Raw genomic sequence first — 57671 nt, 5'->3', positions numbered from 1 at the left:
GTTCAATACTGGAGTAGTCTGTACAGTCGTAGCACCATCCATTTGGTCCGCCCTGTCTCAATGAACTGCCCATTCCCAGTTTGATACCGGATCAAAATGGGGCGGAATACTTCCCGCGTTTCGTAGTCACAACCCGTACAGACGACGCGTGCTGAATCAATGGACATGGCGGCGGAGCTCAGAAGGTAAAGTTCTACTCATTGTCTGGTTTTTGTACCGTTTTGAGACGTTCTACCAGTCGATAATCGACCCGATCATCCGCTGTTTCGATGAGCTGACGCAACAGCGCATTAATCTCGGGCTTCTCAACGGGTTTTCGCACCTGAAGCACGCCGTCCTGCGACTCGGCGGCATCCAGCGCCAATACCACCACCTTAGCCCCTTCCTGGCGCTTTCTTGCTTCCGCCAAAAAGCTGTCCAGATCGATGTCCTCTATCCCCTCTTCTACCCACAGGAGGCGGACTGGATGCTTGGCGAGCAGGGCCAGCGCTTCGATTGCGGTATCCGCCTGCAAGACCTCCATACCCCATACTGACAAGCTGGATTCAATCAGGCGGTGCTGTGACGCATCCACGCCCACCGTCAGCGACGTTTGCCCCTGAAGGCCAGGTCGCGCGGTTTCAGGGCGCGTCAGCGGGACGACTGGCAGTCGGACCGTGAACTCACTACCGACCCCGCGCTGGCTCACCAGCCCCAGACTACCTCCCCTGCGAGCCAACAACTCCCGCGCGATGTACAGGCCGAGCCCACTGCCAGACGCCCCGTCATTGTCCGGAGAAAACTGCGTATACCGGTCAAAAACCTTCTCCAGGTGCTGCGCAGCGATCCCTTGGCCATTGTCCTTGACCGAAATGACCAGTTCCGGGCCCAACGTCGCCTCATTCACGACTTGCCAATGAATCCGCACCTCGCCTTGCGGTGTAAAGGCAAGCGCGTTCTCCAGCAGCTTTTCCAGGACGATATCCAGCGTCCCTGAATCGATCTGGACGTTTTCGAGGACGGTCGGCGCACTGCCACTCACATGAAAGGCCAGCCCCTTGCGGGCGAACCGGGGCCGATATCGAGTGGCCAGGTCACTAAAGTAGTCGGTGAGATCCACATCCGTCGTCACCCTGCCCTCCTGTGCCTCCTCGAGTTTTCCCAGCATCGCGAGGACGGACAGTTTGACGCGCTCGGCATTGTGCAGAATCACCGCCGGGTCCACCGGCGAGCTGACGCCCTGCTGGTTCAATTTCAGCAGTTCTACCACCTGCATTACCGGATCGGCGATCTCCCGTGTTGCGGTTTCGTAGAAGGCGCGTGTTTCCCTGTCCGATTGCTGGGCACTGTTCACCGCCACTTCAAGCTGTTGTAGCGAGGCTTCCTGCCGCGCCCGGGCTTCATCCACATTCTCCGACAATCGATTCACGCCACGCGCGATCACGTCAAACTCCGACACCAGCGGCTCGTCGTCGATGAGGATACCCCGCTCGCCTGCAGCAATTCGCCGCAAGGCGCCCGTTATCGTTCTCGCCGATCGCCACAGAATCCGGGCTGCGAGCAGAACCAGCAGTGAACCCAGCAATAACACCACCCCGATCAATCGCTGGTAGTCTTTAACCAATCGGCTTTTTTGCTCTGCCAGCACGTGTGGCGTCAACTGGAACAGCACCTCGCCCACGTACACTTCACCATCGCCTGCCCCAACTGACACCGGCTCATCCGCCAGAGCTTGAATTGTAAGCGGCTGGCGATACTCGATCAGCTGAATTCCCTGTGCGATCGGCAACTGCTGATTTTGGGCCCGGGCCACCAGACGACCTTCGGCATCCGCCACCTGCACCGCGAATACCAGGTCGTTGCGTGCCATTGCCCCGACCAGTCTTTCGACTGCCTCCTCGTCACCCACCGCCAGAGGGTAGCGCAAAGACTCACTGCCGGTGGTGCGAATCATATCTTCCAATACCTCCAACGCCACCTCAGAGGATTGAGTCACAGCGGGATCGAACAGGCGCCAGGATATCCCGCTGATCAGCAGCACACCCAACAGCGGGGGAAGCGTGAGCAAAGCCAGTAACGGCATGCGCCATCGTCTAGTCGCCACCGTTTACCTCCACTTCCAATGCGAGCACGTCCCGCTCTGCAATTACTCTGCCGTAGCCGTTGCGAAGCACGGAATGGTTCACTTTTACCTGTATACGCTCAGGTGGTCCCGCCAGCAGCTCGCCGGATTTCGCCCAGTGGCGCAGCGTACGTTGCAAGGCCGCTTCCAGCTGCTCCGGGGCGTAATAGGCCGCCGCCGCCGCGCCCTGGGGCAATAGCGACGGGATGGAGACGACTACGGGCTTGCGATGCCGAAACAGGGTTTCCAGCGCCAGGCGGTAATCGGCACCACCAAAGACCTCAGGATCAACGGGCATCAGGAATACATCCCATCGTCCCTCCTGGATGAGACGGCCCAAGCCCCTCGCGACGCCCTCCGGAGGTAGGGTTAGTTGCAGGTATGGCCCGGCAGTCCCCTCTGCGCCCGCGGCGCTGATCAGGGTGGCGGACTTACTGCCCGGAAACAGCGCCCGGGCCAAGCGGTACAGCGCCGTCAGCGGCGGATCCACGGGGATCGCCGCAACCTGCTGCTGGCACGAAGCGGCGGCCGCGGGTATGCGGCTGGTGTAGAGATAGGTGGCGAGGACGGGTCGTCCTGAGTCACTTTCGCAGAATTCGTTCAGTGCTTCGGCGCCCACGGTGATTGCGAGGTTCACACCGCTCATCTGATCTGCCGGCACTTCGGCTGTGATCAGCGACTGGATGCGCGCGCGGATCCGATCATCGCCACCATAGATCGTGACGTCGGCCCGAACGGGCGTAACTGCGATCGCCAGCCAGCACAGGGCAAGAACCGCTAGGGGACTGCGGCGGCGCAACCTTGTTGACCTGGATGCTGGCACTGAATGGTGTTCTCTCGTGGGCGCTGTGATAACCGCATCAGGCCATTCTGCCTTAAATTTGCGTCACTGTTCAGGCAGCCCGGACGTGTCCGGTGGTGCCCGCGGACACTACCGCGTCGTTCACCAGCTGAACCGTGCTGTGTAAGATTGCGGTAGCATCGAGCGCGACAATTTCACATACTCAGGTAGTCCCTGGCGGGATAATGCGCAATAACAACCACGATCCAAGGAGTGATGGCAATGGCGGGCACCTACGACCTGAAGAAAAGCCCTAGCGGTAAATTCATGTTCAACCTGAAGGCCGGTAACGGCCAGATCATCCTGACCAGCGAGCTGTATGAAAGTAAAGCCGCCGCGGAGAACGGTATCGAATCCGTGCGCAAGAATTCTCCCGACGATGGCCGTTACGAACGCAAACGCTCCAAGAAGAACGAGCCCTATTTCAACCTGAAAGCCGGGAACGGCCAGGTCATTGGCAGTAGCGAAATGTATTCCGGAGCAGCGGCGATGGAAAACGGCATCGCCTCAGTGAAGACCAATGGCCCTACTGCCAAGGTTGTGGATAACACCTGAGGCTCGGCCGATGAGCTCGGGTAGGCGCTGCAGGTCGGACTGTCCAGTCTGAGCCCATTCTACCCACAATAAACTGCGACCACGGCGAGTCTGTCGTGACCGAGCTCGCGGGATACCTGCTGCCGGGCTTCGCGGTCACGCTCGCGCTGCTCTGGCGCCAACGATTGCCGCGATGGGCCTCCCGCAGCAGGACAGGGCCAGCCTGCGATCTGCTCGTAGCGCGCCTGGGCATAGTGGTGGCGCAGGCCGTGGTTCTTGTCGAGGCCGGCCCGCACCGTGGATCGTTCGTAGGTGCGCAGGTGCTGCACATAGGTTTTGTTAGCCGGGATCAAGGAGCCGCGACCGGCCAGGCGCCGGGCCTCATCCAGCAATGCACGTTGCTCTGGGGTTCTGATCGCAATTTCGCGTGCCCTGCCCCCCTTGCACCAGGAATCCTTGAGCTGGATACGATCCCCCCGGTCAGCGTAGGCGGGACTGAATTTCAGGGACTCCTCCCGGCGCAGGCCAAAGGCCGCCTGCAAGCGCAAGGACATGCGGATGTGTTGATCGCGGACTTGAGCGAGCTTTTCCGCCTCGAGTTGACGGCTTTTGTCCTCACCGGTAACGAATCGGCGATTGTCGATACCGTAGTGGGCGTTTTCTCGAGCCACCACTGGGGCCTTGTTGATGGCACCGGCCCACCAGCGCAGGTGGGACATGCGGTTTTTCATGGTTCCGGCCGAGAGCCCCTGCTGCTTCCAGCGCTCAACCAGGGCCTCGACGTGTTTCGGCTTCAGGCTCTCCGGTTTCATTTTCCGGAAGCCCATTTCATGCAATGCCCTCGCGGCCTGCATGAGGACATCCTCCCGGGCGGCCCGGGTGCCGTAGGCGGTACGCGACGCCCGCCGCACCATCCCGCGCAATTCGTATTCCAGATCCTGCATGCCCTGCTTACCCTCCTGCCACTGATCCATCCAACGCCGTGCGCCTTGTTCCGGGCACGTCACCCGGCACTTGTCTTGCCCGCACTGTCGACCGGTTTTTTATTGGTACCGACACCGATGCTTAGTGTTTATGTCCAGCACCTTCGCCGTAGCGATGAGTGATCCCGCGCAGCGGGAAACGGACATAAGCGTTTTATGGTTGCCTGACTTTGCAGACAAACGGCGGGTTGCCCTGTGGGGAATCCCTGCCGTTCAGCGGTCGAGGGCAACGCCCTTAACTGCGGTTTGATGCTGACTTGCGGCGCAGCACACCGTGTTGCCGTTAACGACGGCCTGGCCTCCTTCACCATTTCCTGTTGCCAAAAAATGTTGAAGCGCGCCCCCGAAGGGGTGCGCTTCAACCCCTCGGGTTTGCGTCGGTTTCCCTGAAGACCAGGCCGACGTGGAACGTGCCATACAGGCTGTTCCAGTGCTGGTTTTCCAGCAGATGCGGGCGTGGCCCGCGCGCTTACATGCAGCCGAAGGCTGCGCTAAAGCCCGGTTATTTAGCCGTGGGATGGCCGGGTCTCGCAATAGTCAATTTCCTTACAATAATTGTCGTGTCACTACGGATGCGGCCGTGTGGCGGCCGCGCGAGCCCAGGGTTCACCGGGCTTGCCAACGCCAGCAGGCTGGCGTCACTACACCACTTACGGCTGCGCCGCGTTCGGTAGTGACGCCAGCGGCCTCGGCAAACCCTCATGGTTTTCAGGCATTAAGCCATGGTTAACTTGAGGGTGTTTCAGGGAGTGCCGGGGGGGTTGTCCGGCCCTTAGACGACCTCGTAGCCGATCACCCGACCGGTCTCGGTGAGGATGTTCGCCATGACCGCATCGCGCAGCTCCCGGTGGAAAACGGGACGCTTCGGGATGGCCCGGGCCCCGCGCTCGAACAGGGCGACGGCGGGTGCGTTGCCGTACATTGAGGCGCAGTAAAGCAGGCCATCGATGTCAGGGTAGGCCTCATAGAGCTGCTGCGCCCAGCGCCGGGCCCGCGGTCTGGGTCCTGAGTGGATGGCCATGGAGGCGCCGATCGCAGTGGCAAAGGGGCCTGTCAGGTCGAGCAGGGTAAGGTCGGCGGCGAGGTTGAACCCGCTGAGCACCGGGTCACGGGCATGGCGGTCGATCAGGCGCGTGGCCTGGAAGACTTCGGCCAAGCAGGTGGGGATGGCTTCCGGGCCGGTGGCCAGGTACATGATGCCCCGGTCCTGGACCTGCGCCCTCCCCTGCCCGTCCGGCAACTGGTGATCAAAGCGGCTGGTGGTCGGGCCGTAGAAGCGAAAGGTGTCCCAGGATGTCGAAAACTCACCGCCCACAAAGCACAGCCGGGCCATGGTGGTACCTTCCGGCAAGTGATGCAGCACAGGCGGGATGGCCCGCAGGGCTTCCACACCCGGCGGTTCGGGGAACTTGGCCATCAGACCTCGCGGGCCAGGACGATGACAACCTCCGGCGGATGGCCGGTCAGGAGCCACTCGTGGGGGCTCAGGGCGCGATTTAAGGTCTCGGACTCAAGATCGGGGTGCACATCCATGAAAAAGCGCTGTACGGCCACTGGGTGGGCCTCAGGACGCATGGCCCGCAGGACGGCCTCCAGTCCCGGTAGCGTCCCGCTGGGACCGAACTGGAAGCGCGGGCACACCCTCCCGCCAGTCGTGCGTACCGCGTACAGCTCGCTCGCCTCGAGCTTCTGGCGGATTCGGCTGGCGCTGACACCCAGCAAATCAGCGACTTCCTTCTGGCTGAAGGCCGTCGTCACCATCTGGGCGAACTCACCGGCGATGACCGCCACGTTGTCGGCGGCGCTGTCGTCGGACCAGGAGCCGACGCCGCGGGCACCGGAGTCGCGCAGGAAGGTCTCCTCGGCCTCGGACAGGGCATTGGTCACCGGCGGCGCCTCGTAGATCGGGTGCGCGCGCAGGAACGCCGCGGCGGCGGATGCCAGGCGGTCGATATTGGTGATACCGGCCTTGGCCAGTGTGGTGCGATCGGCTTCGGTCAACATGACTTTCTACCTCTAACAGAGATAACAATAGTTAATTATAGGCCAGCCTATGACCGCTGTCACGCCGCGGAATCAGGTGGGGATTGTAGTGATTGACCGAAGCCATGCCGGGTCAGGTGACGGATATAAAACTGGTCTGCCGGGGGCTCGCCGTCCCAGAACAGGCTCGGGTCTTCGACCACGAAGCCCTGTTGGTAGGCTTTCTGATTCCGGCGACCACCGCGCAAGAGATTCTGGCCTTTGCGGGTTCGGGTGCAGATGTTAAGGCGGCCAAACTGGTTGACCAGGGTCTTCGGGGGAACGTCCGGGTCGAGGCGCTCGTAACACCACTCGAAGACTTCGGGTACCTGCAGGAAAGTTCGCCCTTCCCTGTCGACCTGCACCCAGGATTGTTTGCGGTTGTAGGGAAGCGAGCCATCGCGCAGTCCTTCACGGATAGTCTCCACCAGCACCCAGCCTTTGGTTAAGGGATTCGCCCATTGACTACGGTGGGGCGTAAGGAAGCGCTCACACCTTTTGTTGGTGCTGGGCTGGGGTGCGGAGACGCTTGGGGGTATTGGCGGTGTGCCTGACGGGGCTGGCGCTGCCGGCTGCCAGTGGATGCCCGCGACCTGGCGTAGCCCACCATCCGCCGCCTCACCGGTGATGCAGGCCCGGATGTCCTGCCACACCGCAGGCTCGCGTTTGAGCCTGGCTAGACCTTCTGCAGGTATGGCGGTGGTGAGGGTGTCCTCCAGCGCCTCCAGCCCCCGTTTATGGTGGTGCAGCCACCACTGGGTGGTGATCACCACGATCACTGCGTAGTTGTAGATGGTTTCGAATCGCCGGTAATCGGCGCCGGGGCGATCGAGGGGAAAGCGGGTATTGGCTGCGCGGCCCAGGGCCGCCGTGATCGTAGCCAGTAGCGCCTGAAAGTCCGCGTCAGAGGCGACCTTGCGAACCTGCTCAAGTATCGGCACCACCTGGCGTTCAAATTGGTCCGCGCGCAAGGTCCCGTCGGCCCTGAACAGCGGTGCGTAGATGGGCGGGATTGCGGTAGCCGGTGTGGGGGTTGGCGCGGCCTTGTTGGGTCGACTGAACCAGCTTTTCAGCATGATTGTGCTCCCGGTGCCCTCCCCTTTGCTATCCAGTCGGCAAAGGTATTGTCCCAGTCAGCGGACACCTTGCCCTGATGGGTGCGGGTGAAGTGCTCGATGACCTCGGGAATGCGAGCGGGGCTCAGGCCCTGCTCCGAAACCAGTTGCTGCAGGGTTTTCGTGGCAGGTAGCCATTCGCCGGGCAGTAGGGACGGCAGGCGCGTACTGCGGTGACAGCAGAAGGCAAAGAAGGCCTTGCCGGGGTCGCGCAGCGCCCTGCCCTGCTCCCTGGCCGTGAGCACGAAGAGTCCGCGATAGTGGGCAATCGCGTCGGGCTGATAGCCCGCCGCCAAAAGCGCGCTGGTGATGTTGTCCGGCGGTTGCCAATGCAGGGGTAGCTCGAGGAGGTCGGCTGCCCGCTGGGCCACTACCTCATTGCCGGCAGCGTCGCGCGCGAAGCGCATGAAGGCCAGATCGGTCTGCTCCGCCGCGTCGTCCCGGAAGGCCTCGACCGAAGCCTGTATCTGGGCCGCTGACAGTCCCAGTTGCTTGAGCGTCAGGAGCGCATTACGCGACGGCTGCCAGGCGCGCTCCATGGGATCAGGCGCTCAAGGCCGCGGCCTGGCGTCGCAGCGCCTTGTTGTGATCGCTGTTGTCACCAACAAAATGGTCCCGGGTATCTCGCCAAATGGTGATCAGCGGGTAGAGCTTGGTGGTTCGGGCGCGTCGGCGTCGCATCCGCCGGTGCTCCTGGATCTTGGCTTCATCCCATTCGACCTTGTAGTAGTAACCGTACAACCAGCCGACATTGGTCCCCTCCTCCTGCCAGCCTGGTGTGGACTCTTCGTGATGGGGCTGTCCCTGCTCGTCCACGTCGTTGCACTGGCGTCGGATGAGGTTCAGGAAGTCCCGCTCAAAATTATCCAGCCGAGCGGAGGGAATCACCCGTTCACCAAACTCATCGAGGGTATAGGTAAAGGGCCGGTTGGCCGGCTTGGGCCGGACACCGATCACTGCCTTGGCCCAGTTATTGAGGCGGTGGGCCAGGCCAGAGCGCTCAGTCATCAGGCCGTCGTGGGAGATGAACGAACGGCCCCCAGAGACGAGGTTGGCAAGGATGGCGGTGTGGAATTTGACCATGTAGTAACGATCCGACTTCACCCGGCGTCGGCCCTGCTCGTCGTGCTGGTAATCCTTTTTGGCGTAAAACTCGGTAATGTAACGGTAGTGCGCCGTCTCGGCGCCGAAGGTGAAGGCCTCCCGAAAATACAGTGATTGGCTGGCGTCCACCTTGAACTCGGTGTCACGTAACCGGGCCAGCATATCGCGGACGATACGGCGGTTCTGGTCGTTGGGTCGCAGGCCCATACGCCGGCAGAGCTCGTAGAGATCAAAGAAAAAGTACTCGTCCTTGATCCCGAGGTCAGTGACAGAGAGTTGGTCGAGGGAGCCAAAGCGCGATTCCAGCTGGTCCAGGAGGATGCCATTCAGGGCGCGCATGGCGCGCTCGTCCGAGAGGTAGGCGACGTCACTGCCCTCGCGGGTCTGGGTCGAAGTCCGGATTTCGATCCAGTCGTCCTCATAGAACTGGTACTTGCACTGGATATCTTTACGCTTGTCCCGCCCCGAGAGTTTCATCCCGGCGTCAAGGATGCAGAACAGACTTTCGATGCGGGGGGGGACTTCCTCTGACAGAGACAGAAAACTGCCCTCCATTTCCAGCTGCCCTATTTCCAGGGTCAGTTGTTCCCGAGAGGGTCGGTGTGAGGGGATCAGGGTCTGGCGGTTGGCGTTACCGAAGTGCGCCAACACTGGTTGTAGGCTGGTCAATTCCACAATGCGGCAGGCCTTGCCGGCCAGATAGCAGTCCGTCTCTTTGAGGACACCGATTTCTGCCAGCTCTTTGAACCGTTTGCCAATAAGCCCGGCACTTGCGGCATGGTTTGCGTTGTTTAATCGCTGTACAAAGTCCTGTCGACTGATGCGTAGCTGATCCGCGTCCTGGCAGGCATCAACGAGAACAATTAAAAAATCCCGCAGTTTGGCGGTGAAGCTGGTGTCTTTGATCAGCAGAGGGAGTTGTGCTGATGCTTCCGGGGAAATACTGTAATAAAGGGGTTTTGCAGCCATATCTGAATTCTTTTGAGGAAGAAAACCATCCTGTTAAGCTAATCCTATTGATATGGCTGAGGGCTGTCAATGGTCAGTTTACTTACAACCCCTTTCTGCGACCTGTTTTGACATTTTTCTGCTCTCGAGTCGTCAAAAATATCAATGTGAATAGAACTGAATAAAATTGAATAGGGGTGAATCTCAGGAATAGAACAGAATATAGGGGGGAATAATCCTTTATATTCAGTGGCTTGAAAGTCTCTTTGGTTTGTTCACTGTCCTTCTGAGATGGTTCACTGTGGTTTTATGTTCGCTCACTGTCCTTCTTGAATGGTTCACTGTCCTTTGCCAGTGTTCACTGTTGATCTCCATCGTTCACTGTCCTTAAGGCATCGTTCACTGTGCTTCGGCGATTGTTCGCTGTCCTTAGTGCATGGTTCACTGTCCTTTTGGCCCAGAGCGGTGGCAGACTTATCCACAGGCCCTCTCTGCTGCCCTGTTTTGCGCCCTGGTGACGTCCTGCCATTGGGCCTGAGCGCTTTTCCGGCGACCAGCGGCTCGGACAATCGTTGTGTTGAGGGTTCCAAAGAAAGCCGTGTGTTCATTTTTCTTACATTCGACCCCTGTTTGATATTTTTCCCCAATTTTTTCCCTTAGAATGTCAATTAATATTTTTTGATACGGGGAAAACATCAACATGCCTATCAGCCAGGAAAATTTCAATAAGCTGGGCCGCTACCTCGACAATGGCCATAACCTGATCAAGGACATCAAGGCGATTGCCGAAGACCAGATGCCGCCGCGGCGTTACAGGGGCGAAGAGCTGGTCGAGCTGGTTGGCGCCAAGGTCAACACCATTTATATGGCGGAAAAGGAAGGCCGGCTCCCCTCCCCTGACCTGGATCCGAAAACCCATCGCCGATTGGGTGCCACCCTGGACCAGGTGCTGGTGATGCAGGAGTACTTTGGTACCCGCCCCTGGCGCCAGCCCAACGAAGACGCCGTGGTGATGTCCTTCACCAACTTCAAGGGCGGCTGCTGGAAAACTACTACGTCCTGGTATGCGGGTTCCTATTACGCCAACCTGGGCTACCGGGTATTGTTTGTGGACCTGGATCCCCAGGCCTCACTGACCTACAACTGCGGGATTCTGCCGGACTTCGATACGTCCCACGAAAAATCCCTGGGGCCCTATATCCTGGAAGAGGAAGGTTATCCGGCCAGCTGGGCCAAGGATGTCATCCGCGACACGCACCTGCCCAACCTCAAAATCATCCCTTCTACCCTGCAGCTGGCCGGTGTCGAATATGCTCTTTCCAACGCCATCATGGAGGCGCGTTCGGAGAGTGACCGCCTCAGCAAAATGATGCACTGGTTCCACCGGGTCAAAGACATCGTCAATGAGGTCAAAACCGATTTCGACATCGTGATCATGGACGGGACGCCGTCACTGGGTCTGCTGCCGCTCAATATCATCTTTGCCTCGGATGCGGTGGTGGTGCCGGTGCCGACCGAGATCACTGATTTTGCGTCCACCCTGTCTTTCGGCGATTTGTACAAGGACCAGTCCGAGACGCTGTACGAGACCTTTGGTGATGAAGTGGTGCTGCCGGATATGCTGTTTTTACCCACCCGGTTCTCAGCGTCTGAGAAGACGGCGACATTGGGCAGCGAGTTTGTACTGGATCAGATCCGCAGGACCTTTAGCACGGACTGCATGCACTCCGTGATCAAGAAGCATGAGGCAGTGGTGAGCAATCTGTCCTTGATGCGACGCACCGTCTTTGACGTCAACGCTGGCGATGCCAATGTGAATCGCGAGGCGCGCAAACGGGCGATGGCCAACTTCAAAACAGTGTTTGATGAAATCCTGGAACGGGCAGTGTATCCGCGCTGGCCGAGCAAGAAAGCGGTGCTGGAAGAGAAGGGGATCTACTGATGGCTGAGAAGAAAAAGTTTGGTATCCATGCGCTGTCTGCCCGCTTGGGCGATACGGCGGCTGAAAAGGCACCGTCCACCGCGGAGGCCGCCACGGAAAAGCGCGTGGCATCGCCCATCAATTCACCGGCGATTACCGCACGCGGGAAACGTCAGCAGCGGATGTATCTGGAGTTGCCGGTCTCCAAAAACACGGTGGAGTGCGATCTGATTGAGGTCAATCCTCGGCACTGTGTCGCGTCTCCGCTGAATAAGCGGGTGCAGTCCCTTTTGTCGCCGGAGGATGTGGCGGTGCAACAGCTACTGGCGGCGATTCGGGATGAAGGTCAGCGTGACCCGGTGCTGGTGCGTGAGCTGCAAAAGCCCCAGGGCGATAAGCGCTATGAGGTGATTTACGGCACTCGCAGGCGCTACGTCGCGCAATTGCTGGCCGAGGCAGGGGAGGGCAGTGGACTGCTCAAGGCCTGGTACAGCGACCAGATCACCGATGCTGACGCCAAGCGCCTAGCGGACAGTGAGAATGATGACCGGCAGGACATTTCTTCCTGGGAGCGAGCGGTCTACTTTGCCCAGCTGCGCGCTGGCAAGCCTGACATGACGCTGGAAGTCCTCGCCGGGATCGAAGGGGTCGACAGGACCCTGGCGGGTAAATACCTCAAGTTGGCGGAGTTGCCAGAAGAGATCGTCAAGCAGGTGGCCTCACCCACCAGGATCAGTCTGCGCGCCGGTCTGGATATCCAGAAAGCCCTGTCCGCGCTAGGGCCTTCAGCACGCAAGCAGCTGCTGAAGGAGTTTGCAGGGCAAACGCGATTTGAGGATGGCGCCGCTTTGCTAAAAGCATTGCGAACCGCCGCGACAAAACCCAAGCCGGCGGTGGCAGCGAAGCGCCGGGAATTGGTTGATGGTCATGGGCGCAAGCGGGCGGTGATCGGCGCCCATCGCACCAACAAAGGTCAGTACAAGGTCGACCTGTTTGAACTCTCGGACGAGCAGATAACCGAGGTTGAGGAGGCCATTCGCAGCGCTCTGAAGCTGTGAGTGTGCACGGTTCCCATTTTTATCTAACTTATTGATATATAAGTATAAAGTACTTTTCAAAAGTGCATTTTTGCAGCGTCCCCAGTGGCCGCTGAATCGCTTAGGTTCCAGTAGATCGCCGCGCGGGTTCGCTCACCCTGGCGCGGTGGTTCGCGATTATCCTCTGCCTCTGCTCCCGCGGTGAGGGGTTATTCCAGTTCGGGATCCTGGTTGGCGCCGAGTTCCAGGAGGAGGGCATTGGCTTCCCGGGTGTTGTCTACCGAGAGGCTGAGTTGGCCGCGCAGCAGAGTGTCGGTCTGGATCCGGTGATCCAGTTTATCCAGTAAGCCCTTGAGTTCCGAGAGACTGTGGAAGGCGAGTTCCACAGTGCCTTTGTGCTGTTTGGTATCCAGGACGATGGTCGTGGGGGTGCCGTAGTGTTCCGCCAGTTCGCGCTCCATCAGGCCCACATCGCCCAGGCGTTGGGCGGCCTTGCCGCGGGGCTGGGCCACCAGTTGCGGGGGCTCGTAGCCGGGGTGGACCAGGCGGTAGAGGGCCCGGGAGGACATCATGCCTTTGGCAGCCTGGGTGGCGAGGCGTTCCTGCCGGCTGGGGGAGGGTTCGCCGAGCAGAAACTTGGCAAATTGCGGTTTGATCTGGCCGCTTTGCAGCAGGGCCCGGGTGCCAGGTGCGAGGCCCTTGAGCAAGCGCAGCCGGTTGGAGAGGGTGGGGCGGGCAATACACAGGGCATTGGCCAGGGTCTGGATTTTCCAGGGCTTGTCGGGGCGGCCGAAGTGTTCCATGGCCGTGAGAGCTGCAGCGGCGTAGAGCAGAGGGCTCGTGACCAGGCCCGAGGCAGCGTGGTCCCTGGCCGCGTATTCAATGGCGTAGAAGGCGGCCTCGGCGGCATTGCAGTCGATCAGTCCGATGGGGACGGAGGGGGCCCGGGGGTAGGCGTCCCGGTGCAGGAAGGCCTGCAGGCGTTCCCAGCCCAGCAGGATCTCAATGAATTTTCCCTCCGGTGTGGTGATCTGGCGACCGATGACGGTGCCGGGGGGGCCGCCGAGCTCCAGGGCATGGTCAATCAGGGCATGTTGCTGGGCTTCCGGGACGTCGGCCTGGATGGCATAGGGGGCCCGCTGGATCTGGTCCCGAGGCACATTCTGCATAGCCGGGGCCAGCAGCCTGGTTAGCCGTGATCGTCGGTCGTCGTTGGCACTGCGGGTGGGTTGAGGCATTTGATATCCAATTGCGTTCCTCGAGGAACGCTATGTAGTATAGCGGGTGTTTTAGCCAGGGGAAACGCCCCGGGTGGATAGGGCAGAGGGTGAGTATTTGTCGCGACTTCCGCCGAAAGAGTGGTGTTCTTTCGGTGTTCTCCCTATTGGGGTTATGCCTTAGAGGTGAACGTTGCGCCCTGGGCGGGTGACGAGCGGTCGCTGTCCTGCCTGCCATTGTGTCCAGTGGCGAGGAGGGCTGTTGGTGCAGCTCAATGTGTTGGGTAGGCACGAAAAGGACGTGCATGAGCCACCATCCCGATGATGTTTTCCGTGCCCCGGGGGCTGGGCGTCAGTGGGCCTGGGCTCTATCTGCGGGGTTCTTCCTGAGCGACGTGTTGTTGTTACTGGGCATGTGGTGACAACCAAGCTCTGACGGGGGGGGGAGGGCGCCCGGGCGGGCTGGCTCCGGATTCCGCGGCCGCTGCATCCCGTAGGGACAGGCCCTGCGCATCCCTGGCGAGAGGAGGGCGATAGCGTGGATTTGGCTTGCATTGCACGCGGCGCCTGCGTGTTTTTTTATCCCTCTGGGTGAATGTCTAGCCTGGCATCCGTTGTGGCTTGCGCCAGGCATCCCCCACCTTTCACGCGTTCGCGTCCTGTTGGTTCTCCGTGTGGGTTAGGTGTGCTGTCACTGTTCTTGTACTGATTACTCGCTGCTCCTTTGCCGCTCTCTCGCTGCAAGGCGGGTGGTTCCCCCTGCCTGGCCCCGCCAAAGCCGGCTGCGGGGCTCGTACCTCGCCGGGTGGGGGCGTCTCGCCCCCAGAGGGATGGGGGTTGGGGCGACCCAAAACCAAATCCATGTGCGAGGAAAATTTTATGTCTATTCAGATGATCGGTCTGGACCGGCTGTTAGCCAGTCGGAGAAATGTGCGGGTGGCGATGGCCAGTCGTGTGACCCATGAATCCCTGATGGCGAGCATTGCCGCCGAGGGTGTACTACAGAACCTTGTGGTGGTACCGGAAGGCGAGGGGTTTGCGGTGATCGCGGGCGGACGCCGATTAAAAGCCCTGCAGGGGCTGGCCCAGGCTGGACGGATTGCCGGGAATTATCCGGTGCCCTGTGCGGTGCGCGGGGTAAAGGATTCAGTGACCGCAATTTCGCTGGCGGAAAATTTTCAGCGCGACGGCATGCATCCAGCGGACCAGATGCAAGCTTTTGCAGAGCTGGCGCGACAGGGGCTGACGGAGGCCGAGATCGCGGTGCGCTTCGGTTTGAGCGAGGCCCGTGTCCGCAAGCTGCTCAGGCTGGGCCGGGTGGCTAAGGCCATTATGGCCGATTACCGCAAGGGCCAGTTCACTTTGGAGGAAGTGCAGGCCTTCGCGCTGGTGGACGATACCAAGCGGCAGCTGGCCTGTTACCGGGAGCTCGGGGAGCACTGTTCGGCCCATGCGATCCGGCGCTGGTTGGTCGGTAAGGCCATCGAGGCGGGGCAGGGGATTGGTGCGTTTGTCGGGGTTGCCGCCTATGAAAAGGCCGGTGGGGCGGTGGAGTGCGACCTGTTCGAGGACAAGGTCTATCTCTCGGATACCGAACTGGTGGAGAGGCTGGCGCTGGAGAAATTGGGGCGCAAGGCCCGCACGATTGAGAAAGCCAGGGAATGGTCCTGGGTGGCGCACGGCCTCGACCGGGAGGAATTGACCAACGGCCTGGTACGCCTTCCCTCGGAGTTGATTGATGTCCCGCCGGACAAAGCCGCCGAATGTGATCGTCTGGCGCAGCGAGTGGCCGACCTTGAGGCCCTGGATGCGGATGCGCCCTTGCCGGAAGAGTTCGAGAACGAGGAAGCGCTGTTCGATGCGATCAATGCGGCCAACGAGGCCCTGTGGCAGCTTGAAGACGAGATCGAGAAGGCCTGCAGCGGTTACACCGCCGCGCAGCGACTGTACGCGGGTGTGGTGGTGACCCTCAACTGGCGGGGCGAGCTGGACGTCATCGAGGGGCTGGCGCGGCAGCAGGACATGCCCAAGGCAGCGAACGAAAGCGGCCCCGATGCTGCTGGGCCGGAAGTAGGGGAGGGCGGTGAGGTGGATGCATCTCAAGAGAAGCCGCTGTCACAGGCGCTGGTGAGCGATCTTGCGGCTCATCGGCGTCAGATCACCAAACTGGCCCTCCTGAAGAACCCCAAACTGGCGAGTGATCTACTGCATTTTGGCCTGTGTGTGCAGGTGCTCACAGCCCGGGCCTGGGAAGGCCGGGTTTACTGCAATGCCAGTTACTGCGAGGTGTCCTGTGACTCCGAGCGGGGAGACACCGAGGAAAGTCCCGCAGCCGAAGGCCTGCACGCTGCGCGGGAGGCGCTCGATACCACCTGGCTGGCAGAAGAAGAACCGGCGCGCTTGGCGGCGTTCTGTGTGCTCCCGAAACGGGACAAGGACAAGCTGGTGACCTACTGCACGGCGATGCTGCTGGAGGTTGGTCCGCGTGGAGCATCGCCCGAGCGGGATGCGGTGGTGGACCAGCTGGCGCCGGATTTTCGGGGGTACTGGCAGCCGAGTGAAGAACACTACTTCAAGCGAATGACCATCGACCAGTTACTCGCCACCTTCGGCCCGGTGCTGGGTGAGTTCTGGGTCGAGAGCCAGCAGGGCAAACGCAAGGGCGAAGTGATCGAGTCGCTGAAACAGGCCTTTGGAGAAGACTATCCCGCGGATGATCCCCGGGCGACCTGGATACCACCGGTATTCTAGGCGCTGAGCAGCTCGCACCTTGGCCGCCTTCGGGCGGCTTTTTTCACTTTCTAAGTGCTAGCTGCGCAGCAATGGTTACAGCATTGAACCTGGCTGCATCCGATGAACATGACCAAGTCGCGAACATGGTCAGGTAATATGGCGGCCGGGGTCCATTGCCCCGTGCAAAACGCGCAACACCAAGATTCCGTCGGGCGTTGGACGATAGTAAACGGCATGGGAGACGTGTTCGTAACGGCGAAGGCCTTCGCGCACAGTACTGTAGTCACTCCCCATGCTCGGGTTCTCAGCAATAAAGTCGATGCGCGCATTCAGTGCGATGGCGTAGCGCTCGGCCTGTGCCTGGCCGAATTGCTCAATGCCATAGAGATAAATGTCGATCAGGTCGCGTTCGGCGTCCCTTGTGAGTTCAATCTGCGCCAAGCAACAAGCCCTTCTGCCGCGCTTCCTGGCGTGCCGCTTCCAGTACTTCGGGCAATGAACGTTCGCTGACGCCGCTCTGCTCCGCGCGGTCGAGAATGGTGCGCAGCTCTCTGATCGCGTTTTCCCGGCGCTCCTGGTCGCGCCGGACGAGATCGCGGAAGTATTCGCTCACATTGCCGTAGCGACCGGCACTGATCTGAGCTTCAACCCATTCATTCATCTGATCGGGCATCGAAATGGTCAATCTGGACATGGCAGAGCCTCCGCTGTTTAACAAATCATAATAGTTCATACTAATTGCAGCAAGTAGCCGCCATCTGGCCGTCAGTCGCGTGCCGCGGTAATGGTAGGCAATGTCAGTTGGCAACTCACGCTCGGCCCGGAAGCCTAGATATGACAAAACTTTCGCAACAAATATATTTAATTGCGATTGTAAATATCATATATGGGTACTAAAGTGCAACAAAGTGATAACGACAACCACTATGGAAGGGGGCGGTGTGAGCATACTGAAACGATTAAGAATCGAGGCGGAGAAAACCCAGGAGGAACTGGCGAGCATGGTCGGGGTCTCGACCAGCGTATATCAGCGGATTGAACAGGATCCCGAGTATGCATCGCCGCGTGTCCTGATGAAGCTCTGCAGAATCCTCGGTACCGACATGGATCGGGTTCTTGAGCCCGAAGTAGAGTGCAGACGGCCGGAGATTCACAACCCCTATCAGGCGCTCTTCGCTCGATTGGGCTTACTGGATTCCTATCTGGCGGATTATGAAACGGGCAATGAGGCGACTGCTAACCTCGTGGCGATGACACGCCTCTCCATGTCTCTGGCACGACAAAAGCCTAATCTTGGTGTAATGGGCCGTTCTGATGCTGGGAAAAGCCACTTCATCAATACTCTGCTCGGTAGCACCGCCCTCCCAGCTCAGCTGCAACCCACCACCAGCGCAGTGACAATCCTCCGCCACATCGCCGACAAACCTCAATGGCAAAACGAGGATGTCCTCATCTTCAAGGAGTTGGTGGCCATCGCTAAGTTGAACGATGAGGCCTTTTGTACGGACCCGAAGCGCTTTTATGCATCAGGCGGGATTGAGCTCCTTTCCTCAGAAATCGTCCACGACCACTTCGATAGCAGCGCGACAGAAGCCTATAGCTGCGTGGTCTATGTTGAGTCGGACATCTTGAATGCCTGTAACATCGTGGACTCTCCTGGATTCGCGAATACCGACGCTGAGCGGGAGGAACAGAGCGACACCGCGAAAGCATTGTCCATGCTGCAGATGCTCGATGTCCTGGTGTATATGTCCCCGATTACGGGTTGCATGGATCACACCGACATGGTGTCGCTGAGATCGGTTTTTAAAACCTTGAACATGCCTGAGGCGGCAAATGACAAGTTACCGCCCCTCGGAAATCTCTTCATTGTGACCAGCCAGGCGGCGCCGCATATCTCGGAGAAAGATCTGCAGGGCATGATCGAAAAGGCTGCTCGGCGTGTATTCAGCCACTTTGAAACACCGGATGGTTCAGGGGCCCTGGAAGAGCGCGGTTCCAAATCCGGGAAAGGCATCACCGAAACCACGTTGAAGGCGCGGTGGTACAGTTTCTGGAGTTCTACGCCTGAGCGCAGTGATCCACTGATTGGTGATCTGTGTCATTACCTGCAGTCAGGTATCGCGGATACGGTTAAGTCCTCGGCTGATGGGCTGGTGGATAGACTCAAGGAAGAAGGCAGCGAATCACTCCAGAGCTACCTCGGCGCGGCGGAAAACCAGATTATCAAGTACGAACAACTGCTCGAGGATAGCAGGCTTGCGCTTGAACCCGTGGCGATCGCCAAGCGCTTCGAGGAAATTGAGGAAACCCGAACAGAGCTTCTGGCGGTGGTTGCCGAAGCTCGCAACAACGCGCTCAAGGAATCCCAAGAGAATATGCAGAGCATATTGGAGCAGCCAAAACTGGAAGCGCTTATAAAGGACAAATACAAGGACAAGAAAGAAGCCCAGGAGTACGCCGCCAGCCTAGTAACGGATCGTATACAGACTGCCGTTGAGCAGGCCTTCAAACTACATGGGACGAAGGTGGAGGCTTCGATCTCGGAAAGGCTGGAGCAATGCTCAGCAGTCATGAACAAGGTCGAGCTCGACAAGGACTCGGTTAGCATACCATTCGATGCCAAAGGGTATTTTACCGGTGGAATGATCGGTGCCGGTATGGCGGCTGGATTGGGCATCTACGCGTCCACCATGGGCGCATTGGGGGGCTATGCAGTTGTCGCTCAGGCGGTGGGCATATTGTCATCCATGGGTGTAGGTTTCGCCTGGAGTGGGGGTACTGCGGGCATCATTTCCGGTGTCGCGACGATTGGTGGGCCCGTCGTCGTCACCGCCGCTCTGGCTGCTGGCGTGGTATTGCTGGGGAAACGGTTATTCGGTGATTCCTGGCAGCGACGACTTTCGAAGCAGTTGCTCAAGGTTTTCGAGGAGCAGCAGGTGACGGAAAAGCTCCTGGGCAGTGTCGACACTGCGTTCGATAATCTCGATTCGTCGGTCAGAGACGGTTGCCAGGGCCTGAAGGATGGCTACCACGCCTATATCGCGGAGTTGCAGAAACTCGTCGAAAACCCGGTGCAGTCACGGGCGGATCTCGCTGCCAGTGTCGATCAGTACCGGAGGGATCTGGCTTTTTTTCTCGGAGCTCCCTGGGCTCAGGCCTAGTGGAGCGAGAAAGAAAGTCATATTTGGGCTTGAAGCGCTCGTTGGAAACACCACTGCAGGGCCGAGATCAGAACGTTTTGCGATGTCCTGAGTGTCAGTCGGACAAGGTAGGCGAGAATCTGATAAGAGTGAACAAAGCCGGCTCGATAGGCCCGGGCACTGCAGCCATAGGAGGTTTAATGGCCGCGAATGTGCTCTCAGGTGCAGGAGCGACTATCGGCATGGTTGGTGGGCCACCGGGGATGGTCGCTGGCGCACTCATTGGTGGTGGTCTTGGGTATTTGCTTGGCAAAGGTACAAAGAAAGAGGCGATTCATTTGTCAGATAACGACGCTCAGTCAATGCCTAAGTACCAATGCACCAACTGCCAACACTGCTTTAACACCTACTAACCTTCTCGCCAGTAGTGTCACGCCAGCTTGCCTAAGCGCCCTGTAAACCAAGGGTCTTCTGTGCGTCTCTTGTGACATTTCTAATGCAAATCTTAGTAATTGGAATGTTGGTAGAAAAAAGGGAATCCAGCTGGATTCCCTGTAAAGGTGATGCCCTGGCGGGTGCTGTCAGATCAAGCCATTCTCAGCGAAAGAGTAGCTGCCTTTTTCTGACACGATGAGGTGATCTAGAACCCGTATATCCAGCAGCCCGAGCCCAGAACACAAGCGCTCGGTGATCCGGCGATCTGCGGCGCTGGGCTCGGTAACACCACTGGGGTGGTTGTGCCCGAAGATGACCGCAGCGGCATTGTGCTGCAGAGCCAGCTTCGCTACTTCCCTCGGGTAAACCGCTGCCCCATCCAGGGTGCCGTGAAAGAGATCTTCCACGGCGATGATCTGATGTTGATTGTTGAGGTAGATCACCGTAAACACCTCGCGTTCCTCAGCGCCGATCCGCAAGCGCAGAAATTCCCGGGTCTTATGGGGGCTACTGAGCGTTTCACCATAGCTCCGTCCAGCTTCCTCCAAAAAGCCGATCGCGGCCTCAATCACTGCCTCTTTCGAGGCATATTGCAAAGTCTCCATTTTGTCGCACCTTGAAAATACCTCCCGAGATGCGCCCAACGGGACGTATCCCGTTGGGAGGATGCCTTGCGGCGTTATTGTTAAAGCAAAGGCCACCAGCTCGCGCGGGTGACCTTTGCAGGCTCTGGACTAGGCGTCCGGGTTATCGTCTTTGGGTTTGGGAGGGAACGCTACCAGCTCACCGCTGATCGCAATTCCGGGCTGGATGAGCAAATTGAAGCCCTCACCCTTACTGTGGGGAAACAGCTTCCCCACCTGGGTGTAGTTCTTGCGCTGCTCACCGCCAGCCTCAAACTCCTCGACAACGTACACGTTCAAATGCTTTGCCATGGATCCATCTCCTGTCAGGTAAAAGATCCGCCAGAGCCTCGTCCCGTAGGGCGCGATGCCCCAACGGGAGATGCGGAAAACTCCGCGACTTAATGCTGCTGTGAGCAGCGACTAAGTGACATTAACCTTCAGGGAAGTGGGAAAAGCTGTCAATGGAAGGGTTCTTACAGAGGGTCAGGGCGCGTGTGATCAGCGAAGGCGCCGCCACTCCCAGGGCGGGATGGGGTTGCTGTCCTGCCACAGGCCACGGCGGGCCGCTTTCGCCTCGCGTTGTGCCTGCGCCAGTTGATGATCGTTGCGTGCGTAGCGTTCGTACCACCAGGCCCAGCCATCGCGCACCAGGGCGAGGTTGATGTTCTGGCCATTGCGATAGACGGTACCCACCGTTCTTCCATAGCGGTCAGTATCCTGGATAACAACGCCGATGCGCTGGCCGGCGACATGAGCTTCCAGTGCTTCCCTGGCAGCGTTGCCGTAGGGTTGGCCCCGTTCCGGGGTATCGATGCCATGCAGCCGGATCTTGTGCTGGGTGTTACTCGCATCGAGCAGGGTGAGCGTATCGCCATCGGCGATACGGACCACTTTGCCAGACAGGTCATACTGCGGTGCAGATTCGCTGGGCGTACTGATCGTCTGATCGACGATACCGGCTGCATTGGCTTGGAGGTCCGACAGGCTGTCACGGGTACTGGCCAGTGCGCTATCCAGTGAGGCCCGGGCCGATTGCACCAGGTCGCCACTGGGCAGATCAATGGTGGCGGTCTGGTGGCGAATAGTTTGATCGATCCAGCGCAGCGACTGGGTGACCCAGGTGACGTTGCCTTCGATCAGGTACTGCCCGACGCTGCCGAGCACAAACAGGGTCAGTAGGGTACGGGAGGACAAGAGCCGCCAGCGGCGAGTGCGTGAAAAGGGGAGGATACGGGCCATGGGCCGCAAGTTTAGCACCGTCGGGCCGATTGTCGGCCGGATGTTCCCGCGATTCTTGAACGTTGTGGGTCTTGGGAGAAAAGCTGCCCCGGAAGTCCGGGGCAGGTGAGGCTTCAGTCGATGGCGCGCAGGATGTCCTGGCATTCAGCGTGTTCCAGCGCCCAGTCACGCAGGGCATAGAACAACTTGTTGAAATGCTCAGGCTCCGGTACGGACCACGCCAGATGGTTGATGGCCACCAGACTGACCACGATACCTGCGGCGTCGGTGGACAGCCTACCCTCGAAGCAGTTGCCCTGACAGACCACCTGGATGTGACTGTCCGACAGGGCAGGGGAGAGGTAGCAGCCGCCGTTGGACAGCTCCCACATATCCCACATGCCGCCGTGATAGTCGGGGCACAGTCGGTCCATGGTCTGGAAGATCATCGCTTCCAGTTGCAGGAAGTACTGACCTGCATACTTGGGGAAAAACCCGGGACGCTGATCATCACGGACAATGCTGCGAATGATCGGCGGATCCTCGTGTATCTCCCCAAACCGGGTAGGCCTCGTCGTATAAAAAACAACCTTCTGCTGTACAGACATGGATCAATCTCCTTGACGTTGAATGATCCGCTGAAGCCTTCTCCCGTGGGGCGAGGCCCCAACGGGTAATGCGGATGAACCGCAACTCAATGCTGCCGAGGGCAGCGATCAAGTAGCTTCAAGATCGAGTACTGGTGGTTTGCTGTCAATGGAAGGTTTGTAACCGAGGCCGTGCGTTATCGACAGATATACGCTACCCGGTAATGGCGTGGGCTGGACATCGCGTACACTCAGCACCCTGGCTCTTCCAATCGTAGACTATCAACATGCAGATCATCGGCATCGATTGTTCCACCAATCCCAAGGGCATGGGCTTTGCCCTTGGGCGCATAGCCGATGGGTGCTGCCAGGTTGAAACAGCGGTGGCTGGTACCTGTCATGCTGAGCATGTGAAGCGGGTGTGTCAATGGCTAGCATCAGGCACGCCGACCTTGCTTTGCGTCGATGCACCCTTGGGATGGCCAGCGCCGCTCGCGCCATCCCTCTGCGCACATGTAGCGGGCCGCCCCGTCCCAGAGGTGGCCGATCAGCTATTTCGTCGGGAGACAGACCGCGACGTCAAGCGCCGACTGAACAAGCAGCCACTCGATGTCGGGGCGGACCGTATCGCCCGGACCGCTCATGCTGCCTTGGTATTTCTCGAAGCGCTGCGCAAAGCCACCGGTGCGCCGTTGCCGATGGCCTGGTCTCCCGACGGTGTGAAAGGCCACAGTGTCATCGAAGTCTACCCAGCGGCTACGCTGGTGGCGCGTGGCTTCAAAGCCTCGGGCTACAAAAAGCCCGAACACATTCCGGAGCGTCAGGAAATTCTCACTGCGCTGGGCAACGTAATGGAACTGCCAGAGGATCCGGAACCCCTACTGAACAGCGCTGACGCGCTCGATGCTGCGGTGTGTGTTCTCGCGGGATTTGATTTCCTGTGCGGGGCCTGTCCCGCTCCGGCAGATCCAGAGCGCGCCCGGAAAGAAGGGTGGATCTGGGTGTGCTCTCCATCCACCTGATCACTGTACTGCTGGTCCGTGTCAGGTGGTAAAAAACGCGAACCAGTGCGGGGGCAGCTCGTCGGTATAGCTGAACTGCCCATCCCGGTACTCACCGACAAAGGCCATTGGGTGATCCGCCTGTGAATTGTCATAGAAACGGCAACGATCACAGAGGGGCAGCGCGGCCTTTACATTGGCCATGGTCCGGGGAATCCGGCTGGTCACTTTCTCCTCGGGTACATTGTGCCCCCCTTCGCCGACACGTTGGGCAACCCTGGCCAGGTTCAAGCCACTGCTTTCGAGGTGGATGTACACCAGAATGATCTGGTAGCCCCGGGCCTTGGCTGTACCCAGGAAATCGATCTTCGAGGTGTGGGAGAACACGGTCTCAAAGCAGAAGTTCCGGCCTTCCTGGACGAGTTGCTCACGCAGCTGTGTAGCAGCGGCCGCCGCTTCATAGCTGTTGCTTTCGGGGTCGTCCGGGAAGGCGGCCTTGGCGAGCACATCCGCATTCACGAAGGGAATGCCTTGCGGCGCCAGGAACTCGCGATAGAACGTGCTCTTGCCGGCGCCATTGCCGCCTGCCAGCACCCACAATTGAGGCATGCTAGTGCGCAGCCGCTGCAGGGTTGACTGGCTGGAACTGTCCGTTGCGGAAGGTCCCCACGGTGACCGCGCCATCGGGTGCGATCCGTTCCAGCAAGCCCGGATTGGCCCCGCTGGCCTGGTAACGGACCGCACTGGCAGTGACCCGCTCAGCCAGCTCTCCTGAGGCACGTGCGCGCTCAACCTCGCCAAAGACGGCGTCGGGATCGATGGGCTCTGCCTCCAGGTTCTCGATTTGCAGTCTGGCTATGCCGGCCTGAAGGGAGGTGATCTGCTCCGGGGTGGCTATACGCGCCAGTACCTGCCCCAGTGAGGCCCAGTACTCGATCTGTCCAGCGACGCTGCGGTGAGCCAGTTTACGGGCCTGCTCAGCGGCCTCCACAAGGGTGCTTTCCAGGCGAAGCGGGGTACTGGATTTAGCCATAGTCTATTGCTCCTTGGTCACTCGAAACTCAAGCCATGTAGCGAATGGCTACGCTTCCATTGTAGCAAATAGCTACAATCTTGCAATCGCGTAGGTCGACGGCTGCCTATCGGCGATGCCATGGGCGGGATGGCGAAGTGAGTGGCCTATACTGTCGATGGAATAAGCTGTCAGGTAATGGTTTTGGGGGGAGGTCAGATGTGTGCGGTCTAGCGCCATGCGACGTGGGACCGGCCGATTGGGCGGCACGGTGGTATAGCTGATGTGTGGTCGCTTGAACCAGAACCCTGAGCACGTTCACTCCTGGCGGGAGTACCGCGGCTTTCTGGAGCTGGAGATCCCCCGCATCAATGTGGCGCCCACGGAGTCACTGGCGCTGATCCGGGAAGGGCGGATCGATCTGGCCCGCTGGTGGCTGACGCCGAGTTGGTCGGATGGCCCGAGCCAAAAATACAGTATGTTCAATGCTCGCAGTGAAAAGCTCACCCAGTCGCCCGCGTTCCGGGGGCCTTTCAAGTCACAGCGGGGCCTTGTACCGATGGGCAGCTTCATCGAGTGGCGGACTTCGGATGGCAAGAAGCGGCCCTGGTCGATTCACAGGGAAGGCGAAACTCTTTACGCAGCCGCCCTGTGGGATGAATGGCAGGGGGAATCTGAGACGCTGCTGTCTTGTACCATCGTCACCACTGCGGCGGCGAAACCCTTTGAGCCGTGGCATCACCGGATGCCGGTGCTACTGGAGGGCGAAGAGGTCGAGCGCTGGCTGGACAGCAGCGCCACTATTGCTGCAAATGACCCTATGTTTGCTCCTCGCCTCAAGTTTGCCTGGAAAGTTAACCCATTGCCGACTGCGGTGGGCAATGCCCGCAACAAATCAGCCGAGCTCATGGAGCCTGTCGGCGACGCTGTCGAACTGGATGCAGAAGCGGATCCAGCGGCGTAATCGATACACGACACTGACGCTGATCTCTCAGGCCATTGCCACGGTGCTCTTCGGTAGCGCCATGTCCCGGACATGATCCCTCTGGGGTGAGATAGAGCCTGGCGCCCGTTTTGGTTTAGTCCAGGCATCCCCCACCCTTCGTTCGCTCGTCCCTCGCGCCCTGCAAGGCGGGCGGTTCCCCCTGCCTGGACACACCAAAGCCGGTCGACGGTGCGCGTGTCGCGCATGGGGTGGGGTCTTCGCCCCCAGAGGGATGGGAGTTGGAAAAACCCCACGGCGAGGAGCGAGACATGGGCATTCAGATCAGAACCACCTTTGAAATCATTACCCCAGACAGTGCGGAACACGGTGAGGCGGCGGAGCGCGGCTGGGTCGATGAGGAAGGCACAGAATATGGATTCCGCGAGCTGGTGGAGCTCGCCAGGTCTGGCGCGGTCTCCAGCTCTGATCCTGCCCCGTCAGCCTGGCTGACGGTGTACAAGTACGACGAGGATTACAGCACTGGCGCGGTGGAGAACCGCAGCTACCACCCGGTGAGTGCGCGGGATGCGCGGTACTTCGCCAAGGCGATGCAGGCGGCGGGCTTGTGGCGATAGGGGATACGGCGGCAATGCTTGTATTTAGTATGTATTGTATGTATAGTACATACATACAATACATACATGAGGCCGCCCGAATGAAGATTAAACCAGACATCAAGGACAAGATCATCGCCGCCGCCAACGCCCTGGCGGGCGAGGGCAACGACAACCCCACCAACGACCAGGTCCGGGAGCGGATGGGCGGTGGTTCCCTGTCCCATATCTCCCCGGTGATGCGCGAGTGGCGCGAGGCACGCAAGGCCGACGTTGTTGCTGCGCTTGAAATGCCCGCCGACCTCAAAAAGGCCATCGAGACATCGGTAGGGCAGGTGTGGACGGCTGCCAGCAAACTGGCGTCGGTGACCGTAGATACCATTCGACAGGAAGCGGAAGCCGCTATTACCGCAGCCACTGGCGAGCGTGATGAGGCGCTGGGTGAGATCAGCCGGCTGGAGAGCCGTATCAGTGAATTGCAGCAGGCGCTGGCCGAGAAGGAAAAAGCCCTTCAGCAGGCCCAGGCGGCAGTGGAGCAGGAGCGTGCGCAGAATGCCAAGTTGGCCAGTGACAATGCCGCACTGGCAACCCGGGTCGATGACCGGGATGAACAACTCAAGGGCCTGAAGACAGAGCTCAAGGAAGCCCGGGGCGATACCAAGGCGCTACAGGCGGAGCTGGTCAAGATCGCCCGGGATTCGAACCTGGAAAAGTGAGGTAGAATGTTCCTCAAGGAACAAATAGGCGAGCTAATGAAGCACCAGGGGCAGGCCAATAAGTCGGCGCGGGCACAACTACAAGGCAAGTTGTCCGTGGATGTGGAGGACGTTGAACGACGGCGGCTCTACAAGGCGGATTTTGCCCTGGAAGTTCCTTTAACCTATGACCAGCGCCGCGCCCTGGATGATGCCGCTCAGAGCCGGAAGGAGCCTGCGGGCCGGGTGTTGGCCCGCGTGGTCGACACACCGGATCCAGAAACCGGCAGGGACATTGAGGTCCTGACGGGCTGGGATACGCTGAGCGCGCATATCGATAATGACGCTTATGCGCCCTGGGTGCGGATCAGCGTAATCGATGCTGACGATGAGGATGCCGTGTTCTACGCCATCCAGCACGCCTACGAAGAAGCAAAGGCCAGCGGCTATCCCGTCACCGCCATCGAGTACGCCGAGGCGGTGCAGCGGGCCCGGCAGCGCTTCGCGGAAAGCATTCCCACCCTGACCCGGATGGCGACCGCCCTGCGGATTGGCAGGCCCACATTGGCCAACCGCCTGGCCCTGCTGGACAAGCTGTGCCCCCACCTCATTCAGCTGACCCGAACCGGGCAGATCCCCGAGACTGCAGCAAAAGCCATTGCCTCGATCCCTGATGAAAAGGAGCAGATTCGTTACGCGGAAGCCTACCTGAAGAACCCGATGCCCATCGCCGCGCTGTACGCGCTAATGCAAAGCGGATCAGCGGCGAAGGAGGGTAGGGCAGCGCCACGTGGCGAAGAAATACCGGAACCACACCCTGGAGAACAGGTATTTGTCGCGACGGTTGAAAAGGCGGTTGGCGTTCCGGTGGTCCTGGCACAATCGGGGGATAGCGAAGGACGCCTGGAATTGTGGTTACGGTACGAATCCATACAAGAGCTTGCGGTCATCACCGCGAAACTCACCGAGCTGATGGGTGGCGCAGCAGACCTGCATGGCGAGCTTGTATTGAGCCCTAAGACGGTGACTCAGCTCCTGGCGGCCACGATTCCGGAGTAAGGCTGGCTTCAGGAAGGCACTTAAAAAAACAAGGAGCCCGGAGGCTCCTTGTCGGGTCGGCTTGAAGCCGGGAAGCTCAGCTGAAAATCAACTGGCTGAGCATGACGATAGTTGCCGCCACACAGGATGCTCCTACCACAATGATCGCGTAGTCGCGGCCTTTCAGTAGTTTATCCCTGTCTGACTTCATCACATCATCCTCCACAGCTCGTTACCTGCTGCACGATCCAGGCAATGGTTGAGCCCACGATGGTGCCCGTCAGGGCAATGGCCTTCAGGATAAACTCGGCCTTCCATCGCCGGTTGTCACCTTCAATCTCCAGCTTTAGCCGTTCGATTTCCAGGTGCAACCGCGCATTTTCCAGTGCCAGGTGTGCCGCCTCCGGGGTATTCTGATTAGTGTTGGACATAGTATGCCCTCGCACTCTTCGATGACCACGGTGGTGGATTGAGCGGCGCAATTTTGACGCACTTGCTGTCTTCCTCCCAGGATACCCGCACGGTAAGCGCCACCGGCCCCCTTGTGCTGGCGACGAGAATCGCGAAATCCGCGTGCTCCCTCCCATTGGAAAACAAATCTACCGCTTCCGCGGCTTTGTTCACCAGTGAGGCAAGGCTCGGGTTGTCCGGGTTCTGCGTGAGTTCCCACAGCTCATCGTCGATGAGGATGGGGTTCAGGAACCCCAGGACAGGGAATCGCGCATCACCGCTTTCCGGGCAGACCAGACCGACCGCCTTGCTGATATTGCTCATAGTAGTGCTCCTTTCGGATAGACACCGAGCAACATCTCCCATCGGGTGAGTTACCCGATGGGTTGATTACAGATGCGGACAGGCCGCTACCTACATGCTACTGAGAGTAGCCACGAGGTCCCCTAAACATGGCAAGTGGCGCCAGGCGAGTCAATGGAAGCTTTTGCAGGTAGGATTGGTGAGTGGAAAAACGGAAAGCCTATGTAGTTGATCGCGCAGCTGAAATGCTTTCATGAAGGTCAGCTCTTATCGGCATTGATTTAAACGGGCTGACGTTGGTGCCGCCAGTGTTGCCTGTTGGTACCCAACCAAAAGCCGTTTTAGTTGCCGCACCAAGTATTCGAAACAACTGGCCGAGTATTTCTTTTACTCTGCAATTCCGTATCGCCCAATTGAGCATTACTAACCTTCTCGCCAGTAGTGTCACGCCAGCTTGCCTAAGCGCCCTGTAAACCAAGGGTCTTCTGTGCGTCTCTTGTGACATTTCTAATGCAAATCTTAGTAATACATGAACGCGAACATGCCAATAGGTCGATTCCTGACCTAGTACATGTGCGTTTTCGTAATGGCTGAATTCGGCAGAAATGTTCCCCTTCTCGCGAGCAATCGACGCTCTGTTTAATTCGGCGTGGATGAATGGCGCAATATTTCCCGAAAACTCACTAATCATGTCAAGTTCCTTAATGCCAGTTTCTATCCGAATGAGATTGCCCCGCCGGCAAACATTAACAGTTCTTGGTTGATCCCGGCTCGCCTTTGGGTTGACTAGTCGGGGTGTCGTAGCTCCCCGCCAGATTCTTCAGGATTCCACATTGTTCAACGGTCTTTTGTTGGTCACAACTGTGCCGCAGCGCGATAAGATCATCTCTTAGCCGCGAGAGTTCAATGATTCGGTTCTCGACCTGTGCGATGTGGTCATCCATCAATCGGTTTATCTCGTCACATCGCTCTTGCGGCGCCTGTTTTAAGGATACGAGGCGTCGAATTTCTGGAAGGCTGATATCCAGATTACGGCAGTGCTTGATAAACAGGAGCTGATGCAGAGTTGACTCGTCGTACAAACGAAAATTTCCCTCGCTCCTCGCCGGCGCGGTCAACAGAGCTTCCTTCTCGTAGTGGCGAATAGTCTGTACCGAGCAGCCAGACTGCTTCGCCAACTCGCCAATTTTCACAATAAGCCCCTTGACTCTATAGTTACAATAGATATTACGCTTTGTTCCAATGAGAGAGCAAGCGGCGGCTATATGACAGATCGGTGTTGTGAAGGACTGGAGAAAACGCCTGACCCTGGTGGGATTCCAGGCGGCCAGCCTAGGACAAACTGCGATTCATTGACCAGTGGCTTCGCTTCAGAATATCTGGTACCCAAAATGGATTGTCCGTCGGAAGAGGGGTTAATCAGGACCGCTCTGGGTGGGTCACATCTAGCCCAGGCATTGGAGTTCGATCTTCCGAGTCGCAGGGTGGTCGTCTATCACAATGGCGATACCGACGCCATAACTGAGCGAATCGTAAGTCTAGGTTTAGGGGCCGAGTATCTTGGTAGCAGCGCGGTATCAGCGGAGCAGATGAATAGGCACCAATCCGGCGCGCGTGAAATGGCGCAGCGGGAATCCGGTGTTCTCAAGTTGTTGCTACTCGTTAACGCAATAATGTTTGTGGTTGAGTTCGTCGCTGGCTGGTGGGCCCAATCGACTGGGTTGTTGGCTGATTCGCTGGACATGTTTGCTGACGCGGCGGTTTATGGGGTTGCTCTCTATGCAGTGGGTCATAGTGCCAAGACAAAGGTTCGGGCAGCCCATTTTGCGGGATGGCTACAACTGTTCCTGGCACTCATTGCCCTGTCGGAAGTTGGAAGGCGGTTCGTCTTCGGTAGTGAACCGGAATCGGTGTTGATGATTGGCTTCGGGTTGCTCGCGCTAGTGGCTAACACCACATGCCTGACCCTGATTGCCAGAAGCAAAGACAGTGGCGCTCACATGAAGGCCAGTTGGATATTCTCGGCGAACGATGTCATCGCGAATCTCGGTGTCGTACTCGGTGGCATTCTGGTCGGCTGGACGGGGTCTCGATACCCAGATCTTATAATAGGTCTTATAGTCGGCGTAATCGTGCTGAATGGTGCCAGACGAATTCTATCGATCAAGGCGTGAACAATGGAATGTGTTTCATTAACGTTGCGAGCATTGGCAGCGGTGGAGAAAATAGTGCATCCCCTGTACAGCAATGTCAGTTTTCCTGACTTGACTCTGCCTAATGACCTCCCTAGCATTCAAGCCTCGATGCTTCAAGGGGCTTTGACTTGATGTCAAAAGCTTGGACGACAATAGTGCTTGGGATAGTGATGGTGGTTCAAACCCTCTCCATCATATCCGACGTAGCGCCGTCGCACCTTGGTGACATCCACTTGGGGGAACAGCACTCCCATGCCGGTTTCGATGGCCACCTCTCCTTCAATGATGATACCTTTAGCGCGTCGACTACGCAGTCAACCGAACTCTCTGATCATTGCCTGGGTGACCACTGTCACGGTTCACACCTATTGGTGATCATGACTATAGCTGATGCCCCGACACTGAAGCCGGCGCCGTACTACTCCAGTTACCGGGTTCATCATACAGCCACCTACATCGGTTCACTCCTTCGCCCACCCATCGCCTGATCCTGTAAATCAGCCCCGCCAGGGGATTCACTTACTGTTGATTTCACAGGAATCATGCAATGCGATACTACAAATTTTTGTGGCGCCCATGCCGTGGGTTGCCCGCGAAATTATTGGTCCTATGCCTAAGCGTACTCGGCCTACCGCCGGGGACGGCACAGGCAGACATGTCAACGCTGACACTCGTCGATGCTGTCGCACGCTCCCTCAAGCAGAATCCTTCGCTTGAGGTATTTTCAATGCGCCTGCAAGGGTTGGACGGGCAGCGACTCGCTGCGGACCAGAATCCCGCGCTGGAACTTGGGTTCGAGGCGGAGAATGTTCTGGGTTCGGGGAACTACCGGAATCTCGATGGGGCGGAATACACCCTCTCCCTTTCTTCGGTCATCGAGTTGGGCGACAAGCGTACCGCGCGCAACCAGGCGGTTTCGGGTCGTTATGGTCTCGTAGATGCCGAACGTCGCGCGGAAGCGCTAAGTCTAATCGGCGATATTACTCGTACTTTTATCAGTACTCTTGCACTGCAGGAAAAGCAGCGCCTCGCCAAAGAAGCCGTAAACCTTGCAAAGGACACCCTCGACATCGTTACGCAGAGGGCAGAACGCGGTGCCACGCCACAAGCAGAGGTGCTGCGTGCACGGGCACAAATGAAGGAGATCTCACTGGATCAGGAAAGACTCCAGGCGGCTCTCGACAGTAGCCTGATGGCTATGGCCGCCTTACTTGGCATGGAAAGCACGGATTTCAACCGACTCAGTGGCGATCTGTTTGCCTTTACTGCTCCAGCGAATTTTTCAGCATTGTTCGAGCGCGCAAGCAATAGTCCAGATATTCAAGTATTCGCCAGCGAACAACGCATGAGAGATGCAGAGCTAGCGCTTGTCCGCAGTCAATCACGTAGTGATCTCCGCTGGCAGATCGGGGCTCGATACTTCGAGGAAAGTGGAGATTCCGCGCTAGTGGCGGGCGTCTCCGTACCCCTGTTCTCGGACAGCCGTAACCAGGGAAGGATACAGGCAGCACAGGCGGCCCGTGAAGCAGTGAGCCTGCGACGTGATGGCGCTCTTTTAAAGCTCCGTGCCCGTCTCTATGAAGCCTACCAACTTCATGTTCAGGCTGTGGACGCCGCGACAACTATGCAGAGCGAGGTGATTCCGGACCTTGAAAGAGCATTGGGGCTCACTCGGGACGCCTATGAACAGGGTCGTTATAGCTATATCGAGTGGCAATCGGCTCAACGGGACTTGCTGACAGGCCAGCGGAATCTGGTGGATGCAGCGACCAGGGCCCTGCTCAATCAGGCCTTAATCGAACAATTGACAGGCGAGTCACTGGTTTCATCAGCCACTGGCTCCAGCCTTTGAACGCACAGGATAACCGATCATGAATCAACTACAGATACTGTTAGTAGTCGCGGGCGCACTGTGCTTCGTGTGGCTTCCAACATACGCCGCCGAATCCTCGGACTCAGTGGCGCAAGAGCATGGAGAAAAGGGAAGGCATCACGATGACCACGAGGAGGTGGAGGCCCGCGTTCGGATTAACCACGCATTGGCCGAACAGTCCGGTTTGAAAGTGGAAGAGGCGCACGCTCAGGTAGTGACGGAGACCCTAACAAGCTATGGGCGCCTGGTGACAGACCCCGAGCAGTTGGCGCATGTCACCGGTCGTTTCAGTGGACAGGTGCGTCGAGTGGCAGTGAGTCTTGGTGATACGGTCAAGGCGGGTGATACTCTTGCGATTATCGAATCCAATGAAAGCCTGCAGTCCTATACTCTGGTCGCGCCGATTGCTGGCACCATTTCACAGCGCAATGTCAATGTTGGTGAGCTAGTGAACGGGCAGCCCCTGTTCGCTATTGTCAATCTCGATACCCTTTGGGCTGAACTGAAGATATTCCCAGGACAACGCAAGGACGTCAGAATCGGTCAGCAGGCGCGATTTGCCATCGAAGATAAGACTTACGACGGCAAAATCATGCATCTGTTGCCAAGCCAGAATAATGCCCCCTACGTTATTGCTCGTGTTGCTGTTGATAATCGCCAAGGGCTGCTGTCACCGGGTTTACTGGTGACTGCGAAGATCGTCGTTGATGCCTCCGAAGTACCTCTGGCCGTCGACCGGCGGGCTATACAGCAGTTTGAGAATCAGGCCGTGGTGTTCGTTCAAGAGGGAGAGACCTATGAACCTCGCCCTTTGGAGCTGGGTCGCAGCGACGAGCGAATCGCCGAAGTGCGGTCTGGTTTGCAGCCCGGTGACAGGTACGTTGTCGAGAACAGCTACCTGATCAAAGCCGATTTGGAAAAATCCAGCGCCAGTCACGAACACTAACAGGAGGCAGGTATGATTGATGCCATCGTACGCCTCTCAGTTGAGCGGCGTTATATTATTCTATCCCTGATTTTTATTGTTGTCGGACTGGGCGTTTGGAGTTTTCAACGACTACCCATCGACGCAGTTCCGGATATCACCAATATCCAGGTTCAGATCAACACCGAAGCGGAAGGCTACTCGCCTCTTGAAGTAGAGCAGCGGGTGACATTTCCGGTTGAAACTGCGCTCTACGGGCTACCCAGACTTGCCTACACACGTTCATTATCAAGGTATGGTCTATCCCAGATCACGGTTGTTTTTGAAGAAGGCACGGATATTTACTTTGCCCGCAACCTGATCACTGAACGATTGGGCGCTATAAAAGGCGTTCTGCCCCCAGGCCTTGAACCAACCATGGGGCCAATTTCAACCGGCCTCGGTGAGATTTTTATGTACACGGTAACGGCGGAAGCCGGAGCTGTTCAGATGAACGGAGAGCCCTGGGATGCCACAGCACTTCGCGAAGTACAGGACTGGATAATCCGCCCTCAGCTTGCCCAGGTTCCCGGGGTAGTGGAAATCAACACCATCGGCGGATACGACAAGCAATACCACGTCACGCCGTACCCGGACAAATTGCTTGAGTTAGGCATAAGTCTGGCCGATGTATCCGAAGCGCTGCGCGCCAATAACGACAACCGGGGCGCGGGATACATTGAGGAAAATGGACAACAACTTCTGGTGCGGTCCCCGGGATTACTGAAGAACATCGCAGAGATTGAGCAGGTAGTCATAGCCAACCGGGACGGAGCGCCCGTAAGGGTGGGCGATGTGGCGGACGTCGCGATTGGCAAGGAGCTGCGCACAGGCGCGGCAACCCGAGATGGTGAGGAAACGGTACTTGGCACTGCGATGATGTTGATGGGGGAGAACTCCCAAAGCGTAGCGCAGGCCGTGGGTGAACGACTGGGAAGCATTCGTCCTTCACTACCGGATGGCGTCAACCTGGAAATGGTTTACGACCGTACCGCGCTTGTAGATCGCGCCATTGCCACCGTGCAAAAAAACCTGCTCGAAGGCGCGCTGCTGGTCATCGTGATCTTGTTGCTATTGCTAGGCAATCTGCGGGCGGCATTGATCACTGCCGCGATCATCCCCTTATCCATGCTGGCGACGATCAGCGGTATGGTTCGAACCGGTGTGTCTGCAAATCTAATGAGCCTGGGCGCACTGGATTTTGGTCTGATTGTAGACGGCGCGGTGATAATCGTTGAGAACTGCATACGGCGTCTGGCAGAGACACAGGCTGGGAACGGAGAGCGTCTCCCGCTCAAGGAACGTCTCCAGTTGGTGTACGAAGCCACAACGGAAGTGGTCCGACCGGCATTGTTCGGTGTGGCAATTATTACTGTGGTTTACATCCCCATTTTTAGCCTCACGGGTGTGGAAGGTAAGATGTTCCATCCGATGGCGGCCACCGTCGTCATGGCGCTCCTCGCTGCAATGGTGTTTTCGCTCACTCTCGTACCCGCCGCTGTCGCCATTTTCATGAATGGCAAGGTAGAGGAAAAGGAAAGCCGTGTCATACGTTCCGCCAAATCGCTCTATCAACCGATGCTTGAGAATGCTCTGAAATTCCGCTGGGCGGTACTGGGCTGCGCGAGTGCCTTATTGGCCGGCAGTCTCTGGTTGGCCACCACCCTGGGAACGGAGTTTGTACCCCAACTGGCCGAAGGCGATTTCGCCCTCCAGGCTTTACGAGCACCCGGTACAGGCCTGGAACAAGCGCTGGCTATGCAGGAACAGTTGGAGAAGCGTATAAAGGCGTTTCCTGAAGTGGATAAGGTATTCGCGCGCACCGGTACAGCGGAAGTCGCAACGGACGCGATGCCCCCCAATATTTCCGATATTTATGTCATCGTTAAGCCAAGAGATCAGTGGCCTGATCCTGGTAAATCACGTGAGGCCCTGATTGACGAAGTTCAGGAAGCAGTCGAGCCCCTGCCCGGCAATAACTACGAGTTCACCCAACCTATCGAAATGCGCTTCAATGAGCTCATTTCCGGTGTGCGCGCGGATTTGGGCATCAAGGTATTTGGCGACGACCTGGATCAGCTGCTGGACTCGGCCAATGCGGTGATGGGAGTGGTGCAGTCGGTAGCGGGAGCCGCTGACGTAAGGGTGGAACAGGTAACGGGACTTCCCATGTTGTCCGTTCACCCCAGACGCATGGCACTGGCGCGCTATGGACTAACTATCGATGCGCTACAGGATTTGGTTGCCGCGGCAGTTGGTGGTGAGAATGCCGGGATGATCTACGAGGGGGATCGGCGGTTCCAGTTGGTGGTTCGTCTGCCTGAAGCGATTCGCCGTAATGTTGATGGGCTCGGTGATCTACCGATTACTTTGCCGGATGGTGAGTTTGTACCGCTTTCCGAAGTCGCGACAGTGGAGCTTGCGCCGGCGCCGAACCAGATTAGCCGCGAGAACGGTAAACGGCGCGTAGTTGTCACAGCCAACGTACGTGGCCGGGATCTGGGCAGCTTTGTGTCCGAGATACAACAACGTATCAGCGATGAAGTGGATCTTCCTGCGGGTTACTGGTTGGATTACGGCGGAACCTTCGAGCAACTACAGTCTGCCACTCAGCGACTGTTAGTGGTGGTGCCAGTGACGTTGGCTATCATTGTGGCTTTACTGGTAATGGCATTTGGTTCGCTTAAAGACGCATTGATCATATTTAGCGGTGTTCCGCTTGCGCTCACCGGTGGTGTGTTGATGCTGTGGCTGCGCGATATGCCGCTTTCAATTTCCGCTGGCGTCGGCTTTATTGCGCTATCCGGCGTCGCGGTACTGAACGGTCTCGTCATGGTTGCCTTCATCCGCGATCTGTGGCATCAGAATGGCCATTTGATGACGGCGGTTGTCGATGGAGCCCTGGTCCGACTGCGACCGGTACTTATGACGGCGCTCGTAGCCAGTCTTGGTTTTGTTCCAATGGCCCTCAATACCGGGACCGGAGCCGAGGTGCAGCGACCACTCGCAACGGTGGTCATCGGTGGGATTATCTCGTCGACCCTGCTGACACTGTTTGTGCTGCCGGTGCTGTATTCAATGTTACATAAGGAGAACATAAGGAGAGTCGACCATGAATGACAGCGTCCGGTTTAGACAGAGCGACGCTGGCCAGATGTGCTGTTACCGGGCGAATTGCCTGATGGGAGAAGGGGCCAGTGCAACCAGGTTTGAAGCGGTGAATGATCACGAGAGATTCTTCAGGCGTTTCTGCTAGCGAAGCGGTGGATCGAGGCGGTAGTGATTAACTAACGAGGTTCGTTATGACACGAATATTGTGGGAATTTGAAAATGCATGTTCATGACCACAACGATACCGGTAGCTCCAGGCGAATTGGCCTCGTGTTTTTCCTCAATCTGAGCTTCACCGTCATTGAGTTCATCGGTGGGGTCCTAACCAATAGCACAGCGATCATGGCCGACGCTGTGCATGACCTTGGGGATTCAGTGTCCATCGGCGGAGCGTGGTTGCTTGACCGTTTGAGTAAAAGGTCGCCGGACGATTATTTTACATATGGCTACCGTCGACTCAGTTTGTTAGGGGCACTAATTAATGGCCTTGTACTGGTTGCGGGTTCCATCTGGGTGCTAAGTGAGGCTGTTCCACGATTGGCTGATCCAGTCATGCCCGTCACCGAAGGCATGGTGGCTCTGGCCTTGTTGGGAGTTAGTGTCAACGGTGTTGCCGCATACCGCCTTAGCAAGGGAAGGACACTTAACGAAAAGGTGCTGAACTGGCATTTACTGGAGGATGTGCTGGGTTGGGTGGCGGTTCTAGTCGTATCAGTCATTTTGATGTTCACAGACTGGCCGATTCTTGATCCGTTGTTATCCGTAGCGTTTACACTGTTTATCCTCATGAATGTAATGCGAAATCTGTGGGCGACAGGCAAGTTATTCGTGCAGGCTGCTCCAAACAAAACGCTTACAAACAAGGTTCGAAAAATCCTGCTGAATATCGAGGGTGTACGTGATATTCACCATCAGCACCTGTGGTCGTTGGATGGAGAACATCACGTACTTACTGCGCATGTTGTGGTGGAACATCAGGGCCGATTCGATCCAGAATTTTATTCCGATATTAAGAGGTCGATTTCTAACAGTCTGGAGGGCCTCCAACTGTCTCATACGACTATCGAAATTGAACTGGAAAAAGAGACCTGTCGCGATGAATCCAGGTGAAACCTACGCCTGTAAATACGACATACGTCGCAATGAACTGGAAAGTCCACTATTTAGGAATTATTAGAAGGCTCTACCATGCAGAGATCAGGTCAAACGCGCGTCCCGACCATTGCTGAAATGTCACCGGGCCTGTAGGTCATCCAGGGCCATCGCCATGTGGAAAATGGATACTGCGATCATGAAAATCAGAGCGAACCTCGGCGTATGCGCCCGAGCGGTCCCCCTGCGCCTCGAACGTGATAGGTTCGCAGATAGCAATGCTGGGTATGGTAATAAGCATGTTTGCACCGTGTGACACCTAGCTTGGTGAGGTGACTATAGGGTCGTGGAAAATTTGATCAACGACCGCATTGCGCTGATTGTGCCTGGTCGGAATAGAGCATTATGCTGAGCTGGAAACCGGTACCTATTCTAAGGGGTGTCCAATGTCACCACTGACTACACTATGCTTGTTCCTAGCGACGGCTTTGGCAGAGATCATCGGCTGTTATCTGCCGTATCTATGGTTGTGTGAGGGGAAATCAGTCTGGCTATTAGCGCCTGCAGCTCTCTGCCTTGCAGTGTTCGCGTGGTTACTGACCCTGCATCCAACAGCCGCAGGCAGAGTATATGCGGCCTATGGTGGCTATATATATTTGTAGCAATCCTGTGGTTGTGGGCAGTCGATGGAATTCGTCCAACCGCTTGGGACATAGTAGGTTCGGGGATAGCAATATTCGGTATGGCAATTATCATATTTGCGCCGCACTCCCCATCAACAGATGACTGCAGCACTGCACATGTCGTCGAATCTATTGGCTCGCAGTGTTACACAGCCCTAAATCGACGGTGGACAGACAGTAAATGTGATTGCAGGGCCGGACTGGATGGGGTAGGATACGCGCCGCCCCTTAGGGGAGTAGTCTTCTCCTGGCGAGAGAGCCTGTCAACATACTTGAACCCTCAATGGTTCATGGCAGGTTCCTGCCGCTCTTGGCGGTAGTGGCAAGACCTGAGGCAATGCAAAGCACCCAGAGCGGGAGTGAGTTGCGTTGCCTTTGTCTTTCACTTATCCCGCCAGAGTATCTTCAATGGACGCATTTCTTACTCCTACGCTAACGGTCGCTCTGGCCGAAATCGGCGATAAGACCCAACTTTTATCCCTGGTTCTCGCTACGCGCTTTCGTAACAAGTGGGGTATTGTCCTCGGAATCCTGGTTGCAACTCTGGTCAACCATGGTGTTTCTGCTTGGCTAGGTGGCTGGATTGGTCAGTTTCTCCAAGGCCCGAAAGGCCGCTGGCTGATCGGTGCTAGTTTCATCGCACTTGGCCTGTGGCTGCTGATCCCGGACAAAGATGATAGTGGCGAAGGTAAGTTTCAGCACTTGGGGGTCCTAGGGATTTTGCCCCCAAATATTGCAAAAACCGCCAGAGGCCGCGCCAGCCGTGACTTCTGGAGGCCCATTACTTATCGTTTGTCGGCCGGTAGCCTTCAATCGATGCCATTAAATCCTCAAGTTTTGGCAGATCGCCTGTCTGTGCGAACGTGTATCTACCCCGGAGGTTGATATTCTCCCAGGCTACAGGTGAGGCCCGCTTTACTGTCTCCAAAGATATTGCATTGCCTTGATCCTCAAAGCTGTCCAGCAGATTGCTGAGCACTTTTGAGTTGAAGTAGATGATGGCGTTTGCCACCAGTCTGGCACTTTCGTTCCAGATCTGGATCTCCTCGTCGCTATTGCCCCGGAATCGGTCGCCATTGACGTGGCTAATCGCCCGTCGCAGCTGGTGATAGGCTTCACCCCGATTCAACGCTCGCTGCACGTGATTTCTGAGACTGGCGTCGTCAATGTAGTTCAGCAGATACTGGGCTTTCAGCAGCCGGTTATATTCGGTCAACGCCTCCAATAACGGGTGAGTGTGCTTGTAGCCGGATAGTTTACGCACTAACCTGGCCTGGCTGGTCTTCCGCTGAGCCAAAGAGACGGCAATCCGCTGTATGGTGTCCCAGTGAGCCATGATGCGCTGCGTGTTGATCGGCTTGCGCAACGATATATTCACTTGCTGGTTCTTGTCTTCGGTGATGTTGAATAGTTCATTGATGACCCTGCCAACCTGGGCATATCGGGGTGCAAACCGATATCCGAACAGGTCGAGCAGGGCAAAGTTCACATGGTTTACTCCATGAGTGTCAGTTGAGAGCATGTCGGGGACAATTTCAGTACTGTTGTTCATCAACAGGTCAAAGATGTAATGGGACTCGTGTTCGTTGGCCCCGATTACCCGGGCATTGATGGCCATATGATTGGCATTCAGACTGACCGCGGACACGCCTTTGCTGGTTCCGAAGTATTTTGAGGAATACCGTGTGCGGAATGTCTCGCGTTTGGCTTCGAACTTCTGACCATCGGCACTGGCGTGCAGACTATCTTCCTGAATGTTGTAGTGCTTGAAAATACTCAGTTGCGTGGTCGCGTTGTTGATGCGGTCATTGGACGCATTCAGGGTTTCTAACCGAAGGTAGTTTGCTTGGATTGTGCTGAGTTGTTCATAGGTGCGGTCAGATATTTGCGCGATGCCATAGATGCCCTGATTAGTGGCATTGGCAATCAATATCGCCAGCAGGTCCACTTCGTACTGACGGCTTTTCGAGTTCATGCCCAGCACATGTTGGAAGTCATCAATGAACCCGGTGTCCCGGTCCACTACGCGCAATACATCGGTGATGCTGACCGCTTTCATTTGCTGGAAGAACGGGTTATTCACCAGGTGTTTCTTGCTGGCTGTAGGCAACCGCCAGTGATGTTTGCCATCTTTCGGCCTCAGAATGACGTCCCTGTTATCTGAACACTCCAGATAGTGGCTGACGTCGTGCAACCGAAGCGTCAGCTCATCCGCCATCCGTGGTATCAGACGTTTCGGATCCTCGCTGATATTGGGTTGCTGAGTGCTATCAACCAATGCCTGCTTCTGGTTTTTCCAGATCTCTGGCTTCACCAGATCATCTTCTAGCGCCCGATATCGAATGACTTCCGGCAGCGTCAACTGGCCGTTCAACCGGTTGGGTATCTGCAGATACAAAAACCATTCATACCTGGATTTGTCTATACTGCAATCGGGTTTCGACAGCAATGGCCGTGTGGCTTTCGGTAGTAAGCGCTGATCAATGCAGGTATCGCCGAGCATACTACCGGCGATCAAATCCCATCGAGCTTGGTCCAGGGCCCAGGCTAACCGCCGTGTTTTGTCAGTACCGTCAAAACGCAGGCAGCAAAAGAGCGAACGCAACAGTCCGGTTCGCAATGCGGACTCCGTATCCAGGTGCTGCCAGAATGCCTCCTCCGCCGACTGTTTCTGATTACTCAGGTATCGGCAGACTGAGCTCAGGTCGCTGACATTGAGAAACTGGAATGCCCGTTGCTGTACAGCGTGAAACGACGTATTGGGGTCAATGCTGTCATCAACGAACAGGTGTAAGATATCAGCAGCTTTGCTCACATTGCGAGCGGCCTTTTGCCAATCCCGGTAGACCCGTTCCCGGGCCATTTGACGGGCACGTTGCTTCACTTGTCGGAGGTGATGTATAAACCCTTCCGCAATACGATCCAGGGCCTGCTGGTGCCGCGACTGCAGATAGCACAGCAAGTACAGGCGCTGGTTAGCAAGCGATTGACGTTTAAGTTTGGCACCGTAATAGTCAACTCGTTCGGCATAGTGTTGCTGGTTTTTCTGAGAAAGAAAAAGTGACTCCAGTACAGTCGCCACATCATTCATCCACGGCTGAATATGGTGATACACGGCTATTTCTTTTTGCAACTCGGTGCCGGTAAAATTGCGGGCGCTCTGGCGCAGTTGCTGGAATGTAAACTGGCCTTCACCGGAAACCAGTGTGAGCAACATAGCTGATAGACCTTGGCTGCAAGCGGCGTCGATCTGGTCATACAATCGTTTCTGGTGCTGGCCAATAGCCTGACTGACGATCTTCTGCAGCGTACTATAGGCAGGAATTGCGATTTTCTGGCGAGCCAAATATTCGATCGCAGCGTCAAAGAGTGCTCGAGGTTCCACCCAGCTTTCAGCACAGGTACACAAGTGTTCAACAAGCTGTGGCTGATGTCTTTTATCGTTCCAGTTGCTGACGCCGACAATCGATAGAACACGCGCATAGATGCGGGATTTTTGGTCCGGTTTCAGGCTAAAACGCCTGAACGTAAGGTCCCTATAGTGAAATCGGGCTATGAATGCCAAGTCGTCCTGCATTGACTTGTACCTTGGGTTAAGCAGGACCGGTTTGCATTTGAAGTAGCCCAGCAACGCAATTGCCACACAACGATATTTGCGTTGCCTTATTCTCGATATCTCCGCTAGTTCTTTGTCATTCAGCGCAAAGTAGAACCGTTGGTAGGACTCATTGAAGGATGGGACGCCGTATAGATCCTCGACTTCGGCAGCATTGAGGATGGATAACCGCTTGTTTCTGCTCATTCTTTGACCTAAAGGTCGAAGAAAATACCGAATTTCTCAGCGGATTAGAAACTAATAGCCCCCTGCAGGCCACGAGTGGCGGGGCCTCCGGCGGTTTTTGCAATATTTGGAGGCAAAATCCCTAGGACCCCATGATGCCTCTCGAACTAGTTGGTAGCGATAGTATGCGTTACATCATGCAGACTGTGGGACCCATTTTGGCCGCAGCGATACTCATGGGCTGCGATGGCGAACCCCAAAATGGCACAACCAGTACTGGGATTACTCCACAGCCCTCGTCACCCGTTGTAGTATCGATTACGAGTCCGGAAATAGCGGCATTATCTGAGCCTATTTTTGTTACCGGCACCATTCTCGCACGCCGCTCCACCAATATTTCGCCGATGGTTGGTGGCCTCATCGAAGAAATCTATGTCAACGTTGGAAGCCGTGTTGAAGAAGGGCAGCCCTTGCTGCGTATGCGCCAGAAAGATTTCGAGATTAATGTCCTGCGTCTTTCTGAGGCTAAGCGCCTGGCAGAGGCAGAGTACAAAGACTCGGTACGCGATCTTGAAAACGCCATCGCACTCAGAGAGAAGCAAGCATTCTCTGTCGAGCAACTCGATGACAGGCGCACACAAGTTGAGGTATCGGCTGCGAAGCTCGGTATTGCAAGCGCCAATCTTGCCGAGGCGCAGAAGGAACTGGACGACTCAATAACCCGAGCACCCTACCGTGGCGTTATCACCCAGAGACATGTGGATGAAGGCGCATACGTCCCATCAATCATGCGCTCTGAGCACCCAGTCCTCCAAATCCAGGAGATTGATGTCATGGTGGCACTGGTGTTCGTGCCCGAAGTTTATTTAACTTCCATTCAGTTGGGTACGCTCGGAAGGGTTCACATACCGAGTATGAATCAAACCTATGAGTCGGAAGTGGCGCTGATCAACGATCGAATAGACCACAAAACTCGCACTATCGATGTAAGACTGGGAATACCAAATGTGGATTATGCGATCAAACCTGGGCTTTTCATTGAAGTCGAGCTGATGCCCATTTCAAGACAGGGGCTAGTGTTATCACCCAACGCTACTATGGGACTGGGAAGCAGCCGCTCTGTCCTGGTGGTTGAAGATGGCGTAGTTAGTCAACGCACAGTGCAAGTACGTGAGCTTAGTGATGGTCGGCTTGAGATACTCCAGGGCATAAGTTCAAATGCGATCCTTGTTGTAGGCCCCAGTATGCGCAAGGTTTCTGATGGTTCACGGGTCGCAATTTCAGAACATCCCTATGTGGATAGCTGACCTCTGCATTCGCCGGCCAGTGCTGGCGATCATGATGACCGCTGCGCTCATGATGCTGGGCGTGGTCTCCATGGATCGAATAAGCATCGATCTGTTCCCGAGCGTTGAAGTGCCCATTGTAACGGTCGAAACAATACTCGAAGGAGCCTCTCCCAGCACGGTAGAGACAGAAGTTACCGAGAGGCTTGAAGAAGAGCTAATCGCTATATCTGGCGTCGATACGATGCGCTCGATTAGCGGTGACGGTTTTTCACAGATAATCCTTGAATTCGATATGGAGGAAAATCCCAACCTGAAGGCCCAGGAGATACGGGACAAAATCAGTCAAACTATGCCGCATCTGCCTGACACGGTTAATCAGCCTGTCGTCTCCATTCTTGATCCGGATTCTGAACCCATTGTCTCGGTGATTGTATCCGGCCCCCGTCCAGTGGGTGAACTCACAGCCTTCGCCAAAGATGTCGTCAAAGAGCGTTTGCAGAGAGTGCCTGGCGTTGGCAGCGTGATTCTTGTCGGGGGCCGCGAGCGGGAAGTACGCATCTGGTTGAAAGCCCCACAAATGCGGGGTTACGGCGTAATTGCGGCCGATGTAATCAGCGCTATCCAACGTGAGCATGCTGACATCCCTGGCGGCCGCCTGGATTACCACAGCGGGTCCACGGAACTGACCATCAAAACCATGGGCGAAGTAACCAGCTTAAAAGAGTTGGGTGAAATCATTATTTCTCGCGATGATAAGGCGATGGTGCGCTTGATAGATGTTGCCGAAGTTGAGGATGGTCTGGAGGATGAACGCAGCTACGCGGAGCTAGATGGTAGAACAGGAGTAAGCCTCGAAATTCGCAAACAATCTGGAACCAATACCACCAGTATTGCCAAAGCAGTTAAGGCAGCGCTGACCAAACTTCAGACAGAAACACCAGCTGAAATCAACATTGTCACGGTAAGGGACAGTTCGCGATTTATCGGGTCCGCAGTGCGAGACGTGTCAAACGATATTTTGCTAGGCATCCTCCTGGTTGTCATTGTCACACTTTGCTTTTTACTCAGCGTACGCGCCACGCTAATTGTTGCAACCGCTATTCCAACGGCAATCATCGCTACTTTTTTCGCTTTCTACCTACTCGATTTTTCTATCAATATGGTATCGCTGATTGCCATATCACTGTGTGTCGGCCTGCTCGTAGACGATGCCATAGTTGTGCTGGAATCTATACACCGCGAAGTTGAAGCTGGGCTCGACCTCAATGAAGCTGCTTCAACGGGCACGCGAAAAGTTGCCACTGCCGTCATCGCATCCACCCTTTGTGTGATGGCGGTGTTCTTGCCGATTTCCTTTACCACAGGTCTGGTTGGTGTGTTTTTCTATCAATACGGTGTCACCATTGCTGTGGCAGTAGCACTATCTCTGTTTGTTTCCGTTACCCTTACGCCTATGTTGAGCTCTCGTTTGCTCAAAAAAAGTTCCGGCCATAGAGGAATGTTTGCGCTACTGGATAAGGGCTATGTGCTTCTGGAAACAACCTACGTTAAGGGCGTTCGCTTCGCACTTCGCGCTCGCTGGCTTGTTCTGCTGTTGGCCGCTGCCACTGTCGGTATGGGTGTTTATAATGCGGGTCAGGTTCCCCTCTCATTTACGTCCGCAACTGATAGAAGCGAGTTTCTCGCCAAAGTCGAGCTTCCTCTGGGAACCGGTCTTACCCAGGCCAAGCGTGTTGCCACTCAAGTGAGTAAAACTGTCAGTGACCTGGAACATATTGAATTGGTGTTCACTGTTATTGGCTCCGGCGCTCAGGCCAAGGCAAACGAACTATCATTCTATTTTGGTCTGTCGCCGAAACAACAAAGGAGCAGTCATCAGTATGAAGTGATGGATGACGTCCGCACAGCGCTCGCTTTGGCCATACCCGATGCCAAGCACATCTCTTTGACAGATGTGCCCTGGATATCCGGAGGAGGATTCTTTGGTGCCGACATGGAGATGGCTTTAAGCGGCGATGATTTAGAACAACTTCGAACATACGCGGATACTATCACGAGCCAGATGGAAGAATCTGGCCTCTTCAGGGATATCAAGTCCAGCTATGAGCCAGGCAAGCCTGAATTGCAGGTTACGATAAACCGGCGCAGGGCCGCTGATTTGGGCATTTCGGTTCGAGATATCGCCGCTACTGTTGGAGCCACGATGGGTGGTGTAGATGTTACAAGTTACGAAGAGTTCGGTAATCGCTATGACGTGCGCCTGAGATATGCAGAAACGTACCGCGACGAGATCGGAAAGTTTGACCTCATTCAATTACGCGCGGCAGACAACAGCTTAATAGATTTCCGTAACGTCGCAGAGGTAAGCGTAACCAGTGGCCCGGCACAAATCGATCACTACAATCGGGCTCGAAAGATCGGTATTTCTGCAAACGCTCCCGCTGGGATCGCGACAGGCGAGCTGATGAAAAAAATGGATGAGATTATTAGTGATCTCGATATGGCCACAGGGTACGAGAGTTCATATCTAGGCACTTCAGAGCAAATCAATGATATTGTCGAGGCAATAATTTTTGCACTAACAATGTCGATGCTCAGTCTATACATGATTCTGGCTAGTCAATTCAACAGCTATACTCAACCAGTAGTGATCATGCTTACCGCTCCGCTGTCTTTTGTGGGCGCATTCAGCTTGCTCGCATGGACTAACTCCGAGCTTTCAGTCTTGACACAAATCGGTCTGGTCGCGCTAATGGGTCTGGTTATGAAAAACGGCATTCTTCTGGTGGACTATGCCAATCAGGCCATAGAGCAAGGCCACAGCGCAGCGGAAGCTATGATCGAAGCGGCTCATTTACGCTTACGCCCAGTACTGATGACTGCGTTCTCTACCATATTCGGTATGATCCCTATAGCGCTGGCCACGTCTGATGGCGCTGAGTTACGCACTTCAATGGGTATACTCGTAATAGGCGGACTAATTTCCTCAACCGTGCTTACCTTATTTGTTGTTCCAGTGGTTTACACATTACTCGCCGACGCCGAAAGTCAGCTTGCCCGTCTATTAAAATCGGAAATCTGAACAAGATGGATACACTCCAACTGGAAAAAGTTTACGAGTTGTTCAGCGCCGGGATCGGTGCTCACAGTGATATGTCACTGAAATTTGTTTCTACCGAGGAAAACCAAGTCGTATTGGAAATGCCTTTCCAGGAAAAGCATGCAACAGCGCACGAAAATGGTTCGTTGCACCCTGGCGCTCTGGCAGCCGCACTGGACAGTGCCTGCGGTTTCGTAGTCCTCCAAAGCCTCGCGGTGCCACAGGCCATTGCGACCATCAACCTGCGAATCGACCACATACATTCCGCCCCCGTAGGCACTGATGTTCGAATCCAGGCGGAGTGCTACCAGCAGATTAACGGGTTTGCCTATGTCAGTGCATTCGCCAGCAGCCTGGACGGAAGAAAGATGTTGTGTAACGCGCAAGGTATTTTCAAAATTGGCAGCCCAGGTCCTGCCCTGGATCGAAGCTTGCTCTATCGACGAGGTGATTAATCAAGATGGACAAACATCTACTCCAGTTTCTCGACGAGACGCCCTATGCGAAAAATTACGGGACCGAGCTTGTCAGATGCGAACCAGATGTCGAATGCCTGACTCCTTGGGCAGAGCATTTTACTGGTAACCCATTGTTGCAAGCGTGGCACGGAGGAGTAGTTGTAGGCGTTCTCGAGCTTACCGGTGCGTTGCAAACTTTAAAGGTATCAGCCGACGAAGTGTGCCCACTCCTATCAGCCAACATCAATTTTCTACGTCCCACCAAGGGTGATCTAGCCGTGCATACACGCGCTTACCTTGTTCGAAGTGGGAGGCAGATTCTGAATATCGATGTCATCGCCTGGCAAATCTCGCTGCAAGAGCCCACTGCTGCGGCAACACTGACTTTTGCAAGACGTAGTTAGTCACCATCCTTCTGTTCGATTTAACGCTAAATTCACGAAAAACCACCCCGTACCGCCTGCGTTCCGGCGCGAGCTCATTAGCCGCTCGCCCGAGAGAATTCTCGGTAAGAGTCTGGAAGAACACTCTTCCCCCAAGGCAATGGTGGATTTTTGCGGGTACAAATGTGCAGTTTTCGTCCGGCGTTGATAGGCTTTTCACAGCGGAGCATATCGTTTTCCGCATCAAAACCCCACGTCACTAAGGCGCGAAGCGAGTAGTGACGTGGGCAGCGCGCACATTGCGGCAATCTTGGTAACACCGAGGCTTAACGTCTTTTCAGGGGTGGTTACAGTGGAACCACCCCCTCAAAGGTGGATTGGGTCGTGTAGGCACAGTCAAATATGGCCAAAATTGCATTGCAGAGAGCTTTCAGGGCGTTTGATGGCAGCAAGTTTTCAGCTGCCGGGCAGAAACCACTCCCGATTCAGGTGAAGTTCTCTGTGACACGCGTATTCTGTGTTCCTATAATCGGCCCCAACACTGAATTTTGTCGCTGCCACTGCGCTTAAAGTGGCAAGGAAGACCCCACCTTGCGAAAGCGAACGGGGTAGGTGGATTCAGGTAGTTTTGGAATCTGCTGAACGCGTCACTCAGGACCCTTCTTGACGCAACGGTCAGCGATGACCGGGTCCCTCTTCGAACTATCGCAGTGCCGCTTCGTCTGGGTACCGCACCTTCAAATCCCTCCCGCCTGGTACGGGGATCGGTTCCATAAGCGCTGTGGATGGCCGGGCATATATGCCGGCCTGAAAGACAGTTTCTTCAACCACGCAAACGCACTGGCGGTCAGTGCGCTCTGCTCAACTTAAAAAGGAGAAATCCACCACCAGCCTTTGGCTGGATGACCGTTGGTTTGCACGGGCCAGTTTTCTTGCGAAAACACACCGTGCTGTCTATGGCCAGACACATTCAGGTCAACCGGGATTGGTGTCCCGTGATCGTACCGCTCGTCGGACCTGCGCAGCATTGTTGCCAGGTGATCAGAAACACTCACCGGTGGAAACAACACTATGCGAGACCTGAACTACCAACTGAAACTCTTGTGCAAACACAGCCATGAAGGCAGCTTCGAAACCCGCGTAGGCCGTGAGCGCCAGTTGAGCGCAATCGCCAACCAGTTGCACGAGCTGGGCTTCCGGCAATTGAAGGCCTCCTCCCTCAAACAAAAGCATGTCCAGGCCCTGGTGGACGAGTGGCTGAAACAGAACCTTTCACCCGGCACCATCAAGAACCGGATGAGCTGTTTACGCTGGTGGGCCGAGAAGGTTAACAAGCGGGCCGTGGTTGCCAGCTCCAACGACTTTTATGGCATACCGGACCGGCAGTTCGTATCCGGCACCAGCAAGGCCAAGGACCTGAAAAGGGACCAACTCGCCCTGGTGAAAGATGAATATGTGAGGATGAGCCTGCGCCTGCAACAGGCCTTCGGGCTTCGACGGGAGGAAGCCCTGAAGATCCAGCCCCGCTGGGCAGACCGGGGTGATCACCTGCACCTCAAGGCCAGTTGGACCAAGGGCGGACGGGAACGCACCGTCCCCATCCGCACCCTGGAACAACGCGCCCTGCTGGAACAGGCCAAGCGGCTGGCCGGTTTCGGCTCGCTGATCCCCCGGGGCCGGCAATACATCGAGCAGCTCAGGATCTACGAACGCCACACCGCCAACGCCGGCTTATCCAAAATGCACGGCCTGCGCCATGCCTATGCCCAGCAGCGGTACCGGGAACTCACAGGTTGGCCCTGCCCCCATGCGGGCGGGCCCGCCAAAGAGCAATTAACCGGGTCACAGCGTCAGGTCGACCAGCAGGCCCGCCTGACCATCAGTGCTGAAATAGGCCATGTCAGAGCCCAGATAACTGCTGTGTACATAGGCAGATAGGGCATGCAGATCCAACCCCGCCTGATCCGACTCCGCGATGCCCCGGCCTACCTCGGGATCAACAAGAATACTTTTAATCGCGTGGTGCGCCCTGCCCTGTCTGAGGTTTCCCTGGGACAACAAACCATTCTCTTCGACAGACTTGAAATCGACGCCTGGGCGGAGGACTATATCCAACGCAACGGGCGTCGTCCTTTAGGCTCAATTCTGGAGGACGATTTATGTCAAAGCGCAACAAAATGCCGGGGCTCCGCCTCAAAAACGGGATCTGGCATATCGAAAAACGCTCGCAGTACGCCCCCGGCGGCTGGCTCCGCGAAAGCACAGGAGTATCTGGCCGCACTGAGGCAGAGCAAAAACTGATCCGTCGACTGGCGGAGATTCAAGGGGAGGCAAAGCAACAAGCCGCAGCGGTTTATACCTTCGAGGCAGCGGCACTGCGATACCTCGAAGATATTGCACAGTCGTCATCGGCAGAAACGATAGCGATACATCTGGACCAGTTGTTCGTGTATATCGGCGCACTGCCCCTGGAGCAGGTCCACGACGGCACTTTAAAGCCATTCGTGGATGAGCGGCTCCGTCTGGGGAAGGCCCCGAAATCCATTAACAATGCGATTGGTACAGCCAGTGCAGTTCTCAATCGCGCGGCGCGGGTATGGCGAAATGAGCAAGGGCTGCCGTGGCTAAAACAGGCACCGCCCAAACTCAGTCGGCTATCGCTCAAGGGGTGCCAGAAAAGACCGTACCCCTTGTCGTGGGAAGAACAGGACAGGCTTTTTTCAAGGCTCCCCCGCCACCTGGCGGATGCCGCGATGTTTGCGGTCAATACGGGATGCCGGGAACAAGAGGTCTGCCAGCTGCGCTGGGCATGGGAGGTAAAACTGGATGATCTATCCACTTTCGCCTTTGTCCTGCCCGAGTCGATCACCAAGACCAGTACCGAGCGGGTGGTGGTGCTCAACACGGTCGCGAAGGCAGTAGTCGATTCACGGCGGGGGATCCACGAGGACTTCGTGTTTACCTATCGGGGCAACCCGGTCGGGAAGTTACGGACCAGCGCGTGGATCAGGGCCTGGACGAAGGCCGGGTTACCGACGGACAGCACCATACTCAAAGGCGTTCACAATTTGCGCCATACGTTCGGCCGAAGGCTGCGAGGCGCGGCGGTTCCACTGGAAACACGCAAGGCGCTGCTGGGGCATGCCAGTGGTGATATCACCACCCACTACTCGGCAGCCGAACTCGGCGAACTGCTGGATGCCGCGGAGAAGGTGACCGATCGTGGGCGCGCGCAATCGCCCACCCTGACAGTGATAAAGCGGCAGAAGGAGGAAAGTGTCGGAAAACTGCCGGAAATGCGCGGGAAGGTTAGTGGCTGCTAAGCTGCAGACCCTTACGGAATTGGCGCGCCTGGCACGATTCGAACGTGCGACCGCCTGGTTCGTAGCCAGACATAACTTTAATCAAACTGTCGCTGTGGGCTTCGTAGATAGCTTGCTAACTGATTTGGCGGGTTTACCTCGGTAGTCCTTTCGTGTCTCCCGGCAGCCGTCCTTATAGCTTGAACAGCCCCAGAAGAATCCGTGCTTTCCTTTGATCCGGCGGAGTTTTCCACCGCAACCATCACCGGTACAGGGGTACGTTGGTGGCTTTGCTTTATCTTTTCCTGATACACGCGGCTTACGACCGTGTTTTGTCTTTGGTGCGGGCTTACCCGTGCCTTTCAGAGCCGCAGGAATGGAGAGGCCACCGGCTCCCTCTCCCACCAGATGTTCCACATGGCCCTGAATGCTGCTCATAAAATAATCAAGCGTCTCGTCACCTTCGACGATCTGGCTCAGATTGAGCTCCCACAATGCGGTCATATCCGGTAGTGTTACGTACTCGGGCAGGGCGTCGATCAGGGTTTTACCCAGATCGGTAGATGTCACGATCTTGCGGTGTTTCTCTAGATAGCCGCGCTTGAAAAGGGTATCCAGGATCGTCGCCTGTGTGGCTGGCGTCCCGAGGCCATCGGTCTCCTTTAGCACCTTGCGGATCAGGGGATCTTCCACGAACCGCGCCACGCCGGTCATCGCATCGAGCAATGAGGCCTCGGTAAAGGGTTTCGGTGGCGTGGTTGTCTTTTCCTGTACGGCAGCTTCTAACACCGTTACCGCCTGGCCGGGAGTGAGGATTGGCAACGGCGATCCGCCCAGTTCATTTTGGTCTTGAACTTTCGGCTCAGGCTTTGGTGGGACTGCACGCCGCCAGGCGTACCAGCCGGCGGTGGTTTCCAACTCCTGCTTGGCGCGGAGCAGCTCATCGCCGGCCGTAGTGGATACCACAATGTCTAAGCGGGTTTTCTCGAGTTCTCTTGGTGGCAGAAACTGCAGCAAGTAGCGGTGGGCCACTAGGCTATAGATGAATTGTTCGTCGCTGGACAAGCTGGCGGCTGACTGGCTTTTGGTGGTGGGGATGATCGCGTGGTGCGCCGTGACCTTCTTATCATTCCAGCACAGACGTCACCGTCCAGCAATGGATTGATGAGGGTGGATTGTCCGGCCGCACCACCACTCTTGACGGCATCTGCGAGATACATCGACGGTTTGGCGGCGAGCGGGCTCGTATGACACCCGGTGAACTTCGTGATCGAGACGTGATCGTCGGCGCCCATGTGCCCGTCAGCCCGGGCGCCCTGCCCCGCTTTCTCCGTCGTTTCGAGCAGGTCTATGGTCGACTCGGCAAGGCACAGACAACGATCTCCGCTGCAGCTGCCCATCACCGCCTCCTCTGGATACACCCCTTTCTGGATGGTAATGGCCGCGTTGCCCGCCTCATGTCCTACGCCATGTTAAGAGAAGCGCTCGATACCGGCGGTATCTGGTCCATCGCCCGTGGTCTGGCCCGGCAGGAGGCACGCTATAAACAGCACTTGATTGCCTGCGACCAACCTCGTCGTGGTGACCTTGATGGCCGCGGCAGTCGCAGTGAAGCGGCACTTGCAGAATTCACCGAGTTTTTTCTGCAGACCTGTATTGATCAGGTGGACTTCATGGAGCAACTCGTCCGGCCCAGCAAACTGCGCGAACGCATTCGACTCTGGGTCGAGGAAGAAATCCGTACAGACAGTCTACCGCCAAAAGCCGGCCACATACTGGAAGCCGTCCTCTATCGCGGAGAGCTTCCTCGCGGTGACGTTCCCGACATTGTCGGGACTGGCGATCGCCAAGCCAGGCGCATTGTTTCAGCGCTCATGCAAAAGGGCGTATTGCATTCAGCCAGTCCCAGAGCGCCTCTGCAGATTGCCTTCCCGGCACGACTGGCCGGACGCTGGATGCCAGGGCTGTTCCCTGAAGCGGCCAGTTGACTACCATCTATATCCTCCGAAAAAGCGGCAGGCTGCGGGAACATACCCTTCTTACAACAAGCTGGCATTACAATTCGGGCGGTGGAGGTGTAGGCTAGGCGTCCTTAGGACGCCTAGCCTACACCTCCAGCCCCTATATTTTCCGGCCCTGCAGGCAATCCACACACAGACCGTTTTGGATTTTCAGTAGACGTCGCTAATTCCCTGACATGTCAGCCCGATTCTTCGTGTTCCGCCTCGAGTTCTTGGGAAACCTCCTGGTGCGCCGTTACTTCTGGCACTCTCCCGGATACAGCATTTCCATCAGGACACCCTCCCCTTCCTTCATATCCAGCGTCTCGCACACCGTTTCAAAATGCTCATGCTGGAAATTGGATGCCAGAAAGTCTTTATAGGAGACGACTTCTGCTCGCACTCGCTGGCTGGCCCAGTGACCCGCGTTATCCTGCCTGTCGATGAACTCCACCATTTGTTCAAGGCGGTGGATCGTGTCCAGTACATCGCCCAACTCATTAATATGGTTCCGCAGTGATTTCGCATTTTCCTTCCGCTGCCGGATGCGTGCCTGTCGTTCGGCTTCTTTCTCTTGACGACGTTCTTCTTCCTCAATAAGCAGGCGTTTCTCCTTGGCTTCCACCGCCGCTGCCTGCAACCACACGAAAATATCCAGAGCGCGCTCTTCTAGAGTAGTGGCTTTGGTATCCCGCCAGCGTCGCTCGTTCTTGGAAAGATCCAGACGCCAGTCAGACTGATTATCACTGATATGGAAGATCAATCGCCCAGAGGGGTAGTAGTCCCAGGTTCGGTAGGATTTTCTATCACTGCTGCCCGACCACCTCAGGCGGCGCGCCTCGTACTCCAGTTCTTCCTTGGTCGGCGTATGCGGTTTCTGGTTCCGGGTTTCATACAGCGTGAACTCGAAAGTCTCCTCGCCCACTTTCCAGAAGCAGTTGCTCTTCTCAAGATACAGCTCATGGCCCAGTTTGCTTGCAAGAGCGGCCATTGACTGAAGAAGGCGGAATGCCCTGGCTTTGCTGGAATCACTCAAACAGGTCTTTTTCCAGTAAGAGTCGCCCAGGTCCCGAAACCCGTACTGATCTTTCTCGGTTTCCTCCAGCAAAGTACGCAGAGCATCCACAAAAGGATGGAGGGTGCGTGGCAACCGCTCGACCAACCTGAAATCGGCGGCAATTTGTTCGCGGTAGCTAAGCGCCTGCGATTCGATGGCCGTCACCGCTGGGGAGCGTGTCTTCACCGGCCTGGGCTGGATATTCACAAGGGCATCAGCGGGCTCCAGACTGGTACGCAATCTGGGTTTTGACACTTTCTTGCCGCTCTTGAGCTTTGCCCAGTAACCCCTGGAGGGCGTAGGAATGTGATGTTTCCGGCAGTGATTCTTCACTGCAACATCAGAAACTCCGAGAGACTCCGCTACCCGGGTCACCGGCTGTGACCACACCAGGTCAAACAATTCCTGTCGTGTCATTCGTATACTCCGTCGGACTTTCGCTCTACAAGCCACTGCAACTTACACATTGGCATCCGTGTTTTGTGGTATTTCCGCTGCACCATTAGATTGGTGAGTTTATACGTAGTCAGGCTACGCAAACCGCGACGTTCTTGTTGAGCGGAGCGATACAGTAGTGACGGGCTCATTTTATGGGATGACAAACGTCCTCCTGTATGGGGGCAGACTTGCTGCGCCTGTCGACTTTCGGCCTTATCCAGATTGAGAGGGCGTGATTGATCAGTGATCAATGCCCTATAGGTGACTTTGCAGTTGTACACTCCGGGGAGCTGCACACACATGATGTACGTCTTGATTTTGTGTACATGACCCGAACGAGAGCCTATTGCGTCCGGTAACCTTATGTATTTATTAGATAAATATACAGACAAGGGGCACATGTACACCACTAGACACCGTACACTTTTAATGTACAATTGATTTTTGTGTACGAAGCTGGTGCAGAAAATGGAGAATCAGATTCTTGAGAGGGCGATCACTGCACTCACCGCAGAGGTCCCTCTACAGGTTGCGATCAGAGACCGTGAGGTTGCTATTGGGAGATATCGCGCGGATGCGCTTATCGAACTTGGCGATGATGCCGTGCCCTATGCGGTTGAAATAAAGCCCCGAGCCGCTCAGGCGAACCTGGGTGCGCTTGTCGAACAATTGCGCCTCATACAAGATCACTATGGCGTAGATAGAGGCATGCTCGTCACCGACTATGTAAACCCGAACCTTGCCGCACGACTGAAACAGCTGGAGCTCCAGTTTATCGATGCCGCGGGTAATGCCTACATCAACGCACCCGGAAATTTCATCTATGTCCGGGGAAACAAGCTGCTTCAGGAATTCACAGCGAAGGAGACAAATCGGGCTTTTGAGCCTACCGGCCTGAAGGTTGTATATGCCTTCCTGAAAAATCCGGAGCTGGTGAACCGGCCCTATCGCCATATCGCGGAAATCACCGGCGTCGCCAACGGCACCATCGGGTGGGTGATGAATGGCCTGAAAGAAGCGGGATATTTAAGGGATCTTGGCCGGGACAAGGGAAAACGCCTGGTAAACCTCGAAGGCTTGTTTCGACGCTGGGTCGATGCCTATCCCCTGAAGTTACAGAAAAAGCTGAACCTGGGCACGTGGACCGCCGGGAATCCCGTTTGGTGGGTCGATGTTGTTATAGAAGAATTTGGTGCGGTTTGGGGCGGCGAGCTCGCCGCAGACAAGCTGACCCATTACATCCAGCCGAAGGACGTGACTGTCTACCTCCCGAAAGAGCGCTTAAACGAGTTTGTGAATGGCGCACGATTGCGAAGAACGGGAAAAGATCAGCGCACCGAGGAAGGTGTTGTCAGAATATTCGACATGTTCTGGACGCCAGATAATCAATGGACAGAAACCACTGACCCCATACTCACCTACGCGGACTTAACAAGCACTGGTGATCCGCGCAACCTGGAGACAGCGAAGCTTGTTTACGAAAAGTACATCGATAGACATCTCCGGGAAGCTACACCGGGGGGCGGTTGAGCTTTATCGGGCAGTCGATAAGGCTGTTTCCCAGCTAAACATCCCCTATCTCATTGTCGGAGCCATGGCCAGAGACATTGTGTTGGTACATGGCTTCGGTGCTGCGATTGAGCGCGGTACCCGGGATATCGACTTTGGCATCCAGGTGGCTTCTTGGTCAGACTTTGATCAACTGCAAAAGCTGCTTATTGATCAAGGTTTCTCCCCATCCAAAGAGCCACAACGTCTGGTCAGCCCCGAGGATTGGGACCTGGATATTGGATATATCGATCTGGTTCCCTTCGGCGCGTTGAGTGACGCCGGCGATCTCATTGCCTGGCCTCCAAAGGGTGAAATCAAAATGAGTGTGCTGGGCTTTCCCGAGGCACTTGCCAACGCGACCCAGGTAAGGATCGATGCCGACCCCGAGCTGATCGTGCCAGTGGCATCCCCGCCGGGAATGGCACTTCTTAAATTGGTCGCATGGGGAGATCGGGACATTGCCGAACGCCCAAAGGATGCGCAAGACCTACTCTACCTCATGAGTACATACCTCAAAATCAATGCAATGGTGAACGAGGCCTATGAGTCCGGGGCCATGGATCGGTTTGACCACGAATTTGATCCGGTGGGAGCTTACCTGCTGTCTCTCCATGCAAAACACATCGCTGCGCCTGCCACGGCTGATCGTATAGCGGAAATTCTGCAAGATGAGACAAGCTCGGAAGCTTTATTGTTAGACATGGCCAGAGGGCGCGATGCAGATTTAGTGGGAGCGCAACTGGATGCGTTCAGGCAGGGATTCTGCTCGTTGTGATGAACACTATCGACATTGGCGACCGCGGTCGGCGGCACGTAAGTACCCACAACCGGGAGTGCAGGATAAATCCACATGGCAATTTCGCAAGTGCCTACCCCACGTCATATGGCTGTGACCAGCCTCCCAAATTTCACGCTGTCGAGTACTGCTATAGCGACTGATCGCTAAAATTGTAGGCTGAGATGCTGGAAAGGAAATCCTGATGGGACGCAAGAAGCGGTCAATACTTGATGATCTAATGGTCGCACCATGGTGGGTAAGCCCTATGGTGGCAGCGGCCGCGTTCCTTGGACTGAAATATGTGGTCCCCGCCATTATCCCAGAGACCCCGCTCTTCTTGGCGATGAGATCGGCAGGGCCGACAGTCGCTCCCTATCTGGCAATCCTGTTGCTGGTGCCAATGCCCTTCGCCTATCTGAACGGTCGCCGAAAGCGCCAGCTGGTAGACACGCACCGACGCATCAGTGAAATCCGCGGGTTGTCCTGGCGCGAGTTTGAAGAATACGTTGCTGAAATCTACCGTCGCCGCGGATACACCGTAAGAGAGAATCTGGCCGACGGCCCCGACGGTGGGGTCGATATTCGCCTTGAGCGTGACGGCAAGCCCCATATCGTCCAGTGCAAGCACTGGAAATCCAACAAGGTCGGCGTCACCGTCGTACGTGAGCTCTACGGTGTCATGGTCAGCGAGGGAGCGCTGAGCGCCGCGGTCGTCACCACGGGCATGTTTACCGAAGAGGCTCGTCAATTTGCAGCCGACAAGGCCATTGATCTGATCGATGGTGCTCAGCTGGAAGGCCTGATAGGACAGCCCGCGACCAGGCATGCCCAACCGACACAAGCCGACGCAACCGCCCTCGACTGCCCCCACTGCGGTTCCACGCTGGTCAGGCGCAAAGCTCGCCGAGGCAGCCGGGCCGGACAGGCGTTTTGGGGATGCTCGTCCTTTCCCCAGTGTCGCTATACACGCAACATCTGACGCTCGAGCGTCACTGCACCAGATAATGCCCCCA

At 56.5% G+C, this 57671-nt stretch carries 51 protein-coding genes, 1 tRNA gene and 1 pseudogene; 28 read left to right on the top strand and 25 right to left on the bottom strand.

Going from position 1 to position 57671, the window contains the following annotated elements; genetic code table 11:
• Window positions 1-193: 193 nt before the first annotated feature.
• Both DDZ17_RS21215 and DDZ17_RS21210 read right to left on the bottom strand, forming a co-directional pair.
• Window positions 194-2062, bottom strand: coding sequence for a hybrid sensor histidine kinase/response regulator (locus DDZ17_RS21215; protein WP_116369051.1), 1869 nt, complete (start codon window positions 2060-2062; stop codon window positions 194-196).
• A 10-nt stretch (window positions 2063-2072) separates the two neighbouring features.
• Entirely contained in the window at window positions 2073-2900 is an 828-nt protein-coding gene (locus DDZ17_RS21210; protein WP_116369050.1) for a hypothetical protein, read from the bottom strand.
• A 264-nt stretch (window positions 2901-3164) separates the two neighbouring features.
• Here DDZ17_RS21210 and DDZ17_RS21205 point away from each other — a divergent pair, with 264 nt between their 5' ends.
• Window positions 3165-3497: a YegP family protein gene (locus DDZ17_RS21205; protein WP_116369049.1), complete on the top strand. Its 333-nt coding sequence runs from the start codon at window positions 3165-3167 to the stop codon at window positions 3495-3497.
• A 59-nt stretch (window positions 3498-3556) separates the two neighbouring features.
• Here the strand turns inward: DDZ17_RS21205 and DDZ17_RS21200 are convergent, their stop codons facing one another.
• The 6 genes from DDZ17_RS21200 to DDZ17_RS21175 all read right to left on the bottom strand — a co-directional run bounded on the left by DDZ17_RS21200 (window position 3557) and on the right by DDZ17_RS21175 (window position 9669).
• Window positions 3557-4420, bottom strand: coding sequence for a phage integrase N-terminal domain-containing protein (locus DDZ17_RS21200; RefSeq protein ID WP_116369078.1), 864 nt, complete (start codon window positions 4418-4420; stop codon window positions 3557-3559).
• Window positions 4421-5231: 811 nt separating this feature from the next.
• The gene (locus tag DDZ17_RS21195) at window positions 5232-5876 is read right to left on the bottom strand and encodes an RES domain-containing protein (protein WP_116369048.1); all 645 of its coding nucleotides are present in this window, start codon (window positions 5874-5876) and stop codon (window positions 5232-5234) included.
• Complete coding sequence (locus DDZ17_RS21190) at window positions 5876-6463, bottom strand: MerR family transcriptional regulator (protein WP_116369047.1); 588 nt, start codon at window positions 6461-6463, stop codon at window positions 5876-5878. Before DDZ17_RS21190 ends, DDZ17_RS21195 begins: the two co-directional genes overlap by 1 nt.
• 59 nt (window positions 6464-6522) lie before the next feature.
• A complete protein-coding gene (locus DDZ17_RS21185; RefSeq protein WP_116369046.1) occupies window positions 6523-7557 on the bottom strand; it encodes a hypothetical protein in 1035 nt (344 codons plus the stop codon).
• Window positions 7551-8135 (bottom strand): hypothetical protein, encoded by a 585-nt coding sequence (locus tag DDZ17_RS21180; protein WP_116369045.1) that lies wholly within the window; start codon window positions 8133-8135, stop codon window positions 7551-7553. Before DDZ17_RS21180 ends, DDZ17_RS21185 begins: the two co-directional genes overlap by 7 nt.
• 4 nt (window positions 8136-8139) lie before the next feature.
• The gene (locus tag DDZ17_RS21175; protein WP_116369044.1) at window positions 8140-9669 is read right to left on the bottom strand and encodes a hypothetical protein; all 1530 of its coding nucleotides are present in this window, start codon (window positions 9667-9669) and stop codon (window positions 8140-8142) included.
• A gap of 679 nt (window positions 9670-10348) precedes the next feature.
• On the opposite strand from DDZ17_RS21175, the gene DDZ17_RS21170 reads away from it, so the two are divergent.
• Both DDZ17_RS21170 and DDZ17_RS21165 read left to right on the top strand, forming a co-directional pair.
• Window positions 10349-11590, top strand: a complete 1242-nt coding sequence (locus DDZ17_RS21170; protein WP_116369043.1) for an AAA family ATPase — start codon at window positions 10349-10351, stop codon at window positions 11588-11590.
• Entirely contained in the window at window positions 11590-12627 is a 1038-nt protein-coding gene (locus tag DDZ17_RS21165) for a ParB/RepB/Spo0J family partition protein (protein ID WP_116369042.1), read from the top strand. The genes DDZ17_RS21170 and DDZ17_RS21165 overlap by 1 nt, the downstream gene beginning before the upstream one ends.
• Before the next feature lie 188 nt (window positions 12628-12815).
• On the opposite strand, the gene DDZ17_RS21160 is transcribed toward DDZ17_RS21165, so the two are convergent.
• Complete coding sequence (locus DDZ17_RS21160) at window positions 12816-13844, bottom strand: hypothetical protein (RefSeq protein WP_157976781.1); 1029 nt, start codon at window positions 13842-13844, stop codon at window positions 12816-12818.
• Window positions 13845-14702: 858 nt separating this feature from the next.
• On the opposite strand from DDZ17_RS21160, the gene DDZ17_RS21155 reads away from it, so the two are divergent.
• Entirely contained in the window at window positions 14703-16574 is a 1872-nt protein-coding gene (locus tag DDZ17_RS21155; RefSeq protein WP_157976780.1) for a ParB/RepB/Spo0J family partition protein, read from the top strand.
• Window positions 16575-16703: 129 nt separating this feature from the next.
• Here the strand turns inward: DDZ17_RS21155 and DDZ17_RS21150 are convergent, their stop codons facing one another.
• Entirely contained in the window at window positions 16704-16997 is a 294-nt protein-coding gene (locus tag DDZ17_RS21150; RefSeq protein WP_116369039.1) for a type II toxin-antitoxin system RelE/ParE family toxin, read from the bottom strand.
• Window positions 16984-17250 (bottom strand): type II toxin-antitoxin system ParD family antitoxin, encoded by a 267-nt coding sequence (locus tag DDZ17_RS21145; RefSeq protein WP_116369077.1) that lies wholly within the window; start codon window positions 17248-17250, stop codon window positions 16984-16986. Before DDZ17_RS21145 ends, DDZ17_RS21150 begins: the two co-directional genes overlap by 14 nt.
• Before the next feature lie 247 nt (window positions 17251-17497).
• On the opposite strand from DDZ17_RS21145, the gene DDZ17_RS21140 reads away from it, so the two are divergent.
• On the top strand, window positions 17498-19720 hold the full coding sequence (locus tag DDZ17_RS21140) for a helix-turn-helix domain-containing protein (protein ID WP_158283731.1): 2223 nt from the start codon (window positions 17498-17500) through the stop codon (window positions 19718-19720).
• A 179-nt stretch (window positions 19721-19899) separates the two neighbouring features.
• Window positions 19900-20112: a hypothetical protein gene (locus DDZ17_RS22570; protein ID WP_157976779.1), complete on the top strand. Its 213-nt coding sequence runs from the start codon at window positions 19900-19902 to the stop codon at window positions 20110-20112.
• Window positions 20113-20280: 168 nt separating this feature from the next.
• Here the strand turns inward: DDZ17_RS22570 and DDZ17_RS21135 are convergent, their stop codons facing one another.
• From DDZ17_RS21135 to DDZ17_RS21120, 4 genes are all read right to left on the bottom strand, one after another.
• Window positions 20281-20739 carry a JAB domain-containing protein gene (locus DDZ17_RS21135; RefSeq protein ID WP_116369037.1) on the bottom strand — a complete coding sequence of 153 codons (459 nt, stop codon included), beginning with the start codon at window positions 20737-20739 and terminating at the stop codon, window positions 20281-20283.
• A 129-nt stretch (window positions 20740-20868) separates the two neighbouring features.
• The gene (locus DDZ17_RS21130; RefSeq protein ID WP_116369036.1) at window positions 20869-21069 is read right to left on the bottom strand and encodes a hypothetical protein; all 201 of its coding nucleotides are present in this window, start codon (window positions 21067-21069) and stop codon (window positions 20869-20871) included.
• 189 nt (window positions 21070-21258) lie between these two features.
• Window positions 21259-21954, bottom strand: a complete 696-nt coding sequence (locus DDZ17_RS21125) for a thermonuclease family protein (protein WP_199228098.1) — start codon at window positions 21952-21954, stop codon at window positions 21259-21261.
• Between the two features lie 158 nt (window positions 21955-22112).
• Window positions 22113-22586: an antirestriction protein gene (locus DDZ17_RS21120; RefSeq protein WP_116369034.1), complete on the bottom strand. Its 474-nt coding sequence runs from the start codon at window positions 22584-22586 to the stop codon at window positions 22113-22115.
• Between the two features lie 266 nt (window positions 22587-22852).
• Between DDZ17_RS21120 and DDZ17_RS21115 the strand changes: the two genes are divergently transcribed.
• Entirely contained in the window at window positions 22853-23587 is a 735-nt protein-coding gene (locus DDZ17_RS21115) for a DUF429 domain-containing protein (RefSeq protein ID WP_116369033.1), read from the top strand.
• Window positions 23588-23608: 21 nt separating this feature from the next.
• Here DDZ17_RS21115 and DDZ17_RS21110 read toward each other — a convergent pair whose 3' ends face one another.
• Together DDZ17_RS21110 and DDZ17_RS21105 are read right to left on the bottom strand one after the other, a co-directional pair.
• Entirely contained in the window at window positions 23609-24175 is a 567-nt protein-coding gene (locus DDZ17_RS21110) for an ATPase (protein ID WP_116369032.1), read from the bottom strand.
• 1 nt (window position 24176) lies between these two features.
• Entirely contained in the window at window positions 24177-24599 is a 423-nt protein-coding gene (locus DDZ17_RS21105) for a TA system antitoxin ParD family protein (protein ID WP_116369031.1), read from the bottom strand.
• 274 nt (window positions 24600-24873) lie between these two features.
• Between DDZ17_RS21105 and DDZ17_RS21100 the strand changes: the two genes are divergently transcribed.
• From DDZ17_RS21100 to DDZ17_RS21085, 4 genes are all read left to right on the top strand, one after another.
• On the top strand, window positions 24874-25542 hold the full coding sequence (locus DDZ17_RS21100; protein WP_233248877.1) for an SOS response-associated peptidase: 669 nt from the start codon (window positions 24874-24876) through the stop codon (window positions 25540-25542).
• Between the two features lie 290 nt (window positions 25543-25832).
• Window positions 25833-26138 (top strand): hypothetical protein, encoded by a 306-nt coding sequence (locus tag DDZ17_RS21095; RefSeq protein WP_116369029.1) that lies wholly within the window; start codon window positions 25833-25835, stop codon window positions 26136-26138.
• Window positions 26139-26218: 80 nt separating this feature from the next.
• Window positions 26219-26833, top strand: a complete 615-nt coding sequence (locus DDZ17_RS21090; protein ID WP_116369028.1) for a DNA-binding protein — start codon at window positions 26219-26221, stop codon at window positions 26831-26833.
• Between the two features lie 6 nt (window positions 26834-26839).
• Window positions 26840-27871: a hypothetical protein gene (locus tag DDZ17_RS21085; protein ID WP_116369027.1), complete on the top strand. Its 1032-nt coding sequence runs from the start codon at window positions 26840-26842 to the stop codon at window positions 27869-27871.
• A gap of 194 nt (window positions 27872-28065) precedes the next feature.
• On the opposite strand, the gene DDZ17_RS21080 is transcribed toward DDZ17_RS21085, so the two are convergent.
• The 4 genes from DDZ17_RS21080 to cadR all read right to left on the bottom strand — a co-directional run bounded on the left by DDZ17_RS21080 (window position 28066) and on the right by cadR (window position 29796).
• On the bottom strand, window positions 28066-28281 hold the full coding sequence (locus tag DDZ17_RS21080; protein WP_116369026.1) for a hypothetical protein: 216 nt from the start codon (window positions 28279-28281) through the stop codon (window positions 28066-28068).
• Window positions 28268-28624 carry a hypothetical protein gene (locus DDZ17_RS21075; protein ID WP_116369025.1) on the bottom strand — a complete coding sequence of 119 codons (357 nt, stop codon included), beginning with the start codon at window positions 28622-28624 and terminating at the stop codon, window positions 28268-28270. Before DDZ17_RS21075 ends, DDZ17_RS21080 begins: the two co-directional genes overlap by 14 nt.
• A 199-nt stretch (window positions 28625-28823) precedes the next feature.
• Window positions 28824-29294, bottom strand: coding sequence for a DUF3703 domain-containing protein (locus DDZ17_RS21070; protein ID WP_116369024.1), 471 nt, complete (start codon window positions 29292-29294; stop codon window positions 28824-28826).
• A 55-nt stretch (window positions 29295-29349) separates the two neighbouring features.
• Entirely contained in the window at window positions 29350-29796 is a 447-nt protein-coding gene (gene cadR / locus DDZ17_RS21065) for a Cd(II)/Pb(II)-responsive transcriptional regulator (protein WP_116369023.1), read from the bottom strand.
• A 291-nt stretch (window positions 29797-30087) separates the two neighbouring features.
• Here cadR and DDZ17_RS21060 point away from each other — a divergent pair, with 291 nt between their 5' ends.
• The 7 genes and pseudogenes from DDZ17_RS21060 to DDZ17_RS22745 all read left to right on the top strand — a co-directional run bounded on the left by DDZ17_RS21060 (window position 30088) and on the right by DDZ17_RS22745 (window position 39406).
• A complete protein-coding gene (locus DDZ17_RS21060) occupies window positions 30088-30777 on the top strand; it encodes a cation efflux transmembrane domain-containing protein (protein WP_241505991.1) in 690 nt (229 codons plus the stop codon).
• A 676-nt stretch (window positions 30778-31453) separates the two neighbouring features.
• Window positions 31454-32650 (top strand): TolC family protein, encoded by a 1197-nt coding sequence (locus DDZ17_RS21055; RefSeq protein WP_206613620.1) that lies wholly within the window; start codon window positions 31454-31456, stop codon window positions 32648-32650.
• A 19-nt stretch (window positions 32651-32669) separates the two neighbouring features.
• Window positions 32670-33617 (top strand): efflux RND transporter periplasmic adaptor subunit, encoded by a 948-nt coding sequence (locus DDZ17_RS21050; protein ID WP_116369020.1) that lies wholly within the window; start codon window positions 32670-32672, stop codon window positions 33615-33617.
• Between the two features lie 12 nt (window positions 33618-33629).
• Complete coding sequence (locus DDZ17_RS21045) at window positions 33630-36755, top strand: efflux RND transporter permease subunit (RefSeq protein WP_116369019.1); 3126 nt, start codon at window positions 33630-33632, stop codon at window positions 36753-36755.
• A gap of 210 nt (window positions 36756-36965) precedes the next feature.
• A complete protein-coding gene (locus tag DDZ17_RS21040) occupies window positions 36966-37856 on the top strand; it encodes a cation diffusion facilitator family transporter (protein WP_116369018.1) in 891 nt (296 codons plus the stop codon).
• 428 nt (window positions 37857-38284) lie between these two features.
• A pseudogene (locus tag DDZ17_RS22855) lies at window positions 38285-38604 on the top strand (YnfA family protein); the annotation flags it as partial.
• Between the two features lie 325 nt (window positions 38605-38929).
• A complete protein-coding gene (locus tag DDZ17_RS22745; protein ID WP_206613619.1) occupies window positions 38930-39406 on the top strand; it encodes a TMEM165/GDT1 family protein in 477 nt (158 codons plus the stop codon).
• Here DDZ17_RS22745 and DDZ17_RS21025 read toward each other — a convergent pair.
• On the bottom strand, window positions 39303-42323 hold the full coding sequence (locus DDZ17_RS21025) for a Tn3 family transposase (protein ID WP_116369017.1): 3021 nt from the start codon (window positions 42321-42323) through the stop codon (window positions 39303-39305). The genes DDZ17_RS22745 and DDZ17_RS21025 overlap by 104 nt on opposite strands.
• Before the next feature lie 134 nt (window positions 42324-42457).
• Between DDZ17_RS21025 and DDZ17_RS21020 the strand changes: the two genes are divergently transcribed.
• From DDZ17_RS21020 to DDZ17_RS20995, 6 genes are all read left to right on the top strand, one after another.
• A complete protein-coding gene (locus tag DDZ17_RS21020) occupies window positions 42458-43609 on the top strand; it encodes an efflux RND transporter periplasmic adaptor subunit (protein WP_157976778.1) in 1152 nt (383 codons plus the stop codon).
• 34 nt (window positions 43610-43643) lie between these two features.
• Window positions 43644-46673: an efflux RND transporter permease subunit gene (locus DDZ17_RS21015; protein ID WP_157976777.1), complete on the top strand. Its 3030-nt coding sequence runs from the start codon at window positions 43644-43646 to the stop codon at window positions 46671-46673.
• A gap of 5 nt (window positions 46674-46678) precedes the next feature.
• A complete protein-coding gene (locus DDZ17_RS21010) occupies window positions 46679-47146 on the top strand; it encodes a PaaI family thioesterase (RefSeq protein WP_116369014.1) in 468 nt (155 codons plus the stop codon).
• A gap of 5 nt (window positions 47147-47151) precedes the next feature.
• Window positions 47152-47553 carry a PaaI family thioesterase gene (locus DDZ17_RS23075; RefSeq protein WP_076001765.1) on the top strand — a complete coding sequence of 134 codons (402 nt, stop codon included), beginning with the start codon at window positions 47152-47154 and terminating at the stop codon, window positions 47551-47553.
• Window positions 47554-48603: 1050 nt separating this feature from the next.
• The gene (locus DDZ17_RS21000; protein ID WP_027948882.1) at window positions 48604-49470 is read left to right on the top strand and encodes a phage integrase N-terminal domain-containing protein; all 867 of its coding nucleotides are present in this window, start codon (window positions 48604-48606) and stop codon (window positions 49468-49470) included.
• A gap of 221 nt (window positions 49471-49691) precedes the next feature.
• Window positions 49692-50855: a tyrosine-type recombinase/integrase gene (locus DDZ17_RS20995; protein ID WP_116369013.1), complete on the top strand. Its 1164-nt coding sequence runs from the start codon at window positions 49692-49694 to the stop codon at window positions 50853-50855.
• A gap of 20 nt (window positions 50856-50875) precedes the next feature.
• Here DDZ17_RS20995 and DDZ17_RS22565 read toward each other — a convergent pair.
• Together DDZ17_RS22565 and DDZ17_RS20990 are read right to left on the bottom strand one after the other, a co-directional pair.
• Window positions 50876-50948, bottom strand: a tRNA-Arg gene (locus DDZ17_RS22565).
• Entirely contained in the window at window positions 50937-51974 is a 1038-nt protein-coding gene (locus tag DDZ17_RS20990) for a DNA topoisomerase (RefSeq protein WP_116369012.1), read from the bottom strand. The genes DDZ17_RS22565 and DDZ17_RS20990 overlap by 12 nt, the downstream gene beginning before the upstream one ends.
• A 35-nt stretch (window positions 51975-52009) precedes the next feature.
• On the opposite strand from DDZ17_RS20990, the gene DDZ17_RS20985 reads away from it, so the two are divergent.
• Window positions 52010-52822, top strand: a complete 813-nt coding sequence (locus DDZ17_RS20985; protein WP_206613618.1) for a Fic family protein — start codon at window positions 52010-52012, stop codon at window positions 52820-52822.
• A 268-nt stretch (window positions 52823-53090) separates the two neighbouring features.
• On the opposite strand, the gene DDZ17_RS20980 is transcribed toward DDZ17_RS20985, so the two are convergent.
• Window positions 53091-54308, bottom strand: a complete 1218-nt coding sequence (locus tag DDZ17_RS20980; RefSeq protein WP_116369010.1) for an RWP-RK domain-containing protein — start codon at window positions 54306-54308, stop codon at window positions 53091-53093.
• 489 nt (window positions 54309-54797) lie between these two features.
• Here DDZ17_RS20980 and DDZ17_RS20975 point away from each other — a divergent pair, with 489 nt between their 5' ends.
• The 3 genes from DDZ17_RS20975 (at window position 54798) to DDZ17_RS22850 (ending at window position 57637) form a co-directional block, all read left to right on the top strand.
• Window positions 54798-55859 (top strand): type IV toxin-antitoxin system AbiEi family antitoxin, encoded by a 1062-nt coding sequence (locus DDZ17_RS20975; protein ID WP_116369009.1) that lies wholly within the window; start codon window positions 54798-54800, stop codon window positions 55857-55859.
• 64 nt (window positions 55860-55923) lie between these two features.
• Complete coding sequence (locus tag DDZ17_RS20970; RefSeq protein ID WP_116369008.1) at window positions 55924-56655, top strand: nucleotidyl transferase AbiEii/AbiGii toxin family protein; 732 nt, start codon at window positions 55924-55926, stop codon at window positions 56653-56655.
• Window positions 56656-56860: 205 nt separating this feature from the next.
• Window positions 56861-57637 carry a restriction endonuclease gene (locus tag DDZ17_RS22850; RefSeq protein WP_116369076.1) on the top strand — a complete coding sequence of 259 codons (777 nt, stop codon included), beginning with the start codon at window positions 56861-56863 and terminating at the stop codon, window positions 57635-57637.
• The last annotated feature ends 34 nt before the right edge of the window (window positions 57638-57671 follow it).

It is taken from the genome of Parahaliea mediterranea, from assembly GCF_003402235.1.
GTDB classification, from domain to species: Bacteria; Pseudomonadota; Gammaproteobacteria; order Pseudomonadales; family Halieaceae; genus Parahaliea; species Parahaliea mediterranea.
Note: the sequence above shows the minus strand (reverse complement) of the source record. Positions and strands in the feature narration are given on the sequence as shown.

Bases quoted from the DNA above. Each gene is read 5' to 3' on its own strand.
- DDZ17_RS21045 (WP_116369019.1), top strand. From the start codon at position 33,630: ATGATTGATGCCATCGTACGCCTCTCAGTTGAGCGGCGTTATATTATT.
- DDZ17_RS21025 (WP_116369017.1), bottom strand. From the start codon at position 42,323: ATGAGCAGAAACAAGCGGTTATCCATCCTCAATGCTGCCGAAGTCGAG.
- DDZ17_RS21200 (WP_116369078.1), bottom strand. From the start codon at position 4,420: ATGCAGGATCTGGAATACGAATTGCGCGGGATGGTGCGGCGGGCGTCG.
- DDZ17_RS21010 (WP_116369014.1), top strand. From the start codon at position 46,679: ATGGATACACTCCAACTGGAAAAAGTTTACGAGTTGTTCAGCGCCGGG.
- DDZ17_RS21170 (WP_116369043.1), top strand. From the start codon at position 10,349: ATGCCTATCAGCCAGGAAAATTTCAATAAGCTGGGCCGCTACCTCGAC.
- DDZ17_RS21155 (WP_157976780.1), top strand. From the start codon at position 14,703: ATGTCTATTCAGATGATCGGTCTGGACCGGCTGTTAGCCAGTCGGAGA.
- DDZ17_RS21135 (WP_116369037.1), bottom strand. From the start codon at position 20,739: ATGGAGACTTTGCAATATGCCTCGAAAGAGGCAGTGATTGAGGCCGCG.
- DDZ17_RS22570 (WP_157976779.1), top strand. From the start codon at position 19,900: ATGGCCGCGAATGTGCTCTCAGGTGCAGGAGCGACTATCGGCATGGTT.
- DDZ17_RS21205 (WP_116369049.1), top strand. From the start codon at position 3,165: ATGGCGGGCACCTACGACCTGAAGAAAAGCCCTAGCGGTAAATTCATG.
- DDZ17_RS21180 (WP_116369045.1), bottom strand. From the start codon at position 8,135: ATGGAGCGCGCCTGGCAGCCGTCGCGTAATGCGCTCCTGACGCTCAAG.
- DDZ17_RS21190 (WP_116369047.1), bottom strand. From the start codon at position 6,463: ATGTTGACCGAAGCCGATCGCACCACACTGGCCAAGGCCGGTATCACC.
- DDZ17_RS20995 (WP_116369013.1), top strand. From the start codon at position 49,692: ATGTCAAAGCGCAACAAAATGCCGGGGCTCCGCCTCAAAAACGGGATC.
- DDZ17_RS21130 (WP_116369036.1), bottom strand. From the start codon at position 21,069: ATGGCAAAGCATTTGAACGTGTACGTTGTCGAGGAGTTTGAGGCTGGC.
- DDZ17_RS21080 (WP_116369026.1), bottom strand. From the start codon at position 28,281: ATGTCCAACACTAATCAGAATACCCCGGAGGCGGCACACCTGGCACTG.
- DDZ17_RS21115 (WP_116369033.1), top strand. From the start codon at position 22,853: ATGCAGATCATCGGCATCGATTGTTCCACCAATCCCAAGGGCATGGGC.
- DDZ17_RS21160 (WP_157976781.1), bottom strand. From the start codon at position 13,844: ATGCCTCAACCCACCCGCAGTGCCAACGACGACCGACGATCACGGCTA.
- DDZ17_RS21040 (WP_116369018.1), top strand. From the start codon at position 36,966: ATGCATGTTCATGACCACAACGATACCGGTAGCTCCAGGCGAATTGGC.
- DDZ17_RS21050 (WP_116369020.1), top strand. From the start codon at position 32,670: ATGAATCAACTACAGATACTGTTAGTAGTCGCGGGCGCACTGTGCTTC.
- DDZ17_RS21105 (WP_116369031.1), bottom strand. From the start codon at position 24,599: ATGGCTAAATCCAGTACCCCGCTTCGCCTGGAAAGCACCCTTGTGGAG.
- DDZ17_RS21000 (WP_027948882.1), top strand. From the start codon at position 48,604: ATGCGAGACCTGAACTACCAACTGAAACTCTTGTGCAAACACAGCCAT.
- DDZ17_RS21195 (WP_116369048.1), bottom strand. From the start codon at position 5,876: ATGGCCAAGTTCCCCGAACCGCCGGGTGTGGAAGCCCTGCGGGCCATC.
- DDZ17_RS21085 (WP_116369027.1), top strand. From the start codon at position 26,840: ATGTTCCTCAAGGAACAAATAGGCGAGCTAATGAAGCACCAGGGGCAG.
- DDZ17_RS21020 (WP_157976778.1), top strand. From the start codon at position 42,458: ATGCCTCTCGAACTAGTTGGTAGCGATAGTATGCGTTACATCATGCAG.
- DDZ17_RS21055 (WP_206613620.1), top strand. From the start codon at position 31,454: ATGTCAACGCTGACACTCGTCGATGCTGTCGCACGCTCCCTCAAGCAG.
- DDZ17_RS22745 (WP_206613619.1), top strand. From the start codon at position 38,930: ATGGACGCATTTCTTACTCCTACGCTAACGGTCGCTCTGGCCGAAATC.
- DDZ17_RS21120 (WP_116369034.1), bottom strand. From the start codon at position 22,586: ATGTCTGTACAGCAGAAGGTTGTTTTTTATACGACGAGGCCTACCCGG.
- DDZ17_RS21145 (WP_116369077.1), bottom strand. From the start codon at position 17,250: ATGTCCAGATTGACCATTTCGATGCCCGATCAGATGAATGAATGGGTT.
- DDZ17_RS21215 (WP_116369051.1), bottom strand. From the start codon at position 2,062: ATGCCGTTACTGGCTTTGCTCACGCTTCCCCCGCTGTTGGGTGTGCTG.
- DDZ17_RS21175 (WP_116369044.1), bottom strand. From the start codon at position 9,669: ATGGCTGCAAAACCCCTTTATTACAGTATTTCCCCGGAAGCATCAGCA.
- DDZ17_RS21075 (WP_116369025.1), bottom strand. From the start codon at position 28,624: ATGAGCAATATCAGCAAGGCGGTCGGTCTGGTCTGCCCGGAAAGCGGT.
- DDZ17_RS22850 (WP_116369076.1), top strand. From the start codon at position 56,861: ATGGGACGCAAGAAGCGGTCAATACTTGATGATCTAATGGTCGCACCA.
- DDZ17_RS21165 (WP_116369042.1), top strand. From the start codon at position 11,590: ATGGCTGAGAAGAAAAAGTTTGGTATCCATGCGCTGTCTGCCCGCTTG.
- DDZ17_RS21095 (WP_116369029.1), top strand. From the start codon at position 25,833: ATGGGCATTCAGATCAGAACCACCTTTGAAATCATTACCCCAGACAGT.
- DDZ17_RS20975 (WP_116369009.1), top strand. From the start codon at position 54,798: ATGGAGAATCAGATTCTTGAGAGGGCGATCACTGCACTCACCGCAGAG.
- DDZ17_RS21090 (WP_116369028.1), top strand. From the start codon at position 26,219: ATGAAGATTAAACCAGACATCAAGGACAAGATCATCGCCGCCGCCAAC.
- DDZ17_RS23075 (WP_076001765.1), top strand. From the start codon at position 47,152: ATGGACAAACATCTACTCCAGTTTCTCGACGAGACGCCCTATGCGAAA.
- DDZ17_RS21015 (WP_157976777.1), top strand. From the start codon at position 43,644: ATGACCGCTGCGCTCATGATGCTGGGCGTGGTCTCCATGGATCGAATA.
- DDZ17_RS20980 (WP_116369010.1), bottom strand. From the start codon at position 54,308: ATGACACGACAGGAATTGTTTGACCTGGTGTGGTCACAGCCGGTGACC.
- DDZ17_RS21070 (WP_116369024.1), bottom strand. From the start codon at position 29,294: ATGATTAGTGAGTTTTCGGGAAATATTGCGCCATTCATCCACGCCGAA.
- DDZ17_RS21185 (WP_116369046.1), bottom strand. From the start codon at position 7,557: ATGCTGAAAAGCTGGTTCAGTCGACCCAACAAGGCCGCGCCAACCCCC.
- DDZ17_RS21110 (WP_116369032.1), bottom strand. From the start codon at position 24,175: ATGCCTCAATTGTGGGTGCTGGCAGGCGGCAATGGCGCCGGCAAGAGC.
- DDZ17_RS20970 (WP_116369008.1), top strand. From the start codon at position 55,924: ATGGCCAGAGACATTGTGTTGGTACATGGCTTCGGTGCTGCGATTGAG.